This is a genomic window from Kitasatospora sp. NPDC015121 (assembly GCF_055562955.1).
This window is the reverse complement of sequence record NZ_JBVHEH010000001.1, coordinates 410,642-462,800: the sequence shown is the minus strand read 5'-3', so window position 1 is coordinate 462,800 and position 52,159 is coordinate 410,642. Positions and strand designations below refer to the sequence as shown.

Genomic DNA, 52,159 nt, shown 5'->3' with positions numbered 1-52,159 from the left:
CCTCCTCCGCGCCCGCCGTCGGCTCCGCCAAGCGCCACACCGCCGAACAGCGCGCCCTGGTCGACGAGGTCTTCTCCCTCTGACCCCACCCCCGCACCCGGCACCACCCCGCCCCGCCCCCCACACCCCGGGAGGCGGGGCGGCACCGTTCCCGGACGGTTTCACGGCGGGCGGGGCGGGAATCCGACTCGGGCGGCCGGTCGGGCGCGGTCGTCTCGCTGGGGGAGGGGTGTGCGGTGGCGGGGTCGTCGGGCGGGGGCAGACGGTGGTGGCGGGCGCTGCGGCGCACGCCGTTGACGATGTGGAACGAGGACGTCACCGACTTCGCGGCGGCCCTCACGTACTACGCGATCCTGGCGATCCTCCCGGCGCTGCTGGCCACGGTGGTGGGTTTCGCGCTGGTCAGTCCGGCGGCGGCGAGGGAGGCGGCGGTGCGGCTGGCGGCGCTGGTGCCGGGGCAGGCGGGGGCGGAGCTGGGCGGGGTGCTGACCCAGGCGCTGGGCGGCGGTTCGGCGGGCTGGACGCTGCTGGTGGCGGGCGCCGGCAGCGCGCTGTGGTCGTGCTGCAGCTACCTGGCCGTGTTCCGGCGGGCGCTGCACCGGATGCACGGCACCACTGACCGGCGTTCCCCGCTGCGGAAGGTGCCGCGGATCGTGGTGACCGCCGCCGTGCTGCTGGTGCTGCTGGCGGTGGGCGCCCTGGCGCTGATCCTGAGCGGCCCGGTCGCCCAGGTGGTGGGCCGGGTGCTGCACTTGGGCGGGACGGCCCCGCTGGTGTGGTCGGTGGTCCGCTGGCCGGTGCTGCTGGTGGTGGCGGCGGGGCTGGTGATGATCGTGCTCCGGACCGGGCCCGAGGCGGCCTGGCGGCGGTACGGCAGCCTGCCGGGCGGCGCGCTGGCGGCGGCGCTCTGGCTGCTCCTCTCGGCCGGATTCGCGCTGTACACGAGCACGTTGGGGACGTACAGCCGCCTGTACGGTTCGCTGGCGGGGGCGGTGGTGTTCCTGGTCTGGCTCTGGCTCTCCAACCTGGCGCTGCTGGCGGGCGCGCAGTTCACCGCCGAGCTGCGCCGCGTGGTCGGCCGACGGCCCGGACGGGCCTACACCGTGCCCTGCCAGCAGTGCGGGCCGAGGAAGGTCTTGATGTCGGAGGCGAGGCCGTTGTCGGGGTTCACGGTGAAGCCGAGTTCGTAGAGGGTGTTCTTGTCCCAGCCGGTGGTGAGCAGGCGGATCGGGACGTCGCCGGGGTGGGCCTGGAGGGTGGCCTTGAGTTCGGCGACGACGTCGGGGGTGAGGCGGCCGACGGGGGCGGTGATCTGGACGGGGGGCTTGGTGCCGAGCTCGGCGGAGGACATGTCGAGGGTGGTGATCTCCTGGCCGAAGATGCTCAGGGAGCCGTCGCGCTCGTTGAGGCGGCCGCGGACGGAGATGACGTTGTCCTCGACCATCTGGGCGGACATCAGCTGGTAGGCGGCGGGGAAGAAGAGCACCTCGATGGAGCCGTCGCGGTCGGCGAGGGTGATGATCGCCCAGGCATTGCCGGCCTTGTTGATCCGGCGGTCGACGCCGGTGATCAGGCCGGAGAGGCGGACCTCGCCCTCGGTGCGGCCGGAGTTGAGGAGGTCGACCAGGGAGACGTCGCGGTTCTTGGTGAGGATGTGCTCGGCGCCGTCCAGCGGGTGGCTGGAGACGTAGAGGCCGAGCATCTCGCGTTCCAGGCCGAGGAGCTGCTTGCGCGGCCACTCGCGGTCGGTGAGCTGGAAGTCGAGGCCGATGGCGGGGGTGTCGTCGCCGCCGAGCATCGCGAACAGGTCGTCCTGGCCGATCGCCTGCTGCTTCTTGAGGCCGGTGACGGCGTCGATGGCGCTCTCGTGGACGGTGCTGAGCGAGAGCCGGGTGTGGCCGAGCGAGTCGAAGGCGCCGGCCTTGATCAGCGAGTCGACGGTGCGCTTGTTGCAGACGACCAGTTCGACCTTGTCGAGGAAGTCGGCGAAGGAGGTGTACTTGCCCTTCGCCTCCCGGGTGGCGACCAGCGACTCGATCACCGGGACGCCGACGTTGCGCACCGCCTTCAGGCCGAAGCGGACGTCGCTGCCGACGGCGGTGAAGTCGACGACGGACTCGTTGACGTCCGGGGAGAGGATCCGGATGCCCATCGCCCGGCACTCGGCCAGGTAGACGGCCATCTTGTCCTTGTCGTCGGCGACCGAGGTGAGCAGGGCGGCCATGTACTCGGCCGGGTAGTTCGCCTTCAGGTAGGCGGTCTGGTACGAGACCAGGCCGTACGCGGCGGAGTGCGACTTGTTGAAGGCGTAGCCGGCGAACGGGACCAGCACGTCCCAGACGGCCTGGATCGCCTCGTCCGAGTAGCCGCGCTCCTTGCAGCCCGCGTGGAAGGGCACGAACTCCTTCTCCAGCACCTCCTTCTTCTTCTTGCCCATCGCGCGGCGCAGCAGGTCGGCCTGGCCGAGCGAGTAGCCGGCCAGCACCTGGGCGGCGCGCTGCACCTGCTCCTGGTAGACGATCAGGCCGTAGGTGGGGCCGAGGACCTCCTTGAGGGGTTCCTCCAGCTCCGGGTGGATCGGGATGATCTCCTGCTGGGCGTTCTTGCGCAGCGCGTAGTTGGTGTGCGAGTTCATGCCCATCGGGCCGGGCCGGTACAGCGCGGAGACGGCGGAGATGTCGGCGAACTCGGTGGGCTTCATCAGGCGCAGCAGGGCGCGCATCGGGCCGCCGTCGAGCTGGAAGACGCCGAGGGTGTCGCCCCGGGCGAGCAGCTGGTAGGTGGTGGGGTCGTCGATCGGGATCTTGTCGATGTCGACGTCGACGCCCCGGTTGGCCTTCACGATCTTGATGCAGTGGTCGATGATGCCCAGGTTCCGCAGACCCAGGAAGTCCATCTTGATCAGGCCCATGGCTTCGCACGACGGGTAGTCGAAGCCGGTGATGATGGTGCCGTCCTTGTCCCGCATGTGCAGCGGGATCAGGTCGAGCAGCGGCGTCGAGGAGAGGATCACCGCGGCCGCGTGCACGCCGGTGCCGCGGATCAGGCCCTCGATGCCGAGGCCGGTGTCGATGATCTTCTTGACGTCCGGCTCGTTCTCGTACAGCGAGCGGATCTCGGTGCCCTCGTTGTACCGGGGGTGCTTCTCGTTGAACAGGTCGGCCAGCGGGACGCCCTTGCCCATCACGTCCGGCGGCATCGCCTTGGTGATCCGGTCGCCCATCGAGAACGGGTAGCCGAGGATGCGGTTGGCGTCCTTGACGGCGGCCTTGGCCTTGATGGTGCCGAAGGTGTTGACCTGCGCGGTGTACGCGGAGCCGTACTTCTCGGTGACGTAGCGCACCATCTGGTCGCGCTGGCGGTCGTCGAAGTCGATGTCGACGTCCGGGGGGTTGATGCGCTCGGGGTTGAGGAAGCGCTCGAACAGCAGGTCGTGCTCCAGCGGGTCGAGCTGGGTGATGCCGGTCAGGTAGGCGACCATCGAGCCGGCCGCCGAGCCGCGGCCCGGGCCGACCGGGATGCCGTTGTCGCGGCCGTACTGGCAGATGTCGGCGACCACGAGGAAGTAGGCGTCGAACCCCATCGGGGTGATCACGCCCATCTCCAGCTCGACCCGGTCCAGCACCTCCTGGCTCGGGTTGTCGCCGTAGCGGTGCTGGAGGCCGGCGGCGATCTTCTTGCGCAGGAAGGACGCCTGGGTCTCGCCCTCGGGCACGTCGAACTGCGGCATCCGGTCGACGTAGGTGAAGACCTCCTCGTACGACTCGATCCGCTCGGCGATGGCGAGGGTGTTGTCGCAGGCCTCCGGGAGGTCGCGGAACAGCTCGCGCATCTCCTCGGAGGTCTTCACGTAGTAGCCGGAGCCGTTGAACTTGAAGCGGTTCGGGTCGTCCTTGTTCTTGCCCACGCCGACACAGAGCAGGCTGTCGTGCGCGTCGGCCTGGTCGGCGGTGACGTAGTGCGAGTCGTTGGTGGCCAGCAGCGGGATGTTCAGCTGCTTGGCGAGGCGCAGCAGGTCGGCCCGGACGTCCTGCTCGATGGACAGGCCGTGGTCCATCAGCTCCAGGAAGTAGTTCTCCTTGCCGAAGATGTCCTGGTAGGCGCCCGCCGCCTTGACCGCCTCCTCGTACTGGCCCAGCCGCAGCCGGGTCTGCACCTCGCCGGACGGGCAGCCGGTGGTGGCGATGATGCCGGTGGCGTTGGCGGCGATCAGCTCCCGGTCCATCCGGGGCTTCATGTAGTAGCCCTCCATCGAGGCGAGGGAGGAGAGCCTGAACAGGTTGCGCAGCCCGGTGGCGTTCTGCGCCCACATCGTCATGTGGGTGTAGCGGCCGCCACCGGAGACGTCCTTGCCGCCCTCGCCGTCCGACCCGGTCGGGCGCTGGCCGCCCGGCGACCAGAACACCTGCTTCTTCTCGAACCGCGAACCGGGCGCGACGTACGCCTCGATGCCGATGATCGGCTTCACCCCGGTCTTCGCGGCCGCGTGGAAGAACTCGTACGCGCCGAACATGTTTCCGTGGTCGCTCATCGCGATCGCGGGCATGCCCTGTCTCTCCGCCTCCGCGAAGAGCTTCCCGTTCTTCGCGGCGCCGTCCAGCATCGAGTACTCGGTGTGGACGTGCAGGTGGGCGAAGCTGTCGGCCACGGCGGTGCGCTCCTCGGATGGGCGTGCGGAAGGACTCCCCACCCTAATGCGGCCGGGCCCTCCCGCCGCGCCCGATCGGCGGATCGCCACCCCGCGCGCGTGTACCTTTCACGGTCGCGGACGCGGTCCGTTTACACCCCCCGACCGGCCGGTTACTTTGAGGCTCCGGAGCGCGCCCGGGTCCCCACGCATGGCATGCGCATGTCTTTTTCCCAGTCAGACGGCCCGCCCGGCCGGGACGGCACCGGCGGGCCCCCTCCACCGAGGTGGTGAAACCCCCATGACCCGACGCACGACCCCCACCCTCCTCGCCGCCCTGGCGACCGCGGTCGCCACCCTCTGCGCGCTGCTGATCGGCCAGCCGCCCGCCCAGGCGCACGGCGTGGCGATGGTGCCGGGCTCCCGCACCTACCTGTGCTACCAGGACGGCCTCACCGGCACCGGCGCGCTCACCCCCACCAACCCGGCCTGCCAGGCCGCCCTCGCGCAGAGCGGCCCCACGCCGCTCTACAACTGGTTCGCGGTGCTCGACTCCAACGCGGGCGGCCGCGGCCAGGGATACGTGCCGGACGGCACCCTGTGCAGCGCCGGCAACAAGTCCCCGTACGACTTCTCCGCCTACAACGCGGCCCGCGACGACTGGCCCAAGACCCACCTCACCGCCGGCGCGACCATCGAGGTCGACTACTCGAACTGGGCCGCGCACCCCGGCGAGTTCCGGGTCTACGTCACCAAGCAGGGATGGTCGCCCACCACCCCGCTGGCCTGGGCCGACCTCGGCCTGGTCGCCACCACCGCCAACCCGCCGCAGGCCGGCAGCTCCGGCGCGGACGGCGGCCACTACTACTGGAACCTCACCCTGCCGTCCGGGCGCAGCGGGCCCGCCCTGATGTTCATCCAGTGGGTGCGCTCGGACAGCCAGGAGAACTTCTTCTCCTGCTCGGACATCGTCTTCGACGGCGGCCACGGCGAGGTCACCGGCATCCACCAGCCGAGCCCGTCGGCGTCCCCGAGCCCGAGCCCGAGCGCCAGTGCGAGCGCCAGCCCGAGCCCGTCCGCCAGCGCGTCCGCCAGCGCCAGCCCGTCCCCGTCCCCGTCCGCCAGCGCCAGTGGCAGCCCGATGCCGAGCAGCGGGTGCATGGCGACGTACAGCGTGGTCGGCACCTGGGGCGGGGGCTTCCAGGCGGCGGTGGAGGTGATGAACCACAACGCGACGCCGGTCAGCTCCTGGACGCTGAAGTGGAGGACCGGCGCCGGCACCACGATCACCAACCTGTGGAACGGCACGCTGACCGCGTCCGGCAGTGACGTGACGGTGCGGAACGCGGCCTACAACGGCACCATCGGCGCGAACTCCAGCACCACCTTCGGCTTCACCGCCAACTCCACCGGCAACAACCTCCCGGCCGGCTCCCTCACCTGCACCGCCTCGTGACACCCGGGGCCCCGGACCCGCGCCAGGGTCCGGGGCCCGTACCCCCAGGAAACGCCCACGGACGGAAACGGCAAGGAGGTTCGACATGGTACGGAGCGGTGCGCGGGGCCGGGCGGCGGTGCTCGCGGCGGTGGTGGCGGTGGTCCTCGGGCTGCTGGCCGGAACGGGGGAGCGACCGGCCTGGAGCGCGACCGGCGGGGCCTGTCAGGTCGCCTGGACGAACAACGAGTGGAACGGCGGCTTCACCGCGCAGGTGACGGTCACCAACACGGGCGCGCCGGTGAGCGGCTGGACGCTGAGCTGGACCTTCGCGGCCGGGCAGCGGGTGACCTCGGCCTGGAACGCGCAGGTGAGCCAGAGCGGCACCGCCGTGACGGCGAGCAGCCTGGGCTACAACGGGAGCGTCGGCAGCGGGGGCTCGGTGGCCTTCGGGTTCCAGGGCACCTGGTCGGGCGGCAATCCGGTCCCGACCGATTTCGCCTTCAACGGCGCTTCGTGCCAGGGCGGTCCGGTCAGCCAGTCGCCCACGCCGACCCCCTCCCCGACGCCGTCCCCGACCCCGTCCCCGTCGTCTTCCCCTTCCCCGTCCCCGTCGTCGTCCACGGCCGGTCCCGCCGGCTGCGGCGGGGCGGTGGTCTGCTCGGGCTTCGAGGACCAGAGCGGCAGCACGCTGACCGGTGACTGGGCCGTCGCCGCGCCCGACTGCTCGGGGGCCGGGAAGGTGGCCGTCGACACCTCGGTGGTGCACGGCGGCGGGCGCTCGCTGCGGGTCGACGGGCAGGCCGGGTACTGCAACCACGTGTTCGCGGCCACCACCAAGAACGTCGCCTCGGTCGGCCCGGTGGTGTACGCCCGGTACTGGGTCCGGCACGGCACCGCGCTGCCGGCCGACCACGTCGCGATGGTCACCATGGCGGACGGCAACGACGGGAACCGGCACCTTCGGCTGGGCGGCCAGAACGGCGCCCTGCAGTGGAACCGCGAGTCCGACGACGCCACGCTGCCCGCGCAGAGCCCGGTCGGGGTCGCGCAGAGCGTGCCGCTGCCGGTGAACCAGTGGGTGTGCGTCCGCTTCGCCGTCGACACCACCCGGCAGTCCATGGACACCTGGGTCGACGACCGGCTGGTGCCCGGCCTGCACGACGACGGGGTCCCCACCGCCGACGTCGACCAGCAGTGGCTCGTCCGCACCACCGCGCCGCGGCCGGTCACCCTGCACCTCGGCTGGGAGGCCTACGGCAACGGCGCCGACACCCTCTGGTACGACGACGTGGCGCTGGGCTCCGCGCCGATCGCCTGCTGAAGCCGCGCTCCGGCTCCGACCCCGGCTCCGGCCCCGGTTCCCGGGTCGGAGCCGGGGCGCGCGGGCCGTCCGCCGGACGCGTGCCTCAGATCCGTCCCTTGCGCACCGAGTGCACCGTCGCGCCGGCCAGCGCCAGCGTCGAGCGGAACAGCGACAGCCGCTCGTGCCGGCGGTACAGCGCCCAGTTGTGCTCGACCAGCGACAGCTTGTTCGAGGAGAGCGAGCCCGCCCGGCCGGCCCGGTAGATCGCCAGCGGCTCCCGCAGGCCCCGGGCGACGTGCCCGTCCCGCATGATCGACAGCCACAGCGCGTAGTCCTGCCGCTTCGGCATGTCCGGCATCAGCCGGGTGCCCAGCGCCCGGCGGTCGTACATCGCGGTCAGGGCGCCGATGTGGTCCTGCACCAGCATGTCCCGGTACGTCACGCGGTCCCGGGCCGCCACCACCCGCCCGTTCGGCGTGAAGTCGCGGGCCTCGCCCACGTGGTCGCCGTCGACCTTGTAGTAGGAGGTGAACGTCAGCGGCGCGTCCCCGGCCTCGGCGAACGCCAGCTGCCGTTCCAGCTTCTCCGGCAGCCACATGTCGTCGCTGTCCAGGAACGCCACGTAGGCGCCCCGCGCCCGGGCCAGCGCCAGGTTGCGGGCCTTGGCGGCGCCGCCCTGCCGGGGCGCCGGCTGCGGACGCACCCGGTCGTCCTGCCGGGCCAGCTCGTGCAGCAGGTCCGGCGAACCGTCGCTGGAGGCGTCGTCGGTGATCAGCAGCTCGACGTCCGCATGGGTCTGCGCGAGCACGGAGCGCACCGAAGCACCAAGGGTGGCGGCCGAGTTGTGCACCGGCATCACCACGGAAACCAGGGGCACTGCGCTGCTCCTTAACCGGGTCGGAGACGACAGGAAGGTCGTTGCCGCAGGCCGGGGGCGGGTGCGGCGGCGGTGGGCCGCCGCGCCACCGGATTGCGACGCGGACCTGAACCGTATCAAGCGGGCCGCCGCCGGTGCGCCGTGAGTGCGGGACGCTGCGGGCTCCTCGACCGCGCCACCGCCGCACCGGTCGGGCGGACGCCCCGCGCCGAAATGACCGGAGCCGCCGTCAACCACGTTCAGAAGATGGGCATTCCAATGATTTTCTGCTGTGCGCGGGGATATCCCTTTCCGGTACTCTCGGCCCGAACGACAGGAAATTCCCGACCGGTTCGTCCGGCTCGGCACGCGCGGCTGCGGCGGTGAGGGCGGATGGGTGCGTTGAGCGGTGCCACGGCCGGTCCGGTGGACGCGGACGGGCTGCTCCGGTCGGTCCTGGCCGCCGGGCCGGACGCCGGGGCGGATCCGTACCCGGCGCTCGCCGCGCTGCGGGACGCCGCTCCGGTGCTGTACTGCCCGGAGTTGGACACCCGCTTCCTGACCGGGTTCGCCGACTGCCAGGCCGTGCTCTCCGGCCCCGCCTTCGCGGTGCCGGACCGGGAGTGGCTGCGGCGCGCGCACCCCGACTGGCCGGCCCGCCCGGCCGCGGACTTCTTCTACGCCTCGCTGCTCGGCACCAACGGCGCCGCCCACGAGCGGCTGCGCGGCCCGCTCGCGGCGGCCTTCGGGCCGCGCCGGGTGGCGGAACTCCCGACCGCCGTGGAGAAGATCGTCGACGAATTGCTCGACGATCTCGCGGACGCGCTGGCGGGCGGTGCGACGGCCGAATTCCAGGCACTGGTGGGGTACCCGCTGCCGGTCGCGGTGGTCGGTGAACTGATCGGGGTGCCCCGCGCGGACCAGGCGCACTTCCACCGGCTCGGCCGGGACGCCGCCCGGCTGCTGGAACCGGTCCGCTCGGACGAGGACTGGCGGCGGGCGGACGCGGCCGTCACCGAACTGCGGACGTACTTCACCGCCCTGCTGCGCGACCGCCGCGCCCGCCCCGCCGGGGACCTCGCCTCCGACCTGCTCCGGGACCCCGGCGGACGGCCGCTCGGCGAAGCCGAGACGGCGGACCTGCTGCTGCTGGTCTTCGTGGCCGGCTTCGAGACCACCGCCGGCCTGCTCGGCACCGCCGTCCACGCCCTGCTCACCCACCCCGACCAGGCCGCGCAGCTGCGCGCCGACCCCGGCCTGCTGCCCGGCGCCGTCGAGGAGGCGCTGCGCTGGGACGGGCCCGTCCTGATGACCGAGCGGCTGGCGCTGCGCCCGGTCGAGGTCGGCGGGGCGGCCGTCCCGGCCGGGGGCAGCGTCACCGCCGTGCTCGGCGCCGCCAACCGGGACCCGGCCCGCCACCCCGACCCGGACGCGTTCCTGGTCCGCCGCACCGGCAGCCACGTGCTGAGCTTCGGCGCCGGACCGCACTACTGCCTCGGCGCGGCACTGGCCCGGCTGGAGGGCGCGCTGCTGCTGGGCCGCCTGCTCGACCGCTTCCCGCGCCTCGCCCCCGCCGGGGCGCCCACCCGGCGCGCCTCGGCCTGCCTGCGCGCGTTCGACGCGCTCCCGCTGGCGGACGACACCGCCTGACCCTCCGCCCGCCGCACCCCCTCCCGAAGGACGTGCCCGTGAACTTCCTGCACCGCGAACGCGCCGAACTCGACGCGCTGATGCCCGGGTTGGACCAGGAGCTGGCCCGCCACCCGCTGGCCGACCTGGAGCGCACGCCCAGCCCGGCGGTCGCCGCGTTCAAGGCGGCCGGCGGCCCCGGCCTGCTGGTGCCCGCCGCCTACGCCGGGGCGGGCGCGAGCGCGCTGCAGGCCGTCCGGGTGCAGCGGGCGGTCGGGGCCCGCTGCCCCTCGCTCGCGGTCGCCACCACCATGCACCACTTCTCGGTCGCGGGCCTGGTCGAGGCCGCGAAGTACGGCGACGGCCTGGAGGGCGCGCTGCTGGAGACCGTCGCCAAGCGGCGGCTGCTGGTGGCCTCCGGGTTCGCCGAGGGCCGCCCCGGGCAGAACATCCTCACCCCGCACCTGAGCGCCGAGCGGCGCGGCGACCGGATCGTGCTGAACGGCAGCAAGAAGCCGTGCAGCCTGGCCCGCTCGATGGACCTGCTGACCGCCTCCGTCGCGCTCACCGGCCCGGACGGCGTCGACCGCCTCGCCGTCGCGCTGATCCCCGCCGACACCCCCGGCATCAGCGTCCACCCGTTCTGGGGCACGCCGATCCTCGCCGGCGCCGAGAGCGACGAAGTCCGGCTCACCGACGTCGAGCTGGACCCGTCCATGGTGGTCGTCACCGAGGTCACCGCCGACGCCGTGCCGGACGCGCTGAACACCGCCGGGTTCCTCTGGTTCGAACTGCTGCTGACCGCCGGCTACCTCGGCGTCGCCAGCGCCCTGGTCGAACGGACGCTGCGCCGCCCCGGCGGCGACACCGACGACCCGACGCCCTACCTCGTCCCGGTCGAGGCCGCGGTGCTCGCCGTCGAGGCCGTCGCCCGGGCGATGGACGACGGGCCCTGGGACGAGGAACTGCTGGTCCGGGCGCTGACCGCCCGCTACGCCGCGCAGGACGCCGTCGCCGAGAGCGCACGGGCCTGCCTGGCGGCGCTCGGCGGGATGTCCTTCATCACCTCCCCGGACTGCTCCTACCTGGCCTCCGCCGCCGTCGGCCTGACCTTCCACCCGCCGGCCCGCACCAGGATGGCCCGCCCGCTGCGGGAGTTCCTGGACGGCCGCCCGCTGCGGATCGGCTGAACCGGTGCGGCGACCGGTGGAAGGAACCCGGCGGTGGTCCACGGGCCGCCACCGGGTCGACGTGCTGCGCGGCGTCGGCGAGCTGCCGCCCGGCCTGTGGGAGCGGCTGGCCCCGGCGGACGACCCGATGTGGTCCCGCGAGGTGTTCACCGCACTGGAACGCGCCCGGGTCGGCCCCGACGGCTACGCCCACCTGCTGCTGCGCCGGGACGGCGAACCCGTCGCGGTGCTGCCGCTCTGCCTCTTCCGCGACCTGCGGCTGGACCGGATCGTCGGCCCCGCCGAACGCCGCCGCCTCGCCCCGCTGAACCGCCTCGCCCCCGGCCTGCTCCGGGTGCCCACGCTGTTCTGCGGCCACCTGCTCGGCCAGGGCCGGCTGCCCGCCGCCGCGCCGCTCGACCCGGCCGCCGGACGGCTGCTGGTCGCCGCCGCGCTCGACCTCGCCCGGCGCGAACGCCTCGGCACCGTCCTGTTCAAGGACTTCGCCGGACCGGACCTCGCCCCGCTGCGCACCCCGCTGCGCGAGGCCGGGTTCTTCCTCGCCCCCGCCCTGCCCGACACCGAACTCACCCTGGACGGCGGCTCGTTCGACGACTACCTGGCCGCCCTCCCGGCCAAGCCGCGCCGCAACGCCCGGGCCAAGATCCGTCGATTCGAAGCCCAACCCGGCCTGCGGATCGAGGTGTTGACCGAGTACCGGCACCTGCTGCCGCAACTCCTCGCCCTCTACCGGCAGGTGATGGACCGGGCCGACCAGACCCTCGACGTGCTCGACCACGCCTTCCTGGCCGCCGTCGCCGCCGACCCGCGCAGCCGCCTGGTGGTCTGCCTGGAGACCCGGGGAAGCACCGAACGGGCGGTGGGCTTCCTGCTCTGCCTGTTCGGCCCGGACGGCACCGCCGCGACCGGCGCCCGGATCGGCCTCGACTACCGCCTCGCCCACCGGGCCGCGCTCTACCACAACCTGCACTACGCGGCCGTCCGGCTGGCGATCGCCGCCGGCTGCCGCCGGATCCGCTTCGCCCAGACCGCGTACCTGCCCAAGGTCGAGATGGGCTGCGCGCTGGTCGAGCAGTGGCACGCGATGACGCACGTCCGGCCGCTGCCCCGCGCCGTGCTGCGCCGGGTTCTGCCGCCCGCCCTGGCCGCCGCCCGCGCCGAGGCGCTCGGCCCGCACGACCCCCGCCGATCTGCTGAAAGGCCGTCACATGCCGCACGTTGAAGTCGAGTTGCCCGTCAGCGCGGCGCCCGAGGACGCCTGGCCGGTGGTGCTGGACGTCCTCGGCTACCCCGCCTGCATGGAGAGCGTCGACTCGGTCGAACTCGTCGAACAGACCGACGAGTCGCACCGCACCACCGCCTGGTCGGTCCGGCTGGAGGGCTCGGTGCTGCGCTGGGTCGAGGCCGAGGTGATCGACCACGCCGCCCGCCGCTTCGACTTCGAGCAACTCACCGGCGACCTCGGCTCGTTCGCCGGCCACTGGGCGGTGACCCCCGCACCGGACGGCGGCAGCACCGTCGCCCTGCGGGTCGACTTCGACCTCGGCATCCCGCTGCTCGCCGACATGCTCAACCCCGTCGCGGCCGACGCCCTGCGGGAGAGCGCCGCGCAGATGCTCGGCGCGCTGGAGCGGCGGATGCGCCCCGACCTCGAAGGGGCCGCCCGATGACCGCCGTCGACGCACCGGCCGGCCCGGGAGCCGCACCCGCCGGCCCGGGAGCCGCACCCGCCGGCCCGGGAGCCGCACCGGCGGTCGACGCCGCGGTCGCCTTCGACCGGCTGCGCCGCCACCTCTCCCCGAAACTCGCGCTCACCGGCGGCTTCGCCGGCCGCGGCGCCGTCGAGGCGGCCGCCACCGGCTGCCGGGTCACTCTCTCCGACGGCCGCAGCGCACTCGACTTCGGCTCCTACGCCGTCACCCTGCTCGGCCACCGCCACCCCGCCGTCACCGCCGCCGTCCGGGCCCGGCTCGACACCATGCCGACCGCGACCCGCAGCCTGGCCAACCCGGTCGCCGCCGAGGCCGCCGCCCGGCTCAGCGGCTACCTCGGCGACGCCCTCCCCAAGGTCCACTTCGGCCTGAACGGCGCCGACGTGGTCGAAGTCGCGGTGAAACTCGCCAGGTTGGCCACCGGACGCCCCCGCGTGCTGGCCGTCCGGGGCGGCTTCCACGGCAAGTCGCTGGGCGCCCTCGCGCTCACCCACAGCCCGCTCTACCGGCGCGGTCTGCTCGGCTGCGAGGTCGACACCGTGCACGTCGCCGCCGACGACGAGGCCGCCGTCGCCCGCGAGAGCGCCGACGGGCAGCTCGCCGCCGTCGTCCTGGAACCCGTCCAGGGCGAGAACGGCGCCCGGCCGCTGCCCACCGAGGTGCTGCGCCAGTGGTGCGCGGACGCCGCCCGGGCCGGCGCGTTCGTCATCGTCGACGAGATCCAGTGCGGCCTGCGCCGCTGCGGCGAACGCTCGGTCGCGCTCGCCGACGGCCTGCCGGTCGACGCCGTGCTGCTCGGCAAGCCGCTCGGCGGCGGCGTCGTCCCGCTCTCCGCGCTGCTGTGCACCGAGCGCCTGTACGCGCCGCTGGCCGCCGACCCGTTCCTGCACTCGGCGACCTTCGGCGGCCACCCGCTGAGCTGCGCCGCCGTCCCCGCCGCCCTCGACGCGATCGAAGGACTCGCCGACCACGGACGCGAGTCGGCCGACCGGCTGGACGCCCTGCTGACCGGCCTGCGGCAGCGCCACCCCGCCGTGGTGCGCGCCCTGCCCGGCCGCGGCCTGCTGCGCGGCCTCGACTGCGCCACCCCGCGGCAGGCCGGCGCCATGGTCCTCGAACTGGCCGCCGCCGGCCTGCTGGTCTCCCCCTGCCTCAGCCGCCCCACCACCATCCGGCTGCTGCCGCCGCTGATCGCCACCCCCGCCGAACTCGACGAGGCCGCGGCCCTGCTGGACGCCGCACTCGCCGCCACCGGCCGCAACCACCCGGCCCCGGACCCGACCCCCGTCCCGGACCCGACCATCGAAGGAGCGCACCCAGGTGCTCACGCGTGAGGAACTCGCCGCCACGGTCCGGACGGTGGTCGCCGACGTCCTCGGCACCGAGCCCGAGGAACTGCGGGACCGGACCAGCCTGGCCGACGACTACGGCATCGACAGCCTCGAACTCATGGAGATCGGCGCCCGGTTGGAACGCACCCTGCGCCTGCGGATCGACCCCGACGACCTGGTCTCGGCCCGCGACGTCGGCCACGCCGTCGACCTGCTGCACGCCCGCCTGCGCGACCCCGCCACCGCCGCGCCCGGCAGCCGCACCGCCAACGCGGTCATCACCCTGACCGCGCCCGCGGGCGGCCCCGCGTGAGGCCCCGGGCGAGCGTCGACCGGCACCCGTCCGGCGGCCACCGGGTCGCCGTCACCGGCATCGGCCTGAAGACCCCGGCCGGCACCACCCTCGACGAGGCGTACGCCGCCGTGCTGGCCGGCAAGCCCACCGCGACCCGGCTCGACCGCCTCGCCGAGGCCGACCTGCCCGTCCACATCGCCTGCCTGGTACCGGAGTTCGACACCGAGCCGTACCTCAGCCGGCGCGAGGCCCGGCAGATCGACCGCCCCGCCCGGCTGCTGCTGTGCGCCGCCGCCGACGCGCTCGCCGACGCCGACCTGCCCGCCGGGCAGCCGCGCGAGCGGATCGGCGTCCAGATCGGCACCGGCATCGGCGGCCTCACCAGCATGGAGGACGCCACCGCCGGCTACGTCCACCGCCCCCGCGACCTGCCCGTGCACACCGTCCCGCGCACCATGGCCAACTCGCCCGCCTGCCGGGTCGCGCTGCGCCACGGATTCCAGGGCGTCTGCACCACCTACTCCAGCGCCTGCGCCAGCGGCGGCACCGCCCTCGCCGAGGCCGCCCGCCGGATCCGGTACGGCGAACTCGACGTCGCGGTGGCCGGCGGTGTCGACGCCGCCGTCAGCACCGTCGTGCTCGGCTCCTTCGCCCGGATGCGCGCCCTCTCCCTGCGCAACGACGAACCCGCCCTCGCCAGCCGCCCGTTCGACGCCGACCGGGACGGCTTCGTGATGGGCGAGGGCGCCGTCGTCCTGGTCCTGGAACGCTGGGCCGCGGCCCGCGCCCGCGGCGCCCGGATCCACGGCGAGATCGCCGGCTACGCCGAGAACTGCGACGCCTTCCACATCGCCGCCCCGCACGAGGACGGCGAAGTCGCCGCCCGCTGCATGCGCGCCGCCGTCGCCGACGCCGGACTCGCCCTCGCCGACATCGGCCACATCAGCGCCCACGGCACCTCCACCGTCCCCGGCGACCGCGCCGAGGCCCGCGCCGTCGCCCGCTGCTACGGCGCCGCGCCCCCGCCCGTCACCGCGATCAAGGGCGTCACCGGCCACCTGATCGGCGCCGCCGGGGCCCTCGCCGCCGCGCTCGCGCTGCGCTGCGCCGCCGACGGACTCGTCCCGCCGATCGCCAACCTGCGGGCCAGCCCCGAAGCCGACCTGCTCGACCTCGTCCACCGCACCCCGCGCGCCGTCGCCCCCGCACCCGTCCTCTCCAACGCCTTCGGCTTCGGCGGCCAGAACGCCTGCCTGGTGCTCGCACCCCCCACCTGACCCACCCGAGAGGGAGCCACCCCATGCGCGTCCTGCTCACCGGCGCGACCGGCGTCGTCGGCACCGAACTCGCCGACCGGCTGAGGGCCGAGGCCCCCGCCGTCGACCTCGTCCCGGTCTCCCGCCGGGGCGAACGCACCGTCCGCTGGCGGATGGGCGCCGAACCCCCGCCGCCCGAACTCGCCGGCCACTGGGACGTCATCGTGCACGCCGCCGCCAGCACCCGCTGGACCCTCGGCCGCGACGAGGCCACCGCCGCCAACCTCGACCCGCTGCGCGCCGTCCTCGCCCTCGCCGACCGCGACACCCACCTCGTCCAGGTCTCCACCGCGTACGTCGGCGGCGACCGCAACCCCGAGGACCTGCGCGGCGCCGAGTTCGAGGGCTACCGCAACGGCTACGAGTGGTCCAAGGCCCGCTGCGAGGACCTCGCCCGCGACCGGCACTCCGGCCCGCTCACCCTGGTCCGCCCGCCGCTGGTCGTCGGCCGCCGGGACACCGGCGCGATCGCCCGCTTCTCCGGCCCCTACACCATGCTGCAGGCGCTGGTCTCCGGCACCGCCGCCGTCGTGGTCGGCGACCCGGCCGGCCACGCCGAGATCAGCCCCGTCGACGAGGTCGCCGCCGCGCTGGCCGCCGCCGTCCTCGCCGAACCGCCCGCGAGCCCCCGCACCGAGGTGATCGCCGCCGGCCCCGACAGCCTCGACCTCGACACCCTCCTCGACGTCATCCTCACCACGCTCAACGACTTCCGCGCCGCCCACGGCGCACCCCCCGTCGAACGCCCCCCGCTCATCCCCACCGACAGCTGGAACCGCTTCTTCCTCCCGCTCTCCGACCGCCACCTCACCCCGGTCCAGAGCCAGGCCGTCCGGCTCCTCGCCATGTTCCAGAGCTACACCAGCATGCGCCGCCCGTTCACCCCCACCTGGAAGGTCCCCGACCCGGCCGGCGCGATGGCCGCCTCCGTCCACCACTGGGCCCGGCGCCGCCCCCGCCTCGCCCTGGCCCGCCCCGAACCCTGGACCCTGCTCGCCCCCGCCCGCTGAAGCGTTCCGGCGGACGGGGGCGAGCAGGGTCACCGGTGGGTTCAGGTGGTGGTGCAGGTGGCGGTGGGCCAGGTGGTGGAGCCGTTCTTCATGATGGTCATGCCCCAGCTGTTGCCGGAGCCGTTGGGGGTGGCGACCAGGGTCTGGGCGTCGGGGTAGGTGGCGTTGGTGTTCCAGGTGGAGCTGACCTTCTCGGGGCTGGGGACCTTGACGGTGACCTTCCAGTTGGACGCGCCGGTGACGTTGACGTTCAGGTTGTAGCGGTCGCTCCAGGAGGCGCCGGCCGAGAGGGTGGCGGTGCAGCTGCCGCCGGTGCCGCCGCCACCCGTGCCGCCGCCGGTGGTGGTGCCGAGGGTGAGGTTGGAGTTGCCGCTGCTCTGGTAGCCCTCGGTGGCCAGGATCTCGTAGTTCATGGTGCCGAGGTTCATGCCGTGCTGGGCCCAGGCGTCGAAGTGGTTGCCGACGGTGATGGTGCCGCCGGTCCGCTTGGACTGGCGGACGCTCCAGTACTGGTTGAAGGTCTTGTTGCCCTCGATGGAGGGGGCGTTGTAGCGGGTGGTCTCGTAGATGTCGTAGGTGCCGCCGTCGCTGGTGACGGTGCCCTTGTAGGTGCCGGTGGGCTTGTACGAGCCGTAGTTCTCGACCACGTAGTACTCGACCAGCGGGTTGGTGGTCCAGCCGTACAGCGACAGGTACGCGTTGCCGTTGGTGCTCCACGTGCCCGAGTACGTCACCGGGTTGCGGGAGCCGGTGCTCCAGCCCTTGCCCGCGACGAAGTTGCCGGCGTTGGTCCAGGAGGTGCTGTAGTTGCCGCCGCCGTTCAGGGACATCGAGGCCGAGCCGGTGCCCTCGGTCCAGAACGAGTAGAAGTAACCGCCGTCGGTGCCGGTCTGGTTGGAGGTCACCGTCGCCGCGTCGGCGGTGCCGGGCAGCAGCACGACGGCGCTGAGGGCCAGCGGGAGGACACGGATCCGGCGGAGGGCGCGGGGGAGGTTCACGAGATCGTCCGTTCTGCGTGGGGGTGGGTGGGGGGAGGTGCTGCCAACCCGGTTGCACCGGTGGGTGGTTGGCACGACCGGGCTGGGCGTCAGTGTTGGCCCGACCCTGTCAGGCTGTCAACACTTTCGACATGATCCTCGAATGAGTCGGAGTGGCGAGAAGGGAACAATTCCCTGGTGGGGCAGCCTTCCTGGTCGGGCGAGAAGAGGCGCCCGCCGGGCATCCCGAGCCGTTCCGCCGAACAGCGGCCGCATTTTTCGATGAACCGGTCTCGAAAGTTTCGAAACGGCGGCCGGTGCTGGTCGACGGGAGGGTCGCCTCCCGGAATGGGGACGGGAGGCGACCGGTGCCCTTTCTTCCGGCGGGCCCGATGGTACGTGCACGCCTTTCGCGGTGGTGAATCCCCCGGAAAGGGCTGGGAATTGCCACTCCGGGCCGGGAGGGGGGAATTCATCGGCGCGGTGCGAATTCCGGCCGGGGATTCACCGGTGGGTTCAGGTGGTGGTGCAGGTGGCGGTGGGCCAGGTGGTGGAGCCGTTCTTCATGATGGTCATGCCCCAGCTGTTGCCGGAGCCGTTGGGGGTGGCGACCAGGGTCTGGGCGTCGGGGTAGGTGGCGTTGGTGTTCCAGGTGGAGCTGACCTTCTCGGGGCTGGGGACCTTGACGGTGACCTTCCAGTTGGACGCGCCGGTGACGTTGACGTTCAGGTTGTAGCGGTCGCTCCAGGAGGCGCCGGCCGAGAGGGTGGCGGTGCAGCTGCCGCCGGTGCCGCCGCCACCCGTGCCGCCGCCGTCGGTCGGGGCGACGGCCCGGCCGGTCTGCGGGGAGATCATGCCGGCGCACAGGCCGCGGGCCGCCAGGTTCTGGGCGATCTGCGGGATCGCGGCCAGCGTGTTGGCGGGCCACTCGTGCATCAGGATCACCTGCCCGTTGCCGAGCCGGCCGACCGCCTGGACGATCGCGGCGGTGCTCGCGCCGTTCCAGTCCTGCGAGTCGACGTCCCAGATCACCTCGGTCAGGCCGTACTTGGCCTCGACCGCCTTCAGGGTCGCGTTGGTCTCCCCGTACGGGGGCCGGAACAGCTTCGGCGTCCCGCCGCCCGCGGCCGCGATGGCGGACTGGGCGGTGCCGACCTCGGCGTCCATCTGGGCCTGGCTCTGCTGCACCAGGTGCGGGTGGGTGTTGCTGTGGTTGCCGACCCACATCCCGGCCGCCACCTCGGCCCTGACCTGGGCCGGGTAGGCGGCGGCGTACTGGCCCTCGTTGAACATGGTGGCCCGCAGTCCGTTCTGCTGGAGGGCGCTCAGCAGGGCCGGCGTGTGGTCGTTCGAGGGGCCGTCGTCGAAGGTCAGCCCGACGTAGCCGGTGCAGGCGGCCGCCCGCGCGGGGGTCGGGACGGCGGCGGTGGTGGCGGTCAGGGCGGCCGCCGCGACGGCGGTCAGGGCCAGGGCGGCGGCCAGGGGGCGTGGCGAGAGGCTGGTGAAGCTGCGCATGGGGGTGCGACTCCTCGTGGTTCGCTGGGGAGCCCGGGAGGCGGATGGAACCGGCGACCCGGCTCTCGTGGGGGGCGGCGCGTCGGCCGACTTCGAAGAGTTTTGACCCGGCAAGTTCGGGTGTCAATATTCGCGGCGTAAGTTTCGAAGCGAAAATCGAATGAGCCCGGGAATTCGGTTCCGAAACATTTTCGCATTCGGCCCGGAGCGGGCAGGCGACCGGCACTCGACCGGGCACGCGAGCGGGCGCGCCGACGGGGGTGTGACAGGATCCTGGGCCGTGACCATCCGCGTACTGCTCGCAGACGACCAGGAGGCGGTCCGCCGCGGCATGCGCCGGATCCTGGAGACCCAGCCGGACCTGGAGGTGGTCGGCGAGGCCGCCGACGGGGTGGCCGCGGTCGAGGCCGCCCGGCTGCTGCGCCCCGACGTGGCGCTGGTGGACGTCCGGATGCCCCGGATGGACGGGATCGAGGTGGTCCGGCGGCTGGCCGGCCCCGGGGCGGCGACTGCGACCAGGGTCGTCGTGGTCACCACCTTCGACCTCGACGAGTACGTGTACCCGGCGCTGCGCCACGGCGCCTCCGGCTTCCTGCTCAAGCGCGCGGGCCCGGCGCTGCTGGTCGAGGCGGTGCGGGCGGCGCACGCCGGCGACAGCCTGATCAGCCCGTCCGTCACGGTCCGGCTGCTGCGGCACGTCACCGGCCGCGCCCCGGCCCGGGACTCCGGCGCCCGGGACTCCGGCGCCCGCGGCCCCGGACCGGTGGAGCCGTTGACCGGGCGGGAGGCCGAGGTCGCCGGGAAGGTCGCGGAGGGGAAGACCAACGCCGACATCGCCGGGGAGCTGTTCATCTCGGCGGGCACGGTGAAGACCCACGTGGCTAGCATCCAGCGCAAGTTGGGCGTCCGGAACCGGGTCGGCATCGCGGTGCGCGCCTTCGAACTGGGGTACGCGCCGGCCCGCTGACGGCTGACCGCCCGTCAGGACACCGGCCGGCGAAGGCTCCGGCGGGCGGACAACCGGCGGGCCCGCTGCATAGGCTCGGACCCGTGCAGAGCGAACAGGCCGGGCGGGCGGGGGAGTCGGAAGGAACCGGGCGGGACGGGCGGGCGGCGGCGAGGCCCGAGCACCTGCGCCGCGCCTGCTGCGCGCTGCTGGCGGCCGCGCTGGTGCTCCTCGCGCTGCTGACCCCGCCGGGCGCGCGGCCCGGGGCGCTGCTGGTGGCGGTCCTGGCCGGGCTCGCGGTGACGGCGGCGGCGCTGCGGCGGCCGTGGCGGCGATGCGGACCGGCCCGGCCGGCGGGGCTGGTCGCGGCCCTCTCGCTGGCCGTCGACGCGGGCTACTTCGGGCCGCGCGGACTGGTGCTGCTCTGGCTGCCGTTCGAGTTCGCGGCGCTGCTGGTGCTGGCCGGGCGGACGGTGCGCCGGGCCGCCGGGCGACGGCTCGCGGCGGTGGCGGCGACGGTGGTGCTCGCCGCGCTGGCCCTGCCGCTGCGCTTCACCGTCCGGCTGCCGCAGACCGCCCTCGGGACGTCGGTCGTCGCGGTGGCGGCGGCCGCGCTGCCGGTGGCCGTCGCGGTCGGCGTCGGCCTGCACCTGCGGCGCCAGGACGAGCGGCGGGCCCGCGCGGTGCTGCTGGCCCGCCGCGAGCAGCGCCTCCACGTCGCCCGCGACCTGCACGACTTCGTCGCCCACGAGGTGACCGGCATCCTGCTGGAGGTGCAGGCCGCGCAGTTCTCCGGCTACGACGAGCAGCGGACCGGCGAACTGCTGACCCGGCTGGAGGCGGCCGGCACCCGGGCGCTGGACTCGATGGACCACACCCTGCGCACCCTGCGCGCACGGGAGGCGCCCGGCGGCGAGCCGCCCGAGCCGCCCGAGCGGTACGGGCTGGCCGACCTCCCGGCGCTGGTCGACCGCTTCCGGGCGCCCGGCCCGACCCGGGCCGTCCTCGCGCTGGAGCCCGGAGCGGCCGACACCGTCCCACCCGAGACCGCCGACGCCGCGTACCGGGTCGTCCTGGAAGCGCTCACCAACGTCCGCCGGCACGCCGCCCGGGCCGGACGGCTGGAGGTGGAGGCGACCCGGGCCGCCGACCCCGCCGTCCTGCGGATCACCGTCACCGACAGCGGCGGACGGGACCCCGCCGTCCTCCCGCCGCGCCGCGCCGCCCAGGGCGGCACCGGCCTGGCCGCACTGGCCGCCCGGATCGACGCGCTCGGCGGCACCCTGACGGCCGGCCCGTACGGCGAGGGCTGGCGGGTACGGGCCGAACTGCCGCTGCCCGAAGGGAGGTGACCGGCGGCCCCGCGCCGCCCGCCGCTCCGCCCGCCCGCCGCTCCGGCCGCCGTCGCGGGCCCGCGGATATCTGCCGAACGGCAGATGGCAGCGCGCCCCCGATCGGCGAGGCTCGTCGGCGGGCCCCCGCTCCGGAGGCGGGCACGCCCGGGGGCACGGGTGGAGAGGGAGGCCATGCTCGAACTGATCGACGTCACCAAGGTGTACCGGGGCGGCAAGCGTGCCGTCGGCGGGGTCACCATGCGGCTGGGGCCCGGCCTGCTGGGCCTGCTCGGGCCGAACGGGGCGGGCAAGTCCTCGCTGATGCGGATCGTCGCCACGGTCACCCGGCCGACCGGCGGCGGGCTCCGCTACCGGGGGGCCGACGCGGTCGCCAGGCCCGAACCGCTGCGCCGCGAACTCGGCTACCTGCCGCAGGACTTCGGCGTCTACCCGAACCTCACCGCGCGGGAGTTCCTGATGTACCTGGCCGCCGCCAAGGGCCTGTCCGGCCGCTCGGCGCGGGCCCGGACCGACGAACTCCTGCAGGTGGTCAACCTCACCGAGGCGCTCCGGCGCCCGCTCGGCGCGTACTCGGGCGGCATGCTCCGCCGGGTCGGCATCGCGCAGGCGCTGCTCGCCGACCCGAAGGTGGTCGTGGTGGACGAGCCGACCGCCGGGCTCGACCCGGAGGAGCGGGTGCGCTTCCGCAACCTGCTCGGCGAACTCGCCGCCGACCGGGCCGTGCTGCTCTCCACCCACATCGTCTCGGACGTCGAGTCGGTCGCCGCCGACATCGCCGTGCTGGCCGGCGGCCGCCTGCTGCGCCGGGGCACGTCCGAGGAGCTGTGCCGGGAGGCCGCCGGACGGGTCTGGGAGGTGACCGTCCCTCCGGCCGAACTCGCCGCCGTCCAGGCCCGGTTCACGGTCAGCCGGATGGTGCGCGGCACGGACGGGGTACGCCTGCGGCTGCTCGCCGGACACCCGCCCGCGCCCGGCGCCGTCCCGGTCGCCCCGGACCTGGAGGACGCGTACCTCGCCCTGGTCCGCCCGCGCCCGGAGGCGGCGCGGTGAGCGCCCGCACCCTGGCCGGGCTGGTGCTCGGCGACTTCCGCGACCGGGCGCGCCGACCGGTGTACGCGGTGGTGCTGCTCGCCGCCGTCGGGCTCGGCTGCCTCGCCGTGCCGGCCGCGGACAGCAGCTGGGTGGTCCTGGACGTCGGCGGCCGCCGGGGCACCTACAACAGCGCCTACGTCGGCACCGCGACCGCCCTCGCGGGCGCGCTCTGGCTCACCGTCGGCGGCTTCCACGCCGTCCGCGGCGCGGTCGTCCGGGACGCCGCCACCCGGGTCGGCCAGGTGCTGGCCGCGACGCCGCTGCGCACGCCCGGCTACCTGTTCGCGAAGTTCCTCGGCAACCTGGCGGTGCTCGCCTCCATGCTCGGCGTGCTGGCCGGGACCGCGCTGGTGCTGCAACTCGTCCGGGGCGAGGACCGGGCGGTCGACCCGGTCGCGCTGCTCGGTCCGTTCGTGCTGCTCGCGCTGCCGCCGGTGGCGCTCACCGCGGCCCTCGCCGTCCTGTTCGAGACGGTGCGGCCGCTGCGGGCCGGGTTCGGGAACGTGGTCTGGTTCGCCGTCGCGCTGCCGGCCGCGATCGGCGGGCAGTCCGGGTCCGCGCCGCTCGGCGGTTTCGGCGTCCAGCAGGCCGCGCGCGGGTTCCCGGCGGGGGAGGGCGGGTTCAGCCTCGGCCTGACCCGGGTCGAACGGCCGCTCGGCACCTTCCGCTGGGACGGTTTCGACCCCACCGCCGGCTTCCTGCGCGACCGGCTGCTGCTGCTCCTGCTGGCCGCGGCGGTGGCGGTGCTGCCCGCCCTCTGGTTCGACCGCTTCGACCCGGAACGGACCGCCCTGACGGTCCCGACCGCCCCGACCGCCCCAGTCGTCCCGTCCGCCGCGTCCGCCGCGTTCGCCGGGCCCGGCGGGCTGCCGCGGGCCGAGGTGCGGCGGGCGGGGGCGTTCGGGCGGCTGTTCGCGGGCGAGGCGCGGATCCTGGTGCGGGGCGTCCCCCGCTGGTGGTGGCTGGTCGCGGGCGGGCTCGCCGCCGTCGGCCTCGCGGTGCCGCCGTCCGCCGCGACCGGGGTCCTGCTGCCACTGGGGTGGCTGTGGCCGGTGCTGCTCTGGTCCCGCCTGGGCAGCCAGCGGGTCGAGCACGGACTCGACGTCCTGCTCGCCGCCTACCCGTTCGCCCACCGCCGCCTGCTCGCCGAGTGGACGGCCGGCCTGGCCCTCACCGCCCTGACCGGCCTCGCCCCGCTGCTGCGGATGCTCGTGGCGGGCGACGGCCCCGGCCTCGCGCACTGGGCGGCGGGAGCCCTCCTCGTCCCCTCGCTGGCGCTGGCCCTGGGCACGCTGAGCCGAGGCCCCCGGCTCTTCCAGGCGCTCTACCTGCCGCTCTGGTACCTCCTGCTCAACCACGTCGCCGCCCTGGACTTCATGGGCGCCGTCCGCACCGCCGGCCGCCCCGCCGGCCCGCACCCCCTGCTGGTCACGGCCCTGGCCGCGGCCCTGCTCGCCGCGGCCTTCGCGGTGGCGGCGGCCCGTCGCACCGCCGGCCGCCGCCGGACGGGCCGTCCGGCCTGAAGCTCCGCTCGCGGTCCTGAACTCCCCGTCGGCGTAGGGGAGTCGGGGTCGACCGTCGGCGGGTTCCGCGTCGTTGCGGGCCGACGGCCGACCTGCCCCGGAGTGGGGCGCCGTCGGCCGGGCGGGGAAGCGGGAACTGCCCGGCCGACGGAGTCGGTGGTGGAGGGGCGGGGTCAGGCCAGGCGGTCGGTGAAGGGGTTGCCGAACTTCCCGGCGGGGTCCAGCTCCCGGCGCAGGGCCAGGAAGTCGGGGAGGCGCTCGTAGGCGGCGGCGGTGGCGGCGCGGTCGGCGAGGGTGACCTTCCCCCAGTGCGGGCGGCCGCCGAGCGGGAGCAGGGCGCGTTCGACGGCGGCGAGGGCCGGGGTGACGGTGGCGGGGTCGGGCTTCCAGGTGAAGTGGAGGGCGATCGAGTCGCGGCCGTACGCGGGGCTCAGCCAGAGGTCGTCCGCGGCGACGGTGCGGATCTCGGAGATGTGCAGGGCGGGGGCCAGCAGCGCTCCGAGGGACCGGAGTTCGGTGATCGCGGCGGTCGCGGCCGCCCGCGGCAGCAGGTACTCGGACTGGAGTTCGTCGCCGCTGCTGGGGGTGAACTCGGGGCGGAAGTGCGGCAGTCGGCGGTGCCAGGGGCCGGGGACGCCGAGCTGGCGGGTGCAGTGGACGGCGGGCATGCCGGGGACGGGGTGCTCGGGGGCGGTGGCGGGGCGGGCGCCGGGGACGGTCGCGGCGGGGCGGCCGTCGTCGAGCTGCTTGACCCAGACCCGGCCGGTGTCCGAGCCCCAGTCGGTGAACAGACTGACGCTCCATCCGGCGGCGTGCACCTCGTCCAGGTGGGTGGTGTAGTCGGCGAGCGACAGGCCTAGGTGGACGTACTGCCGCAGCCGGTAGGCGGGGACGACGTCCAGGGTGAGCGCGGTGACGATGCCGAGCGCGCCGAGGTGGACGACCGCGCCGGGGTGGGAGAGGGGGCGGGTCTCGCCGTCGGGGCCGAGCAGGTCCAGCGAGCGGACGGCGGCGGCCAGCGAGCGCCGGGCGTCGCCCGAGCCGTGGGTGCCGGTGGCGGTGGCGCCGGCCACCGAGATGTGCGGCAGCGAGGCCAGGTTGGCCAGGGCGAGGCCGGCCGCGTGCAGGGCGGTGGCGAGTTCCGCGTAGCGGGTGGCGGCGGAGACGGTGACGGTGCGGGCGTCGGGGGCGATCTCGATCCGGGTGGGCAGGGCGTCCAGCAGGACCAGGTCGCCGTCGGTGTCGGCGACCGGGCTGAACGAGTGCCCGCTGCCCAGGGCCCGGACGCGCTCGCCGCGCCGGACCAGCTCGCTCAACTCGTCGAGCCCGCGCGGCCGGTGGACGGCGCGGGCGCCGAAGACCAGGTTGCCCGCCCAGTTGGTCAGCGGTCCGGTTCCGGTGGAGGTCATCGGTGCACCCCCAGGGGGCTCGGATCGGCGCCCCGCCGATTTGCCAGGGCAGAAGACAAATTAGTTCGCCGAGGTCGGAAGGGCAAGGGGGAGCGGGCGCGAAACTTTCGAAACCGGCCGGATTCCTCAGCGCCCGCCCGGCGCCGCCGTGCTGGAGCGCACCACCAGCGTGGTGGACAGCTCCAGCCGGGTCGGCGCGGCCGAGGCCTCGCCGCCGCGCAGGGCGAGGACCAGCCGGGTGGCCTGTTCGGCCATCTCGTGCAGCGGCTGCCGGACGGTGGTCAGCGCGGGGCTGGTCCACTGGGCGATGTCCAGGTCGTCGTAGCCGACCACGGAGAGGTCCTCGGGAACCCGCAGGCCGCGCAGCCGGGCGGCCTCCATGACGCCGAGGGCCTGCAGGTCGCTGCCGGCGAAGATCGCGGTGGGGCGGTCGGGGAGGGCCAACAGCCGCTTGGCGCGGGCGAGTCCGCCCTCGGCGTGGAAGTCGCCGTAGGCGATCAGCTCGGGGTCGGCGTCGATCCCGGCCATCGACAGCGCGGAGCGGTAGCCGTCGAGGCGGGCGAGCGAGCAGAGGGTGTCCTCGGGGCCGGTGACGATGCCGATCCGGCGGTGGCCGAGTTCGATCAGGTGCCGGGTGGCGGCCAGGCCGCCGGCCCAGTTGGCGGAGCCGACCGAGGGGACGTCCTGGTCGGGGTTGCCGGCCGGGTCGATGATGACGAACGGTATGGAGCGGGCCCGGAGTTGGCGCTTGAGCTCGGGCGGGAGGCCGGAGAGGACGAGCACCACGCCGAGCGGCCGGCGGCGCAGCACGGCCTCGATCCAGTCGGGCCCGGGGGCGCGCCGGGAGCCGCTGTGCGCGACCACGACCGCGGCGCCGTGCTCGTCGGCCACGGTCTCGACGCCGCGCAGCAGTTCCATCGCCCAGAGGCTGTCGAGCTCGTGGAAGACGATCTCGATCAGCGGCGCCTCGCCGCCGCCCCGGGCGCCGCGCTGGTAGTCGTGCGCGCGCAGGATCCGCTCGACCCGGCCCCGGGTGGCGGCCGACACGTCGGTACGTCCGTTGAGGACCTTCGAAACCGTCGAAACGGAGACCCCGGCCTCCCGCGCGATGTCCGCGAGGGTGGCTCGTCCCAGTTCATCGCCCTTTTCCATGCGCGCAGCATAGGGCACGGCCGGTGGGCGGAGTGGCTCGGATCACGCTTCAGTAACCCTCGGCACGAGGGGTTGACCCGAAACCTCCCCGCAACTTAGCGTCCCGGCCAGGCACTGATTTCGAGAACTGGCTCGAAACTTTAGGAGACTCCTGATGAAGAGACGCGCTTTCGCTGTGGCACTCGGGCTGTCCCTGGTGACGGTGGGGGTGACGGCCTGCGGCAGCGGGGGCTCGTCCGCCGGCGGCGGCTCCAACACGATCCACGTGCTGGTCTACGGCGACGCCAGCAACAAGGTCGAGAAGCAGATCGTCGAGACCTTCAACAAGACCTCGAAGGTCAAGGTCGTCCTCGACACCATCCCCGGCGCCGACTACCAGTCCAAGCTCAACACCGTCATCAACACCCCGCAGGCGCCGGACATCTTCTTCAACTGGGGCGGCGGCAGCATCCAGCCCTACGTCAAGGCCGACCTGCTGCTCCCGCTGGACGACATGATCGCCGCGGACCCGGGCCTGAAGGACAACTTCCTCTCCTCGGTGTTCAACACCGCGGTGATCGACGGCAAGTCCTACGGCATCCCGATGCGCGGCACCCAGCCGGTGCTGCTGTTCAACAACAAGAAGGTGCTGGCCCAGGCCGGCCTGAGCGTCCCGAAGACCTGGGACGAGCTGCTGAACGCCGTCACGGTGCTGAAGGCCAAGGGCGTCACCCCGTTCGCGCTCGGCGGCGGCGACCAGTGGCCGACCCTGATGTGGTACGAGTACGTCTTCGACCGGGTGGCCGGCCCCGAGCTGTTCCAGAAGGCGCTGTCCGGCGACAAGGCGGCCTGGGAGAGCCCGGAGTCGAAGAAGGCGCTCGGCATGCTCAAGCAGCTGGTCGACGCGGGCGCGTTCGGCTCGAACTTCGACTCGGTGAAGTTCACCGACGGCGGCTCCCCGGCGCTGCTCGCCAAGGGCAAGGCCGCGTTCGAGCTGATGGGCTCCTGGGCGTACGCCACCCAGCAGGACGCCAGCCCGGACTTCGCCAAGAACGACCTCGGCTACAGCGCCTTCCCGTCCGTGGCGGACGGCAAGGGCGACCCGGCGAACCTGGTCGGCAACACCAACAACTTCTACTCGGTGCTGAAGAAGACCAAGCACCCGCAGGAGGCCGCGGCCTTCCTCAAGCTGATGTACTCCGACGAGTTCGTGAAGGCCCAGCTGGCCATCGGCAACCTGCCGACCACCACCAACACCGAGCAGTTCCTCGGCACCTCGGCCAGCCCCGAGTACTCGAAGTACCAGTACGACCTGGTCAAGGCCGCCCCCTCGTTCCAGCTCTCCTGGGACCAGGCCTACCCGCCGGCCGCCACCACGCCGATCCACACCGCCGTCCAGCAGTTCTTCGACGGCAAGCTCGACGTGGACGGCTTCATCAAGGCCATGCAGGCCTTGCCCGCCTCCTGAGACTCCCGAGACGACCCCATGAGCTCACTCTCCCTCGGGTCCGCGTCCGGCCGCCGCGTGCGTGCCGGGCGCCGGACCGGTGCCGGGGTGACCCGCCCGGGCCTGGCCTGGGCGGTCCCCGCGACCGTGTTCTTCCTGCTGTTCGCGATCGTGCCGCTGGTGCTGGTCGCCGTCCTGTCCTTCACCAGCTGGGACGGCGTCGGCGCGCCGAGCTTCAACGGCCTGGACAACTGGACCAAGCTGCTGCACGACCCGGTGATGACCCAGAGCGTCTGGCTGACCCTGGTGCTGACCGTGGCCGGCGTCCTGGTGCAGACCCCCGTCAGCATCCTGCTGGGCGTGTGGGCGGCCGGGCACCAGCGCAACCGGGCCGTGCTGTCGGCGGTCTTCTTCATCCCGCTGCTGCTGTCCGCGACCGCGATCTCGGTGGTGTGGCGGGCCATCCTGGACCCCAACTTCGGCGTCCCCTCGCAGATGCAGTGGCTGTTCGGCGACGGCAACCTGATGGGCAGCCAGAGCGGCGCGATCGCGGTGCTCACCTTCGTCGGCATGTGGCAGTGGACGCCGATGCACGCCCTGCTCTACCAGGGCGGCGCCCGGGCGATCCCGCAGGTGCTCTACCAGGCCGCGGCGATCGACGGCGCGGGCAAGGTCCGGCAGTTCCTGCACATCACCCTGCCGCAGCTGCGCAACACCATGATCACCTCGGTGATCCTGATGCTGGTCGGCGGCCTCACCACCTTCGACACGGTGCTGATCCTGACCCAGGGCGGCCCCGGCACCGACACCACGAACAGCGCCTTCTACATGTACCAGCAGGCCTTCAAGAGCTTCGACTTCGGCTCCGGCTCGGCCATCGCGCTGGTCCTGGTGGTGGTCGCCACGCTGATCTCGCTCGCCGTCGTCCGGCTCTCCGGCTACGACAAGATGCGCGGCACCACGGAGGGACTGTGATGCGACGGCGCCCCAACTACCTGGCCGGGCTCGGCTCGCTGGTCTGGCTCGTCCTGGTCGGCTTCCCGCTGTACGTCCTGCTGATCTCGACCTTCCGCACCCGCGCCAGCTACTCCTCCGAGGGACCGCTCAGCTTCCCCGACCACCTCACCCTGCAGAACTACGTCGACGACTTCTCCAACGGCTTCGGCCAGGACTTCCTCAACACGCTGATCGTCACCGCGAGCGTGGTCGCGATCGTGCTGCTGGTGGTGCCGCCGCTGGCCTACGCGATCGTCCGGGCCCAGGGGCGGACCATCGCCACCGTCTTCCGGATCTTCCTGCTCGGCCTGGCGATCCCCGCCCAGGCGGTGATCGTCCCGATGTTCTACGTGATCAGCAAGGCCGGCCTGTACGACCACCTGATCGGCGTGATCCTGCCCACCGCCGCGTTCTGCCTGCCGGTGTGCACGCTGGTGCTCACCGGCGCCATGCGCGACATCACCGGCGAGCTGTACGAGGCGATGGCGGTGGACGGCGCCAGCCCCTGGCGGGTGTTCTGGCAGCTGGTGGTGCCGCTGTCCAAGGGCGGACTGTCGTCCGTCGTGGTCTTCTCGGCGCTCCAGGCCTGGAACGGCTTCCTCTTCCCGCTCATCCTCACCCAGTCGGAGAGCAGCAAGGTCATCACCCTCGGCCTGTACAACTTCCAGACCGAGCACGGCGTCGACGTGCCCGGCCTGCTCAGCGCCGTCGTGCTGTCGATGCTCCCGATCTTCATCGTCTACCTGTTCGCCCGGCGTGCCTTGGTCCAGGGCCTCATGGGCGTCGGAGGAAAGTGACCGCCAAGATGAACCCGGCCGTTCCCACCGAAGCGCCCGCCGAAGTCCCCGCCCAGGCGCCCGCCGCCGACCTCCCCCGCTGGCGCGACTGCGCGCTGGACGCCGGGCAGCGCGCCGACGCGCTGATCGCCGAGATGACCCTCCCGGAGAAGCTGGCCCAGCTGGTCGGCGTCTGGGTCGGCGCCTCCGACGAGGGCGGCGACGTCGCCCCGCACCAGCACGACATGGAGCAGCCGCCCGACCTGGACGACCTGCTGCCCGACGGACTCGGCCAGCTGACCCGCCCGTTCGGCACCCGCCCGGTCGACCCGGCGCTCGGCGCGCTCTCGCTGGCCCGCAGCCAGCAGCGGATCGCCGCCGCCAACCGGTTCGGCATCCCCGCGCTCGCCCACGAGGAGTGCCTGGCCGGCTTCGCCGCCTGGGGCGCCACCGCCTACCCGGTGCCGCTGTCCTGGGGCGCCGCCTTCGACCCGGCGCTGGTCGAGCGGATGGCCGTCGCGATCGGCCGCGACATGCGCGCCGTCGGCGTCCACCAGGGCCTGGCCCCCGTCCTCGACGTGGTCCGCGACGCCCGCTGGGGCCGGGTCGAGGAGACCATCGGCGAGGACCCCTACCTGGTCGGCACCGTCGCCACCGCGTACGTCCGCGGCCTGGAGTCGACCGGCGTGGTCGCCACCCTCAAGCACTTCGCCGGGTACTCGGCCTCCCGCGCCGGGCGCAACCTCGCCCCGGTCGGGATGGGCACCCGCGAACGCGCCGACGTCATCCTGCCGCCGTTCGAGATGGCCGTCCGCGAGGGGCGCCCGCGCTCCGTCATGCACGCCTACACCGACACCGACGGCGTCCCGTCCGCCGCCGACGAGGAACTGCTCACCGGACTGCTCCGGGACACCTGGGGCTTCGACGGCACCGTGGTCGCCGACTACTTCGGCATCGCCTTCCTCAAGCTGCTGCACGGCGTGGCCGGCGACTGGGCGGAGGCCGCCGCGCTCGCCCTGGCCAGCGGCGTCGACGTCGAACTCCCCACCGTGAAGACCTTCGGCGAGCCGCTGCGGCGCGCCGTCGAGGACGGCACCGTCCCCGTCGCGCTGGTCGACCGGGCGCTGCGCCGGGTGCTGGTCCAGAAGGCCCAGCTCGGCCTGCTGGACGCCGACTGGCAGCCCCTCCCGGCGGTGCTCGCCGGACGGTCGCTGGACGACCCGCAGGCGCTGCGCGGCACCGTCGACCTCGACCGGCCGGAGAACCGGGCGCTCGCCCGCGAGCTCGCCGAGCGCGCCGTGGTGCTGCTGAGCAACGACGGCACCCTGCCGCTGCGCGCCCCGCGCCGGATCGCGCTGATCGGCCCGAACGCCGACACCCCGACCGCGGTGCTCGGCTGCTACGCCTTCCCGGTGCACGTCGGCAGCCAGCACCCGGACGTCCCGGTCGGCATCGAACTGCCCACCCTGCGGCAGGCGTTGGCGGCCGAGTTCCCCGGCACCGAGATCTGGACCGCCACCGGCGCCAGCGTCGACGGCCCGGACACCTCCGGCTTCGCCGAGGCGCTCGAACTGGCCCGCCGGGCCGACGTGGTGGTCCTCGCGCTCGGCGACCGGGCCGGCCTGTTCGGCCGCGGCACCAGCGGCGAGGGCTGCGACACCGAGTCGCTCGTACTGCCGGGCGTGCAGCAGCAGCTGATGGAGGCGCTGCTGGACACCGGGACGCCGGTGGTGCCGGTGCTGCTGGCCGGCCGGCCGTACGCGCTGGGACGGGCGGTCACCGAGGCGGCGGCCCTGGTGCAGGCGTTCTTCCCCGGCGAGGCCGGGACCGAGGCGGTGGCCGGCGTGCTCAGCGGCCGGGTCAACCCGTCCGGCCGGCTGCCGGTCAGCATCCCGGCCCGGCCCGGCGTCCAGCCCTCCACCTACCTGGCGGCCCGGCTGGCCGGCCCGAGCGAGGTCTCCAGCACCGACCCGACGCCCGCGTTCGGCTTCGGCCACGGCCTCGGCTACACCGCCTTCGAGTGGAGCGGCCTCGCCGTCGAGCAGGACGCCACCGGCACCGACGGGCAGTTCGAACTCGCCTTCACCCTGCGCAACACCGGCGAGCGGGCGGGCAGCGAGACCGTCCAGCTCTACCTGCACGACCCGGTCGCCAGCCTGGTCCAGCCCGTGCAGCGGCTGATCGGCTACCGGCGGGTCGAACTGGACGCCGGCGAGAGGGTGCTGGTCCGGATCACCGTCCCCGCCGACCTGGCCTCCTTCACCGGCCGCGACGGCCGCCGGATCGTCGAACCCGGCACGCTGGAACTGCGGATCGCCGCCGCCAGCACCGACCCCCGCCTCACCGCCACCGTCCGGCTGGACGGCCCGGTCCGCGTCCTGGACCACACCCGGCGCCTGCACGCGGAGTTCCGGGTCGCCTGAGCCACCGCCCGCCCGGGCGCGCCGCCCGCCCGCCACGCCCTCGACGGCGCGGCGGGCGGCGGCGCGCCCGGGCGGGCTCAGGCGTCCAGGAGGCGCGGGACGGCCAGGACGCGGCAGCGCCCGTCGGCGTCGGCCGACAGGTCGGGCTCGGCGAAGGACGCTGCCCGGGTGCTCGTTCACGGCGGCGTCGCCGACGAAGAGCCCGGCGGCCGGGTTCGCGTTGGAGCGGCCCCGCGCCCTCAGGCGCAGCACCCCCGTTCGCGCGGGCTCAGCCGCTCCGGCGGGTCGTGCCGCAGCCGGACCGGCCGCGGCACCGCCTCGGGATCGACGACCGTGCCGCCGGCCGCGACCCGCTCCAGGGCGGCCAGGGAGCCGGCGACCGCGCCGACGCGTTCCTCCAGCAGGTGGCCGGCGGCGCTGCCGCGCCCGGAGTCGAGCAGCCGGGCCGCGCACGAGCGCCCGGCGTACCGGCTGAGCAGCACCACCGGCGGCCTGCGGGCGCGGTAGCGGGTGGCGGCGCCGTACCGCGCCCGCGGTACGGCGGGAGTCCGCAGGCGGGGGACGACACCCGGCGGGCCGGCGGGGAGGGTGGGGGAGAGCTGGAGAAGACCCGGCGAAGACCTGACCAGGGCCTGGGGAAGGCCGACAACGGGAGTGCGCATGACCGTCCTCGCACGCTGGTGCCACCGGCACCGGCTCGTCACCGTGCTGCTGTGGCTGGGGCTGCTGGTCGGCCTCGGAGCGGTCTCCGGCGCGGCCGGGACCAGGTACAGCGACAGCATGGCGATGCCGGCCACCGAGTCGACCCGGGCGCTGGAGCTGCTCAAGGAGCAGCTGCCCGCCGCGGCCGGCGACACCGACACCGTGGTGTGGCACACCGGCGCCGGCAGCGTGAACGACCCGGCCGTCCGGGACCGGATGGCCCGGACGCTGGACGCCATCGCGCACAGCCCGTCGGTCGCCTCGGTGGTGAGCCCGTACGGCGAGCGCGGCGCGACCCAGGTCAGCGCCGACGGCACCACCGCGTACGCGCAGGTCACCTTCACCGCCGACGCGCACGCCGTCCCCAAGGCCGACGTCGAGCGCGTGGTCGACCTGGCGGAGCAGGCCCGCACCGACGGCCTGGACGTGCAGCTCGGCGGGCAGGCCGTGCAGAACACCGAGCAGGAGATGGGCGGCACCAGCGAGATCATCGGCATCGTCGCCGCCCTGGTCGTGATGACCCTGGTGTTCCGCTCCGCCTGGGCCGCCGCGCTGCCGATCCTCACCGCGGTGGCCGGCGTCGGCACCGGCGTGATCGGCACCGGCCTGCTCAGCCACGCCATGAGCATCGCCTCGGTCGCCCCCACCCTGGGCGTCCTGGTCGGCCTCGGCGTCGGCATCGACTACGCGCTGTTCATCGTCAACCGGCACCGCAAGGGCCTGATGGCGGGCCTCGGCGTCGAGGAGGCCTCCGCGAAGGCGCTGAACACCTCCGGCCGGGCCGTGCTGTTCGCCGGCCTGACCGTGGTGATCGCGCTGCTCGGCATGCTGATCCTCGGCATGGGCTTCCTCAACGGCATGGCGATCTCCGCCGCGCTCACCGTCACCCTCACCGTGCTGGCCGCGGTCACCCTGCTGCCCGCCCTGCTCGGCCTGCTGAAGCTGCGGGTGCTCAGCCGCGCCCAGCGCCGCCGCCTCGCCGAGCACGGCCCCGGCGAGGAGCACACCGCCGGGTTCTGGCCGCGCTGGGCCGCGAGGGTCCAGGCCCGGCCGACCGGCAAGGCGCTGGTCGCGCTGCTGCTGATGCTCGCCGTCTCGCTGCCGGTGCTCTCGCTGCGCCTGGGCAGCTCGGACGCCGGCAACAACCCGAGGTCCAGCACCACCCGGCAGGCGTACGACCTGCTGGCCGACGGCTTCGGCCCGGGCTCCAACGGCCCGCTGCTGCTGGTCGCCGAGGCCCCCGCGCCCGCCGACCGGGCCGCGCTGCAGAAGCTGGTCGGCGAGCTGGGGGGCGTCGACGGCGTCGCCCAGGTCGTGTCCGCGCCGCTGCAGGAGGGCCAGCGGGTCGGCATCGTCCGGGTGCTGCCCAGCAGCTCCCCGCAGTCCGCGAAGACCTCCGCACTGATCACCGAGCTGCGCGAGCGCACCGTCCCCGCCGCCGAGGCCGGCACCGGGCTGAAGGTGTACGTCGGCGGCGCCACCGCCACCGCCGCGGACTTCGCCGACGTGCTGATCTCCAAGCTGCCGCTGTTCATCGCGATCATCGTCGGCCTGGGCTGCCTGCTGATGATGGTGGCCTTCCGCAGCCTGCTGGTGCCGCTGATCGGCGTCGCGATGAACCTGCTCACCATGGGCGTCGCGTTCGGCGCGATCGTCGCGGTCTTCCAGTGGGGCTGGGGCTCCGAGGCGCTCGGCGCCGGCGCGGCCGGACCGGTCGAGGCCTTCGCCCCCGTCATGATCATCGCGATCCTGTTCGGCCTCTCGATGGACTACCAGGTCTTCCTGATCAGCCGGATGCACGAGGAGTGGACCCACACCCGCGACAACCACCGCTCGGTCCGGGTCGGCCACGGCGAGACCGGCCAGGTCATCACCGCCGCCGCGGTCATCATGGCCTGCGTGTTCGCCGCGTTCCTGTTCGGCGGGCAGCGCATGATCGCCGAGTTCGGCCTCGGCCTGGCCCTCGCCGTCCTGCTCGACGTGCTGGTGCTGCGGATGGTCCTCGTCCCCGCCCTGATGCACCGCTTCGGCGCCGCCAACTGGTGGCTGCCGGGCTGGCTCGACCGCCTGCTGCCGCACGTCTCGGTCGAGGGCGAGCCCGACCCCGTCGCCCCGGTCGCCCCCGTCCACGACCTCCGCGAGGCCGCGGCCGCCCGGCGCTGACCCCCGCCACACGGGGCCCGACCGGCCGTCCCCCGCCGGCCGGGCCCCGCCGGGCGCGACGGAGCTGCGTACGGTGAAGGAGTGCGAATGACGGAGATGCTCAGGCGGTGGTGCGGCGGACGCCCGGCGCGGGTCGACGCGGCGGTGGCGCTGTCCTGCTTCCTGCTGGCCGCGCCCGTCACCGCCGCCACCGCCTACCACCGCGACGCCTCGATCACCGGCTACCTGCTGTTCCTGGTGCTGTCCTGCCTGCCGCTGCTGGTCCGCAGCCGGTGGCCGGTGCCGGTGGCCGCCGCGACGGTGGCGATCGGCGTGGCCGAACTGCTGCTCATCCCGTTCTCGCCCCGGCCGCACCCGGACGCCCTCGGGATCTCCGTGTTCGCCGTCGGCGTCGCCCTGTACGCCGTCGCCACCCGCACCGACCGGCGCACCGCCTGGCGCACCGGCTGCTGCGCGGCCGGAGTGCTCACCCTGACCGCGCTGATCGTCCGCTCCGGGCTGGAGGAGCTCCCGCAGAACCTCGGCCTGATCGCCTGGCCGTGCCTGTCGGTGGCGATCGGCGACGCCGTGCGCAGCCGCCGCGAACTGCTCGCCTCCGTCGTCGAGCGCGCCGAACGCGCCGAACGCACCCGCGAGGAGGAGGCCCGCCGCCGGGTCACCGAGGAGCGGATGCGGATCGCCCGCGAACTCCACGACGTCGTCGCCCACCACATCACCCTGGTCAACGCCCAGGCCGGCGTCGCCCACCACCTGATGCGCACCGACCCCGACCACGCCTACCAGGCCCTGGAGCGGATCCGCGACACCAGCCGCGCCGCCCTCGACGAACTCCGCGCCACCGTCGGCCTGCTCCGCCACAGCGGCGACCAGGGAACCGCCGCGCCGCGCGAACCCGCCCCCGGCCTGGCCGGCCTCGACGACCTGCTCGACGCCTTCCGGCACTCCGGCCTGGACGTCGTCCTGGAACGCTCCGGCGCCGCCGCCGACCTCCCGCCGATCACCGACCTGACGGCCTACCGGATCATCCAGGAGGCCCTCACCAACACCCACAAGCACGCCGGCCCCGCCACCGCCAAGGTCCGCCTCGACGTCACCCCCGACCGGCTGCGGGTCACCGTCGAGGACGACGGCCGCGGCACCGGCCCCGGCGGCGACGGCACCGGACACGGCATGATCGGCATGTACGAACGCGCCCGCGCCGCCGGCGGCACCCTCACCTCGGGGCCCCGCCCCCGCCGCGGCTTCCGCGTCCACGCCGAACTGCCGCTGCCCGACCGCACCGGCCGGAAGGGCTGCCCGTGACCGTCCGTGTCCTGCTCGCCGACGACCAGGCCCTGCTGCGCGGCACCTTCCGGCTGCTGATCGACTCCGCGCCCGACCTGGAGGTGGTCGGCGAGGCCGGCACCGGCCGGGAGGCCGTCGCGCTGGCCCGCTCGCTCCGCGCCGACCTGGTCCTGATGGACATCCGGATGCCCGACCTGGACGGCCTCGCCGCGACCGCGCTGATCACCGCCGACGAGGACCTGGCCGGCGTCAAGGTGCTGGTCCTGACCACCTTCGAGGACGACGAGCACGTGGCCGAGGCGCTGCGCGCCGGAGCCAGCGGCTTCCTCGGCAAGGGCATCGACCCGGCCGAACTGCTGGAGGCGATCCGGCTGGTGGCGGCCGGCGACGCCCTGCTCTCCCCGGCCGCCACCAAGGCCCTGATCGGCCGCTTCCTCGCCCAGCCCGACCCCGTCCGGCGCGCCGCGCTGCCCCGCCTCGACGTGCTCACCGCCCGCGAGCAGGAGGTGGTCGCGCTGGTCGCGGCCGGCCTCTCCAACGACGACATCGCCGAGCGGCTGTTCGTCACCCCGCTCACCGCCAAGACCCACGTCAACCGCGCGATGACCAAGCTCGGCGCCCGCGACCGCGCCCAACTGGTCGTCATCGCCTACGAGACCGGCCTGGTCCGCCCCGGCGGCGGGTAGCCGCGCGGGGCGGACCAGGCCGGTCCGCGGCGGCCGTCAGGTGAGGGCCGGGTCGAGGGCGTCGAGGGACTGGAGGATCTGGTCGACGCTCTGCCTGGCGTCGCCGAAGAGCATGGCGGTGTTGTCGCGGAAGAACAGCGGGTTCTGGACGCCCGCGTAGCCGGAGGCCATGGAGCGTTTGAAGACGACGACGTGCTCGGCCTCCCAGACCCTGAGGACGGGCATGCCGGCGATGGGGCTGGCGGGGTCGTCGAGGGCGGCCGGGTTGACGGTGTCGTTGGCGCCGATGACCAGGACGACGGTGGTGTCGGGGAAGTCGTCGTTGATCTCGTCCATCTCCAGGACGATGTCGTAGGGGACCTTGGCCTCGGCGAGCAGGACGTTCATGTGGCCGGGGAGGCGGCCGGCCACCGGGTGGACGCCGAAGCGGACCTCGACGCCGCGTTCGCGCAGCCGGCGGGTGAGGTCGGCGACCGGGTGCTGGGCCTGGGCGACGGCCATGCCGTAGCCCGGGGTGATGATCACGGACTTGGCGCCGGCCAGCAGCTCGGCGGTCTCCCGGGCGCTGACCTCGCGGTGCTCGCCCTGCTCGGCGTCGCCGCCCGCGGCGGCCTCGATCCCGAAGCCGCCGGCGATGACGGAGAGGAAGGAGCGGTTCATCGCCCTGCACATGATGTACGAGAGGTAGGCGCCGGACGAGCCGACCAGCGCGCCGGTGACGATCAGCAGGTTGTTGTCGAGCAGGAAGCCCGCGGCGGCCGCCGCCCATCCCGAGTAGCTGTTCAGCATGGAGACCACGACGGGCATGTCGCCGCCGCCGATCGAGGCGACCAGGTGCCAGCCGAGCAGCAGGGCCAGCACGGTCACGGCGACCGTCAGGCCGAGCGACGGGGAGGCGGTGAACCAGACGGTGAGCGCCGCGAAGGCGCCCAGCGCGCCCAGGTTGAGGGCGTTCTTGCCGGGCAGCACCAGCGGACGGGAGGCGATCTTGGCGGAGAGCTTCAGGTAGGCGACGACCGAGCCGGTGAAGGTGACCGCGCCGATGAAGATCCCGATGAACACCTCGGCGTGGTGGATGGTCAGCAGGTCGGCGGCGACCGCGGTTTGGGCGTCGCCGTGCCGCTCCACCTCCAGGTAGCTGTTCCAGCCGACCAGCACGGCGGCCAGGCCGACGAAGCTGTGCAGGACGGCGATCAGCTCGGGCATCTGGGTCATCTCGACCCGGCGGGCCCGCCACAGGCCGGCCGCCGCGCCGATCGCCATCGCGAGCAGGACCAGCGCGACCGCGCCGGCGCTGATCGTCCGGGAGGCGACCACCACGGTGGCGGTCAGTGCGAGGGCCATGCCGGCGATGCCGTAGGCCACGCCCGCCCGGGAGGTCCGGTGCTGGGAGAGCCCGGCCAGGCTGAGGATGAACAGCAGGGCGGCGACCAGGTCCGCGGCGTGCGCGGCGGTGAGGGAGGTCATCTCGGCTCAGCCTTTCGAGAACATGCTCAGCATGCGGCGGGTGACGGCGAAACCGCCGAAGATGTTCACGCTGGTCAGCAGGATCGCCACGAAGGACAGCACGGTCACCAGGGTGCTCTCGTGCCCGATCTGCAGCAGCGCGCCGATCACGACGATCCCGGAGATCGCGTTGGTCACCGACATCAGCGGTGTGTGCAGGGCGTGGTGGACCTTGCCGATCACGTAGTAGCCGATCACCACGGCCAGCGCGAACACCGTGAAGTTCTCCGCGAGTTGCGGCGGCGCGAAGGCGACCAGCAGGAACAGCGCCAGCATCCCGGCGCCGATCAGCCCGAACCGGGCGGCGGGGGCGAGGCGCTTCTCCGGAGCCGGGGCCGGCGCCGCGGCCGCGGCCGCCGGGGGAGCGGCCGCGGGCGCCGCCGAGACCGCGACCGGCGGGGGCGGCCAGGTGGTCGCGCCGTCCCGGACGACCGTCACCGCGCGCTGCACCACGTCCTCGAAGTCGATCACCAGCTGCCCGTCCTTGCCGGGCGTCAGCAGCTTCAGCAGGTTCACCAGGTTGGTGCCGAACAGCTGCGAGGCCTGCGCGGGCAGCCGGGACGCCAGGTCGGTGTAGCCGATCAGGGTCACCCCGTTGTCGGTGACCACCGTCCGCCCCGCCACCGTGCCCGCCACGTTGCCGCCCTGCGCGGCCGCCATGTCGACCACCACGCTGCCCGGCTTCATCGCCGCCACGTCCTCGGCGGTCAGCAGCCTCGGCGCCGGACGGCCCGGGATCAGCGCGGTGGTGACCACGATGTCCACGTCCGCGGCCTGGGCCCGGTACAGCGCGGCGGCGGCCCGGTCGTAGTCCGCCGAGGTGGCCTTCGCGTACCCGTCGGTGCTCGCCTCCTGGGCCGCCTCCACCGGCAGGTACTCGCCGCCCAGCGACCTCACCTGGTCGGCCACCTCGGGCCGCGGGTCGGTCGCCCGGACGATCGCGCCCAGGCTCGACGCGGCCCCGATCGCCGCCAGCCCCGCCACGCCCGCGCCCGCCACCAGCACCTTCGCGGGCGGGACCTTGCCCGCCGCGGTGACCTGCCCGGTGAAGAACCGGCCGAAGGCGTGCGCCGCCTCGATCACCGCCCGGTAGCCGGCGATGTTCGCCATCGAACTGAGCACGTCCATCGACTGCGCCCGGGAGATCCGCGGCACCGCGTCCAGCGACAGCGCCGTCACCCCGCGCTCCGCGAGCGCCGCCAGCAGCTCCGGCCGCTGCGCGGGCGCCAGCAGCCCCACCAGGGTCGTGCCCGCGCGCAGCCGGGCCACCTCGGCGTCCGACGGCGCGTTCACCTTCAGCACCACGTCGGCCGCCCAGGCGTCCCCGACGGCGGCGCCCGCCGCCCCGTACGCCGCGTCGTCGAAGCCGGAGGCCGCGCCGGCCCCCGACTCGACCACCACCTCGTACCCGAGGGCCAGCAGGCCGCGCACCGTGGCCGGGGTCGCCGCCACCCGGGTCTCCCCGGGGGCGGACTCGGCGACCACGCCGACCCGTCGGGGCGGGGAGGAGGCCGCGGCGGAGGGCGGGGAGTCGTATCCAGACATCGCTCGTACTCTCTCGTCGGAGGAGGTGGTGCCGGACGGGTGCCGTGCCCGGGGACCGGAGACCGGAGCCCGGAGCCCGAAGTTTGCGGGGGAGTGATTACTCCCCTCGGTCGCAGGAACCTAGACTCCCGAGCCCGTCCGGGGGAAAGGGTCGAACGGTGAAATGTGTCACCACAACTCCGTCCGACCGGACTACACCCGGCCCCACCCGGCCCCATGGTCGTCACCGACCGCCACGACCGCGACTGCCCGCTCCCCGAACCGGCCTGACCACCCCCCACTCGGAGTACCACCCGCCATGCGCGTCCTGCCCTACGGCACCCGGGCCGTCCTGGTCGAGGTCGAGGACCTCGACCGGGCCGCCCGGCTGCACGCCGCCCTGCTCCACGACCCGCTGCCCGGCACCGGCGAACTCGTCCCCGCCGCCCGCACCGTCCTGGTCCACTACGACCCCGCCCGCACCGATCCGGCCCGGCTCGCCGCTGCCCTGCGCGCCCTCGACCTGCGGGCGGCCCCCGGCACCGGCGCCGCGCCCGTCACCCTCGCGGTCCGCTACGACGGCGAGGACCTCGCCGAGGTCGCCCGGCTCACCGGCCTGACCCCCGCCCAGGTGGTCGAACGGCACACCGCCGCCACCTACCGCGTCGCGTTCTGCGGCTTCGCCCCCGGCTTCGCCTACCTCACCGGCGTCGACCCCGCGCTGCGCGTCCCCCGCCGGGCCGAGCCGCGCACCCGCGTCCCCGCCGGGGCGGTCGCGCTCGCCGACGAGTTCACCGGCGTCTACCCGCGCGAGTCCCCCGGCGGCTGGCAGCTCCTCGGCGCCACCCGGCACACCCTGTGGGACCCGTCCGCCGACCCGCCGACGCCGCTCACCCCGGGCACCACCGTCCGCTTCACCGCCCGCTGACCGCCCGCCGACCCCCTGCCGACCCCCTGTTGAACACGTCAACTCCCGTACGAAAGCCCGGAGTCCACCCATGCCCAGCACCCGTACGCTCCGCGTGATCAGCGCGGGCTTCGGCGCCACCGTCCAGGACCTCGGCCGACCCGGGCACGCCGCCCTCGGCGTCAGCCCCTCCGGCGCCGCCGACCCGCGCAGCCTGCGGCTGGCCAACCGCCTGGTCGGCAACCACGAGGACGCCGCCGGGATCGAGGCCCCCTACGGCGGGATCGTCCTGGACGTCGACCACCACGCCACCGTCGCCCTCACCGGCCCCCCGTGCCCCGCCCGTGTCGGCCGTCGCCAGGTCGGCACCCACGCCCCCGTCCGGCTCGAACCCGGCCAGCGGCTCACCGTCGGCACCCCCGCCCACGGCCTGCGCCTGTACCTCGCCGTCCGCGGCGGCATCGATGTCCCGCCGGTCCTCGGCTCCCGCGCCACCGACACCCTCTCCGGCCTCGGCCCGCCCCGCCTGGCCCCCGGCGACCTGCTCCCCGTCGGCACCCGCACCGCGCACTGGCCCGCCGCCGACCTCGCCCCCCAGCACCCGCTCCCCGCCGAGCCGGTGCTGCGCATCGTCCCCGGCCCGCGCGACGACTGGTTCACCCCCGAGGCCCGCGCCACCCTGCGCACCGCCCCCTACACCGTCACCCCCCGCTCCGACCGGATCGGCATGCGCCTCGACGGCCCGGCCCTCACCCGCGCCCGCCCCGGCGAACTCCCCTCCGAAGCCGCCCTCCCCGGTGCCCTCCAGGTGCCCCCCGACGGCCGCCCCATCCTCTTCCTCACCGACCACCCCGTCACCGGCGGCTACCCCGTCATCGCCACCGTCCACGAGGACGACCTCCCGCTCGCCGCCCAGACCCGCCCGGGCCTGACCCTCCGCTTCCGGCTCGCCTGACGGGCCGTCGGCCCCCGCCCCCCGGCACCGAACTGACCGTCCGTCAGTGGGACCTGCCACGCTGCCTTCCATGAGCGACACGAACGCGACGGTGCTGCGCGCCGACTGGAAGACGACCTCCCTCGGGAGTCAGCCGATCCCCGTGCACTGCGGGCGGCTCGCCTACGACATCGACCTCGGCGAGTGGGAGTGCGCCTGGTGCGACGACCGGGTGCACGTCCGGGACATCCCGGACTGGCCGCACCCCGGGCGGGGCGCCCGGTAGCCGGGCCCGGCGGCCCGAACCCGCCGCGGGTGCTCATCCTCACCACCTTCGACCTGGACGCGCACGTCTACGACGCGCTGCGCGCCGGGGCGGGCGGGTTCCTGCTCAAGGAGTCCACCGCGGAACTGCTCTTCGAGGCGGTCCGGGTGGTCGCCGCCGGCTGCGCGCGCTCACCCCGCGCGAGACCGAGGTGCTGCGGCTGGTCGCCGAGGGCCTGTCCAACCCCGAACTGGCCGCCCGCCTGCGGGTCGCCGAGGAGACGGTGAAGACCCACGTCAGCCGCATCCTGGCCAAACTCGGCCTGCGCGACCGCACCCAGGCCGTGGTGACGGCGTACGAGACCGGCCTGGTGGTGCCGGGGCTCCGGAACGACGCCCCGTGACCCGTGACCCGGGCCCCGGCCCCCGCGCTGCCGCCGCGTCCCGACCTCACCCGCTCGGCCACGCGTCGACGCACCGCCCCGGGCGGGGCGTCCGCGAACCTGGCGGGGGACGCCCGGGGCGGGCGGCGGAGAAGAACCGGCGCTCACCGATGAGTCCGGCCGCCCCGCGCCGTCCGTACCCCTGACAGGACAATCCGCCGGACCACCCACCCGCACGGGAGCGACACCATGGGTCTCATCCAGATCGAGCTGTTCACCACCCTCGACCTCGTCGGCCAGGCCCCCGGCGGCCCCGACGAGGACCCGGAGGGCTTCGCCTTCGGCGGCTGGCAGGTCCCGCTGCTCGACGAGGTCTCCGGGGCGCAGGTCGACGCCGCGTACGAGGGCACCGACGCGCTGCTGCTGGGCCGCCGGACGTACGACATCTTCGCCGCCTACTGGCCCACCGCCGGGGACGGCCCGTTCGCGGCGCTCTTCAACTCCGTCCCCAAGTACGTGGCCTCGCGCGGCGAGCCGCGACTCGACTGGGCTGGCTCCACCCTGCTCGGCCCCGACCTGCCCGCCGCGGTGCGGGAGATCCGCGAGCGGCACGAGCAGATCCGGGTGGTCGGCAGCCTCGACCTGGTGCAGACCCTGCTCCGGGAGCGGCTGTTCGACCGGCTCGACCTGTGGGTGCACCCGATCGTCCTCGGCACCGGCAAGCGGGTCTTCGGCACCGGCACCGTGCCCGGCAACCTCACCCTGCTCGCACCCCCGGCCGCCAGCCCGCGCGGCACCGTCCTGCTGCGCTACGGCCTCGCCGACGGCGTCCCGGAGACCGGCGACATGGCCGCCCTGCAGGCGGGCTGACCGCGCGCGGGTCCTCCCCGGGGAGGAGGCGGCCGTCCCCCGCGCGAGCCACCGCGGGCGCCCGCGCGGGCCCCGAGGATCGCTCTCCGCCGTGACGACCCGGCCGGGTCCGGATTCCTACGCTCGACGACCATGGAGCAGAACACGGCCGACCCGGCCACCATCCGCGTCACCGGCCTGCGCAAGCGCTTCGGCGCGCGGCAGGCGCTGGACGGCATGACCTTCACCGTGCACCCCGGACGGATCACCGGCTTCGTCGGCCCGAACGGCGCCGGGAAGTCCACCACCATGCGGGTCGTCCTCGGCCTGGACCGGCCGGACGCGGGCACCGCGCTGGTCGGCGGCCGCCCCTACCGCGAGCTGCGCCGCCCGCTCGCCCACCTCGGCGCGCTGCTCGACGCGGGCGCCCTGCAACCGGGCCGGACCGCCCGCAACCACCTGCTGTGGCTGGCCCGTTCGCAGGGCATCGACGCCCGCCGGGTCGACCGGGTGCTCGACCTGGCGGGCCTGCGGACGGCCGCCCGGCGCAAGGCCGGACCGTTCTCGCTCGGCATGCGCCAACGCCTGGGCATCGCGGCCGCCCTGCTCGGCGATCCGCCCGTGCTGATGCTCGACGAGCCCTTCAACGGCCTCGACCCGGAGGGCTTCCGCTGGATCCGCACCCTGCTCGCCGAACAGGCCGGGCAGGGCCGGGCGGTCCTGGTCTCCAGCCACCTGATGGCCGAACTCCAGGACACCGCGGACCACTTGATCGTGGTCGGGCGCGGCCGGGTGGTCGCCGACACCACCGTCGCCGCGCTGCTCGCCGACGCCTCCCGGGGCCGGGTCGTCCTGCGCACCCCCGCCCCGGAACGGGCCCGCCGGGTCCTGGCCGGCGCGGGCGCGACCGTCAGCTCCACCGGTCCGGAGGCGTCCGCCGGTCCGGAGGCCTCCGCCGATGGTCGGGACACCCTCACCGTCCACGGCCTGCGGCCCGAGCGGATCGTCGCCCTGCTCACCGCCTCGGCCGTCCCGTTCGCCGAGGTCGCCGCGCACCGCACCACCCTGGAGGAGGCCTACCTGGAACTCACCCGGACCGCCGTCGAGTACCGCGCCGGGGCCCCGGCCGAGAGCCCGACCGAGACCCCGACCGGGGCCCCGGCCGACCGCCGGGAGGAGGCCAGGTGAGCGGCTTCCCGCAGCTGCTGCGCGCCGAGTGGACCAAGCTGCGCACCGTGCCCGGCTGGGTCGCCGCCCTCGCCGGGGCGCTGCTGCTGACCGTCGCGGTCGGCGCCGGCACCAGCGGGGCCACCGTCTGCCCGGCCGCCGACTGCGGCGCGGACGCCCCCCGCACCGCGCTCTCCGGGGTGCTCGCGGGCCAGGTCGTGGCGGCGGTGCTCGGCGTCCTGACGGCCGGGAACGAGTACCGCACCGGCCTGCTGCGCACCACCCTGGCGGCCGTGCCGGGGCGCGGCGCCGTGTTGGCGGCGAAGGCCGCGGTGCTGGCCGCGGCGGTGCTCGCGGCCGGGGCGCTCGCGGTGGCGGGCTCGCTGGCGGCGGCCCGGCTGCTGCTGCCGGGCAACGGCTTCACCGCCGCGCACGGCTACCTGGCGCTGTCCCTCGCCGACGGGCCGACCCTGCGGGCCGCCGCCGGGTCGGTGCTGTACCTGCTGCTGGTCGCGCTGCTCGGCCTGGGCGCGGTCACGGCGCTGCGCGACTCGGCGGCGGCGATCGGCACCGTCCTCGCCCTGCTGTTCACCTTCCCGGTCCTGATCGGGGTGGTCGCCGATCCGGGGTGGCAGCGCCTGCTGCGGCAGCTCGCCCCGCTGCCCGCCGGCCTGAACGTGCAGGTCACCCGTGGTGTCGCGGCGCTGCCGATCGGCCCGTGGCAGGGGCTGGGCGTGCTGGCGCTGTGGGCGGCGGCCGCGCTGGCCGCCGGCTGGGTGACGCTGCGCGCCCGGGACGCCTGACGGGTGCCGGGCCGGCCGGGTCCGCCGCCGGGTTCGCCTCGCCGCCGCGACGGGGCTATCCTCGGGCGCAGGTTTCGGGCAAGGGGCCCAAAGGTGTCTTGGGGGTTGGCATGGTTGCCGGTCGCGTGGTGCGGTTCGACGGTTCGCGGGGTTACGGGTTCATCGCTCCGGACCAGGGCGGGGAGGACGTGTTCCTGCACGTCAACGACCTGCTGATCCCGGAGTCCTACATCCGGACGGGCCTGGCGGTGGTCTTCGAGATCGAGGACGGCGACCGGGGTCCGAAGGCCTCCTCGGTCCAGCTCGCCCCCGGCGTCGACCCGAAGGCCCCGGTGGCCGTGGAGCGGACGGCGCTCCGCTCGGTGGACGACGACGACCCGCTGGCCTCCGACGACTACCTCGACGACGTCACCGAGGCCCTGCTGGAGTCCGCCCCGTCGCTGACCGGCACCCAGATCCTCCAGGTCCGCGCGGCGATGCTGCAGCTGGCGAAGAGCCACGGCTGGATCGGCTGACCCGCCCGCCCACGCGCCCCGGTACGGCGGCCGCCCCCGACGGGGGACGGCCGCCGTCGCCGTTCCCGGCGGCTCGCCCCCGGACGGCCCTAGACTGCCCGGATGGTGGAGCGGGTGGGCACGGTGGTCCTGATGTGCGGTCTCCCCGGGGCGGGCAAGACGACCCACGCGCTCGGGCTGGAGCGGCGCGGCTACGTCCGGCTCTCCATCGACGAGGCGGTCTGGCGGCGGCTCGGCGGACGTGACGCCGGCCTGGTGCTCACGGAGGACGAGTTCGACCGGCTCAAGGACGAGGTCCGGAGCGAGCAGCGGCAGGAGCTGATCGCCCTGATGCGGGCCGGGCGGGACGTGGTCGTGGACTACAGCTTCTGGAGCCGCGCCGCCCGCGACGACTACAAGGCGCTGGTCGAGGAGCACGGCTGCCGCTGGGAACTGGTCCACCTGAAGGCCGACCGGTCGACCCTGGACCGTCGCCTCGAAGTCCGCAACGCCCGGCGGGGCGCGAACGCCGTCACCGTGGAGCGGGCGCTGCTCGACCGCTACCAGGCCGCTTTCGAGGAGCCGCGCGGCGAAGGCGAGCGGGTCATTCCGCAGCCTCCGGCCGGCTGACCGCCCCGGTCGCGGCCCGCGCCGCCGCCGTGCCGGTCGCCGTCCCGAGGCTCCTCGCGAGCAGGGTGAGCGCGGCGGCGTCCGGGCCGTCCGGGGCGGCGCCGTAGAGCAGCACGCGGTGGGTGGTGCCGTCGGAGAGCGGCAGGCTCTCGAAGTGCAGCCGCAGCGGGCCGACCAGCGGGTGCCGGAAGGACTTGCTGCCGACCGCGCAGTCACGGACCGGGTGGCGGGCCCAGATCGCGGCGAACTCCGGGCTCTGGATGGCGAGTTCACCGACCAGCTGAGCCAGTCGCCGGTCCTCGGGGTGCCGGCCGACGGCGAGCCGGAGCGCGGCGACCGCGACCCGGGCGTCCTCCTCCCAGTCGGCGTGCAGCTCCCGGGTGTGCGGGTCGAGGAACAGCAGCCGGGTCAGGTTGGGGCGTTCGGCCGGACGGTCGGGGGAGGCCGGGTCGAGGTGCCCGGCGAGCAGGGCGTGGCCCAGGGCGTTCCAGGCGAGCACGTCGTTGCCCCGGTCCAGGACGACGGCGGGCACCTGCGGCATCGCGTCGATCAGGTGCTTCGTGGCGGGCCGGACCCTGGCGGGCTTCACCGAACCGCCCCGGGCGGCCCTGGCGGGCCGGGCGAGGTCGTACAGGTGGGCGCGCTCGTCCGCCGTCAGCCGCAGCGCCCGGGCCAGCGCGTCCAGCACGCCGTCCGAGGCGTTGGCGCTGTGGCCCTGTTCGAGCCGGGTGTAGTAGGTGGCGCTGACCCCGGCGAGCAGCGCGAGCTCCTCGCGGCGCAGCCCGGGCACCCGGCGGCGGCCCGGGTACGGGGTCAGCCCGGCGTCCTCGGGGCGCAGTTGGGCGCGCCGGGTGCGCAGGAACTCCCCGAGGGCGGTCGATGTCTCCATGCCGTCCAGTCTGCCCGGCCGGGGCGCCCCGGTGGCCGGCGCAGGGTATCCCTGCCGGTGCTACCTTCCGCAGGGGGCTGGGTGGGCCGTCCGGCCCGGTGCAGGCTCCTCTCGTCACCGCCGAACGCGACGAGGGGAAACCCGGCCATGGCCACCATCACCACCGTCCGACCGCCCACCCCCGAACGGAAGTTGACGCACCGTCAACTCCTCACCCTGACCGTCCTGCTGGTCGCCCAGTTCATGCTCGCCGTGGACTTCTCGATCCTGAACGTGGCGCTGCCGGCGATCGGCGCGGGGCTCGGCTTCCCGCTCGGCGACCTGCAGTGGATCGGGACGGCGTTCGCGCTGTCCGCCGCCGGGTTCACCCTGCTGTTCGGCCGGATCGCCGACCTGTTCGGCCGGCGGCGGCTGTTCCTGCTCGGCCTGGCCCTGCTCGGCGCGTCCTCGCTGGTCGGAGGCCTGGCCACCGGACCGGCGGTGCTGATCGCGGCCCGCGTCGCGCAGGGCCTGGCCACCGCGATGGTCACCCCCGCCGGCCTGGCGCTGCTCACCACCTCCTTCCCGGAGGGGCCGCTGCGCGACCGGGCGCTCGGCCTGAACGGCGCGCTGATGTCGGCCGGGTTCACCGCCGGCGCGGTCCTCGGCGGCGTGCTCACCGACCTGCTGTCCTGGCGCTGGGCGTTCCTGGTCAACGTGCCGGTGGCGCTCGCGGTGCTGCTGGCCGCGCCCCGGGTGATCGCGGAGAGCCGCCCCGCCGTCCGCCCGAAGCTCGACCTGCCCGGCGCGCTCACCGTCACCCTCGGCCTGCTCTCCCTCGTCCACGGCCTGACCCGGGCCGGCACCGCCGGCTGGACCGACCCGTTCGCGCTCGGCACGCTCGGCCTCGGCGCCGCCCTGCTGCTGCTCTTCCTCGCCGTCGAGCGCCGCGCCGCCGCGCCGCTCGTCCCGCTGCCGGTGCTGCGCCGCCGCAGCGTGGTGTGGGGCAACGCGGCCGGGCTGATCGCCTTCCTCACCGAGACCTCGCTGGTCTTCCTGCTCACCCTCTACCTGCAGGAGGTGCTCGACTTCACCCCCCTCGCGGCCGGCCTGTCCTTCGGCGTGCTGGGCCTGGGCACCGTCCTCGGCGGCGCCACCGCCGCCCGCCTGATCGCCGCCGCCGGCACCCGCGCCACCCTGGTGGCCGGAGGCCTGGTGCAGGCCGCCGCCACCGCCGCCCTGCTGCTGCTCGGCCCGGGCCAGGACTCGCTGTGGCTGCTGCTCGCGGCGACCTTCGTCGGCGGCGTCGGCAACATGTACGTCATCGTCGGCTTCATGGTCACCGCCACCTCCGGCCTGCCCGACCGCGAGCAGGGCCTCGCCACCGGCCTGGCCACCATGACCCAGCAGATCGGCATCACCCTCGGCACCCCCGTGATGAGCACCGTCGTCGCCGCCCGGGCCGGCGCCCACCCCACCGCCCCGGTGGTCCTGGACGCCGTCACCCTCGCCGTCCTCGCCAACACCCTCCTCGTCCTGCTGGGCGTCCTGCTCACCGTTTTCCTCCGCCGTCCCCGACCGGCCCCCCGACCGGCCCCCTGACCGGTCCCCGGACCGGTCCCCGGACCGTCGCGCCCACGCCGCCGGGACGGGGCAGTGGGCGCGGGCTGGCATGATCGAGGGATGGTTGAACGAGTCATCGCCGCCTGCGACGGAGCGGCCAAGGGCAACCCCGGACCCGCCGGGTGGGCGTTCGTGGTCGCGGACGCGAACGGCACCCCGCAGCGCTGGGAGGCCGGCCCGCTGGGGCGCAACACCAACAACGTCGGCGAACTGACGGCACTGCAACGCCTGCTGGAGGCCACCGACCCGGCCGCGCCGCTCGAAGTGCGCCTCGACAGCACCTACACCCGGGACGCGGTCACCAAGTGGCTGCACGGCTGGAAGCGCAACGGCTGGAAGACCGCGGCCGGCAAGCCCGTCGCCAACCAGGAGCTGATCCAGCGGATCGACGCCCTGCTCACCGGCCGCGACGTCGAGTTCGTCTACGTCCCCGCCCACCAGGTCGACGGCGACCCGCTCAACGCCATCGCCGACAAGGCCGCCAGCGACGCCGCCCGCACCCAGCAGGCCGCCGCCGGCACCGCCCCCGACCTCCCCGTCCCCGACCCGGTCGCCGCCGCCCCCGCTCGCCGCGCCGCCCCCAAGCGCACCGCCTCCGCCTCCGCCTCCACCTCCACCTCCTCGGGCGGCGGAGGCGGCCGCACCCTGGCCGCCAAGTTCCCCGGCCGCTGCCCCTGCGGGCGCTCCTACGGCAAGGGCGAGACCATCGGCAAGGTCGGCGGCAGCTGGGGCCACCCCGACTGCGCCGCCGCCCACGCCTGAGCCCCTCCCACGCCTGAGCCCCGCCCGACCGTCCCGTCCGCCCGTCCCGGCCGCCCCCGAGCCCAGCAGGGCCCGGGGGCGGCGGTCGCGACGGCGGCCACGGGGTTTGTCCGGGCCGCCGCCGGTGTGTCAGATTGCGACGGAGCGCGTGCTCGCGTACCCGCACCGTCACGCATTGGAGAAAGGACCCCATGAGCACCGAGACGCTGGAGTTCCAGGCCGAGGCACGGCAGCTGCTGCAGTTGATGGTCCACTCGATCTACTCGAACAAGGACGTCTTCCTGCGCGAGCTGATCTCCAACGCGTCGGACGCGCTGGACAAGCGGCGGCTGGCCGGCCTCACCGACGAGCGGCTGCGCGTCGAGGACCCGCACATCGACATCGAGCTCGACCGGGACGCCCGCACCCTGACCGTCCGCGACAACGGCATCGGCATGACCCGGGACGAGGTCGTCGGGCTGATCGGGACGATCGCCCGCTCCGGCACCGCGGAGACGCTGCGGCGGCTGCGCGAGAGCAAGGAGCCGGCCGAGCTGATCGGCCAGTTCGGCGTCGGCTTCTACTCGACCTTCATGGTCGCGGACAGGGTCACCCTGGTGACCCGCAAGGCGGGGGAGGAGACCGGCACCCGCTGGGAGTCGGCCGGCGAGGGCACCTACACCCTGGAGGAGGTCGCGGACGCCCCCGAGGGCACCTCGGTCACCGTGCACCTGCGCCCGGAGGACGGCGAGGACGGCCTGCACGACTACACGGAGCCGTCGACCGTCCGGCGGCTCGTCAAGCGCTACTCGGACTTCATCGCCTTCCCGATCCGCACCGCGGGCCCGGACGGCACCGGCGAGCAGACCCTCAACTCGATGAAGGCGCTCTGGGCCCGCCCGCGCAACGAGGTCGACGAGGAGGAGTACCGGGAGTTCTACCGACACGTCGCGCACGACTGGACCGACCCGCTGGAGACGATCCGGCTGCGCGCCGAGGGCACCTTCGAGTACGAGGCACTGCTGTTCATCCCGGCCCGCCGCCCGCACGACCTGTTCCAGCGCGACGGCCGCCACGGCGTCCAGCTGTACGTCAAGCGGGTGTTCATCATGGAGGACAGCCGCGAGCTGCTCCCCGACCACCTGCGCTTCGTCAGGGGCGTGGTGGACGCCGCCGACCTGTCGCTGAACATCTCCCGCGAGATCCTCCAGCAGGACCGGCACATCCAGCTGATCCGCCGCCGGCTCGCCAAGAAGGTGATGGCCACCGTCAAGGAGATGATGGCCGGCGACGCCGAGAAGTACCGCACCTTCTGGCGCGAGTTCGGCCCCGCCGTCAAGGAGGGCCTGCTCGACCCCGCCGAGGACCGCAAGGCGATCCTGGACGTCGCCTCCTTCGCCAGCACCGCCGGCGAGGAGCCCACCGGCCTGGCCGACTACGTCGCCCGGATGAAGGACGGCCAGGACAAGATCTACTACATGACCGGCGAGAGCCGCGCCCAGGTCGAGAACTCCCCGCACCTGGAGGCGTTCCGGGCCCAGGGGTACGAGGTCCTGCTGCTCACCGACCCGGTCGACGAGATCTGGGTCGAGAGCGTCCCGGAGTACGACGGCAAGGAGTTCAGCTCGGTCGCCCGCGGCGCGGTCGACCTGCCCGCCGACGAGGTCCCCGAGGAGCGCACCGGCTCGTACGCGGCGCTGCTCGGCTGGCTGGGCGAGACGCTCACCGACGTCAAGGACGTCCGCCTCACCACCCGTCTGACCAACTCGCCCGCCTGCCTGGTCAGCGACGCGGACGGCCTCACCCCCACCCTGGAGAAGATGTACCGGGCGATGGGCCAGGACGTCCCGCCCGCCCGGCGGATCCTCGAACTCAACCCGGACCACCCCCTGGTCGGCGCCCTGCGCACCGCCCACGAGGAGCGCGCCGACGACCCGGCCCTCACCGAGACCGCCGAACTCCTCTACGGCACCGCCCTGCTGGCCGAGGGCGGCGACCTGGCCGACCCGGCCCGCTTCGCCAAGCTGCTCGCCGACCGCCTGGCCCGGACGGTCTGACCCCCGGACCGCGACCACGCCCCCGTTCCTCCCGGGGGTGCCGCCCGGGCGGCACCCCCGGTGACGTGGAGGAACGCGCTCCGCATGTCGGGATGTCGTGTGCTTCGTCCGCCATCATCACGATCCGGTTCCGGCTTTCCGGGGGCGGCCGGCCGCCCCGGTCAAGGGCGGTCGGCGGAACTTCCCAGATCGCACGGCGACCTGTCGGCCCGTCAGCCCGTGGACATGCCCACATGGGTCCGGACCGCGATCCGCACAGTGGCGTTGATCACACGAC

The 52,159-nt window shown here is 74.5% G+C and carries 43 protein-coding genes and 1 pseudogene; 34 read left to right on the top strand and 10 right to left on the bottom strand.

All coding sequences use genetic code 11. The features are described 5' to 3' along the window. Positions 1–299 precede the first annotated feature (299 nt). Positions 300–1,190, top strand: coding sequence for a YihY/virulence factor BrkB family protein (locus ACZ3J7_RS01950; protein ID WP_465615821.1), 891 nt, complete (start codon positions 300–302; stop codon positions 1,188–1,190). On the opposite strand, the gene dnaE is transcribed toward ACZ3J7_RS01950, so the two are convergent. Continuing rightward, positions 1,097–4,648: a DNA polymerase III subunit alpha gene (dnaE, locus tag ACZ3J7_RS01945; RefSeq protein ID WP_465615819.1), complete on the bottom strand. Its 3,552-nt coding sequence runs from the start codon at positions 4,646–4,648 to the stop codon at positions 1,097–1,099. The two genes, ACZ3J7_RS01950 and dnaE, sit on opposite strands and share 94 nt — an antisense overlap. Positions 4,649–4,928: 280 nt before the next feature. Between dnaE and ACZ3J7_RS01940 the strand changes: the two genes are divergently transcribed. Together ACZ3J7_RS01940 and ACZ3J7_RS01935 are read left to right on the top strand one after the other, a co-directional pair. After that, the gene (locus tag ACZ3J7_RS01940) at positions 4,929–6,083 is read left to right on the top strand and encodes a lytic polysaccharide monooxygenase (RefSeq protein ID WP_465615818.1); all 1,155 of its coding nucleotides are present in this window, start codon (positions 4,929–4,931) and stop codon (positions 6,081–6,083) included. An 85-nt stretch (positions 6,084–6,168) separates the two neighbouring features. Next, positions 6,169–7,386, top strand: a complete 1,218-nt coding sequence (locus ACZ3J7_RS01935) for a cellulose-binding domain-containing protein (protein ID WP_465615816.1) — start codon at positions 6,169–6,171, stop codon at positions 7,384–7,386. An 85-nt stretch (positions 7,387–7,471) separates the two neighbouring features. Here the strand turns inward: ACZ3J7_RS01935 and ACZ3J7_RS01930 are convergent, their stop codons facing one another. Next, positions 7,472–8,245, bottom strand: coding sequence for a glycosyltransferase family 2 protein (locus tag ACZ3J7_RS01930; RefSeq protein ID WP_465615814.1), 774 nt, complete (start codon positions 8,243–8,245; stop codon positions 7,472–7,474). Between the two features lie 381 nt (positions 8,246–8,626). Between ACZ3J7_RS01930 and ACZ3J7_RS01925 the strand changes: the two genes are divergently transcribed. From ACZ3J7_RS01925 to ACZ3J7_RS01890, 8 genes are read left to right on the top strand one after another with little or no spacing between them, the layout of a single operon-like run. Then, positions 8,627–9,874, top strand: a complete 1,248-nt coding sequence (locus tag ACZ3J7_RS01925; RefSeq protein ID WP_465615812.1) for a cytochrome P450 — start codon at positions 8,627–8,629, stop codon at positions 9,872–9,874. 38 nt (positions 9,875–9,912) lie between these two features. Further along, positions 9,913–11,043, top strand: coding sequence for an acyl-CoA dehydrogenase family protein (locus ACZ3J7_RS01920; protein ID WP_465615810.1), 1,131 nt, complete (start codon positions 9,913–9,915; stop codon positions 11,041–11,043). Positions 11,044–11,059: 16 nt separating this feature from the next. Next, positions 11,060–12,265 (top strand): GNAT family N-acetyltransferase, encoded by a 1,206-nt coding sequence (locus tag ACZ3J7_RS01915; protein ID WP_465615808.1) that lies wholly within the window; start codon positions 11,060–11,062, stop codon positions 12,263–12,265. Continuing rightward, on the top strand, positions 12,252–12,713 hold the full coding sequence (locus ACZ3J7_RS01910; protein ID WP_465615806.1) for a type II toxin-antitoxin system RatA family toxin: 462 nt from the start codon (positions 12,252–12,254) through the stop codon (positions 12,711–12,713). The genes ACZ3J7_RS01915 and ACZ3J7_RS01910 overlap by 14 nt, the downstream gene beginning before the upstream one ends. After that, positions 12,710–14,089 carry an aspartate aminotransferase family protein gene (locus ACZ3J7_RS01905; RefSeq protein WP_465615804.1) on the top strand — a complete coding sequence of 460 codons (1,380 nt, stop codon included), beginning with the start codon at positions 12,710–12,712 and terminating at the stop codon, positions 14,087–14,089. The genes ACZ3J7_RS01910 and ACZ3J7_RS01905 overlap by 4 nt, the downstream gene beginning before the upstream one ends. Beyond that, on the top strand, positions 14,076–14,399 hold the full coding sequence (locus ACZ3J7_RS01900; protein ID WP_465615802.1) for an acyl carrier protein: 324 nt from the start codon (positions 14,076–14,078) through the stop codon (positions 14,397–14,399). The genes ACZ3J7_RS01905 and ACZ3J7_RS01900 overlap by 14 nt, the downstream gene beginning before the upstream one ends. Next, complete coding sequence (locus ACZ3J7_RS01895; RefSeq protein ID WP_465615800.1) at positions 14,396–15,658, top strand: beta-ketoacyl-[acyl-carrier-protein] synthase family protein; 1,263 nt, start codon at positions 14,396–14,398, stop codon at positions 15,656–15,658. The genes ACZ3J7_RS01900 and ACZ3J7_RS01895 overlap by 4 nt, the downstream gene beginning before the upstream one ends. 23 nt (positions 15,659–15,681) lie before the next feature. Beyond that, positions 15,682–16,707, top strand: a complete 1,026-nt coding sequence (locus ACZ3J7_RS01890) for an SDR family oxidoreductase (protein WP_465615798.1) — start codon at positions 15,682–15,684, stop codon at positions 16,705–16,707. Positions 16,708–16,748: 41 nt separating this feature from the next. On the opposite strand, the gene ACZ3J7_RS01885 is transcribed toward ACZ3J7_RS01890, so the two are convergent. Then, a complete protein-coding gene (locus ACZ3J7_RS01885) occupies positions 16,749–17,705 on the bottom strand; it encodes a glycoside hydrolase family 11 protein (RefSeq protein WP_465615797.1) in 957 nt (318 codons plus the stop codon). Between the two features lie 495 nt (positions 17,706–18,200). Beyond that, positions 18,201–19,199 (bottom strand): polysaccharide deacetylase family protein, encoded by a 999-nt coding sequence (locus ACZ3J7_RS01880; RefSeq protein WP_465615795.1) that lies wholly within the window; start codon positions 19,197–19,199, stop codon positions 18,201–18,203. Between the two features lie 280 nt (positions 19,200–19,479). On the opposite strand from ACZ3J7_RS01880, the gene ACZ3J7_RS01875 reads away from it, so the two are divergent. From ACZ3J7_RS01875 to ACZ3J7_RS01860, 4 genes are all read left to right on the top strand, one after another. Beyond that, entirely contained in the window at positions 19,480–20,166 is a 687-nt protein-coding gene (locus ACZ3J7_RS01875) for a response regulator (protein ID WP_465615793.1), read from the top strand. Between the two features lie 83 nt (positions 20,167–20,249). Further along, positions 20,250–21,497, top strand: a complete 1,248-nt coding sequence (locus ACZ3J7_RS01870; protein ID WP_465615791.1) for a sensor histidine kinase — start codon at positions 20,250–20,252, stop codon at positions 21,495–21,497. Between the two features lie 174 nt (positions 21,498–21,671). Then, positions 21,672–22,550, top strand: a complete 879-nt coding sequence (locus tag ACZ3J7_RS01865) for an ATP-binding cassette domain-containing protein (protein WP_465615789.1) — start codon at positions 21,672–21,674, stop codon at positions 22,548–22,550. Further along, positions 22,547–24,115 carry a hypothetical protein gene (locus tag ACZ3J7_RS01860; RefSeq protein WP_465615787.1) on the top strand — a complete coding sequence of 523 codons (1,569 nt, stop codon included), beginning with the start codon at positions 22,547–22,549 and terminating at the stop codon, positions 24,113–24,115. The genes ACZ3J7_RS01865 and ACZ3J7_RS01860 overlap by 4 nt, the downstream gene beginning before the upstream one ends. A 173-nt stretch (positions 24,116–24,288) precedes the next feature. On the opposite strand, the gene ACZ3J7_RS01855 is transcribed toward ACZ3J7_RS01860, so the two are convergent. Together ACZ3J7_RS01855 and ACZ3J7_RS01850 are read right to left on the bottom strand one after the other, a co-directional pair. Continuing rightward, complete coding sequence (locus ACZ3J7_RS01855) at positions 24,289–25,524, bottom strand: D-arabinono-1,4-lactone oxidase (RefSeq protein WP_465615785.1); 1,236 nt, start codon at positions 25,522–25,524, stop codon at positions 24,289–24,291. 126 nt (positions 25,525–25,650) lie between these two features. Then, complete coding sequence (locus tag ACZ3J7_RS01850) at positions 25,651–26,676, bottom strand: LacI family DNA-binding transcriptional regulator (protein ID WP_465615783.1); 1,026 nt, start codon at positions 26,674–26,676, stop codon at positions 25,651–25,653. Between the two features lie 154 nt (positions 26,677–26,830). On the opposite strand from ACZ3J7_RS01850, the gene ACZ3J7_RS01845 reads away from it, so the two are divergent. From ACZ3J7_RS01845 to ACZ3J7_RS01830, 4 genes are read left to right on the top strand one after another with little or no spacing between them, the layout of a single operon-like run. Further along, positions 26,831–28,123, top strand: a complete 1,293-nt coding sequence (locus ACZ3J7_RS01845) for an ABC transporter substrate-binding protein (protein ID WP_465615782.1) — start codon at positions 26,831–26,833, stop codon at positions 28,121–28,123. Positions 28,124–28,141: 18 nt separating this feature from the next. After that, positions 28,142–29,077, top strand: coding sequence for a carbohydrate ABC transporter permease (locus ACZ3J7_RS01840; protein WP_465615780.1), 936 nt, complete (start codon positions 28,142–28,144; stop codon positions 29,075–29,077). Continuing rightward, positions 29,077–29,895, top strand: coding sequence for a carbohydrate ABC transporter permease (locus ACZ3J7_RS01835; RefSeq protein WP_465615778.1), 819 nt, complete (start codon positions 29,077–29,079; stop codon positions 29,893–29,895). The genes ACZ3J7_RS01840 and ACZ3J7_RS01835 overlap by 1 nt, the downstream gene beginning before the upstream one ends. 8 nt (positions 29,896–29,903) lie before the next feature. Further along, entirely contained in the window at positions 29,904–32,297 is a 2,394-nt protein-coding gene (locus tag ACZ3J7_RS01830; RefSeq protein ID WP_465615838.1) for a beta-xylosidase/alpha-l-arabinosidase, read from the top strand. Between the two features lie 239 nt (positions 32,298–32,536). On the opposite strand, the gene ACZ3J7_RS01825 is transcribed toward ACZ3J7_RS01830, so the two are convergent. Next, entirely contained in the window at positions 32,537–32,959 is a 423-nt protein-coding gene (locus tag ACZ3J7_RS01825) for a hypothetical protein (protein WP_465615776.1), read from the bottom strand. On the opposite strand from ACZ3J7_RS01825, the gene ACZ3J7_RS01820 reads away from it, so the two are divergent. The 3 genes from ACZ3J7_RS01820 to ACZ3J7_RS01810 all read left to right on the top strand — a co-directional run bounded on the left by ACZ3J7_RS01820 (position 32,958) and on the right by ACZ3J7_RS01810 (position 37,132). After that, positions 32,958–35,162: an MMPL family transporter gene (locus tag ACZ3J7_RS01820; RefSeq protein ID WP_465615774.1), complete on the top strand. Its 2,205-nt coding sequence runs from the start codon at positions 32,958–32,960 to the stop codon at positions 35,160–35,162. The genes ACZ3J7_RS01825 and ACZ3J7_RS01820 overlap by 2 nt on opposite strands. A gap of 96 nt (positions 35,163–35,258) precedes the next feature. After that, the gene (locus ACZ3J7_RS01815; protein ID WP_465615836.1) at positions 35,259–36,464 is read left to right on the top strand and encodes a sensor histidine kinase; all 1,206 of its coding nucleotides are present in this window, start codon (positions 35,259–35,261) and stop codon (positions 36,462–36,464) included. Then, the gene (locus ACZ3J7_RS01810) at positions 36,461–37,132 is read left to right on the top strand and encodes a response regulator (RefSeq protein WP_465615772.1); all 672 of its coding nucleotides are present in this window, start codon (positions 36,461–36,463) and stop codon (positions 37,130–37,132) included. The genes ACZ3J7_RS01815 and ACZ3J7_RS01810 overlap by 4 nt, the downstream gene beginning before the upstream one ends. A 36-nt stretch (positions 37,133–37,168) precedes the next feature. Here ACZ3J7_RS01810 and pntB read toward each other — a convergent pair whose 3' ends face one another. Then, on the bottom strand, positions 37,169–38,599 hold the full coding sequence (pntB, locus tag ACZ3J7_RS01805) for a Re/Si-specific NAD(P)(+) transhydrogenase subunit beta (protein ID WP_465615771.1): 1,431 nt from the start codon (positions 38,597–38,599) through the stop codon (positions 37,169–37,171). A 6-nt stretch (positions 38,600–38,605) separates the two neighbouring features. Beyond that, complete coding sequence (locus tag ACZ3J7_RS01800; RefSeq protein ID WP_465615769.1) at positions 38,606–40,183, bottom strand: Re/Si-specific NAD(P)(+) transhydrogenase subunit alpha; 1,578 nt, start codon at positions 40,181–40,183, stop codon at positions 38,606–38,608. Positions 40,184–40,481: 298 nt separating this feature from the next. On the opposite strand from ACZ3J7_RS01800, the gene ACZ3J7_RS01795 reads away from it, so the two are divergent. From ACZ3J7_RS01795 to ACZ3J7_RS01755, 9 genes and pseudogenes are all read left to right on the top strand, one after another. Next, complete coding sequence (locus ACZ3J7_RS01795) at positions 40,482–41,090, top strand: 5-oxoprolinase subunit B family protein (RefSeq protein WP_465615767.1); 609 nt, start codon at positions 40,482–40,484, stop codon at positions 41,088–41,090. A gap of 70 nt (positions 41,091–41,160) precedes the next feature. Continuing rightward, positions 41,161–42,024 carry a 5-oxoprolinase subunit C family protein gene (locus tag ACZ3J7_RS01790; protein WP_465615765.1) on the top strand — a complete coding sequence of 288 codons (864 nt, stop codon included), beginning with the start codon at positions 41,161–41,163 and terminating at the stop codon, positions 42,022–42,024. 70 nt (positions 42,025–42,094) lie between these two features. Further along, the gene (locus tag ACZ3J7_RS01785) at positions 42,095–42,289 is read left to right on the top strand and encodes a hypothetical protein (RefSeq protein WP_465615763.1); all 195 of its coding nucleotides are present in this window, start codon (positions 42,095–42,097) and stop codon (positions 42,287–42,289) included. Between the two features lie 14 nt (positions 42,290–42,303). After that, a pseudogene (locus ACZ3J7_RS01780) lies at positions 42,304–42,671 on the top strand (response regulator transcription factor); the annotation flags it as partial. Positions 42,672–42,899: 228 nt separating this feature from the next. Then, complete coding sequence (locus ACZ3J7_RS01775) at positions 42,900–43,520, top strand: dihydrofolate reductase family protein (RefSeq protein ID WP_465615761.1); 621 nt, start codon at positions 42,900–42,902, stop codon at positions 43,518–43,520. A 132-nt stretch (positions 43,521–43,652) separates the two neighbouring features. Continuing rightward, a complete protein-coding gene (locus ACZ3J7_RS01770; protein ID WP_465615759.1) occupies positions 43,653–44,687 on the top strand; it encodes an ABC transporter ATP-binding protein in 1,035 nt (344 codons plus the stop codon). Beyond that, positions 44,684–45,469, top strand: coding sequence for an ABC transporter permease (locus ACZ3J7_RS01765; protein WP_465615757.1), 786 nt, complete (start codon positions 44,684–44,686; stop codon positions 45,467–45,469). Before ACZ3J7_RS01770 ends, ACZ3J7_RS01765 begins: the two co-directional genes overlap by 4 nt. Positions 45,470–45,579: 110 nt before the next feature. After that, positions 45,580–45,984, top strand: coding sequence for a cold-shock protein (locus ACZ3J7_RS01760; RefSeq protein WP_465615756.1), 405 nt, complete (start codon positions 45,580–45,582; stop codon positions 45,982–45,984). Positions 45,985–46,086: 102 nt separating this feature from the next. Continuing rightward, complete coding sequence (locus ACZ3J7_RS01755) at positions 46,087–46,593, top strand: P-loop nucleotide/nucleoside kinase family protein (RefSeq protein ID WP_465615754.1); 507 nt, start codon at positions 46,087–46,089, stop codon at positions 46,591–46,593. On the opposite strand, the gene ACZ3J7_RS01750 is transcribed toward ACZ3J7_RS01755, so the two are convergent. Further along, positions 46,568–47,482, bottom strand: coding sequence for a helix-turn-helix domain-containing protein (locus tag ACZ3J7_RS01750; RefSeq protein ID WP_465615752.1), 915 nt, complete (start codon positions 47,480–47,482; stop codon positions 46,568–46,570). The two genes, ACZ3J7_RS01755 and ACZ3J7_RS01750, sit on opposite strands and share 26 nt — an antisense overlap. Before the next feature lie 147 nt (positions 47,483–47,629). Here ACZ3J7_RS01750 and ACZ3J7_RS01745 point away from each other — a divergent pair, with 147 nt between their 5' ends. The 3 genes from ACZ3J7_RS01745 (at position 47,630) to htpG (ending at position 51,882) form a co-directional block, all read left to right on the top strand. Next, complete coding sequence (locus ACZ3J7_RS01745; protein ID WP_465615750.1) at positions 47,630–49,063, top strand: MFS transporter; 1,434 nt, start codon at positions 47,630–47,632, stop codon at positions 49,061–49,063. An 81-nt stretch (positions 49,064–49,144) separates the two neighbouring features. Then, a complete protein-coding gene (locus tag ACZ3J7_RS01740; protein ID WP_465615748.1) occupies positions 49,145–49,846 on the top strand; it encodes a ribonuclease H family protein in 702 nt (233 codons plus the stop codon). 191 nt (positions 49,847–50,037) lie between these two features. After that, positions 50,038–51,882, top strand: a complete 1,845-nt coding sequence (htpG, locus tag ACZ3J7_RS01735; RefSeq protein WP_465615746.1) for a molecular chaperone HtpG — start codon at positions 50,038–50,040, stop codon at positions 51,880–51,882. The last annotated feature ends 277 nt before the right edge of the window (positions 51,883–52,159 follow it).

What these genes read in the sequence shown, in the direction of transcription:
- ACZ3J7_RS01950 (WP_465615821.1), top strand. Translation starts at nt 300, where the DNA reads ATGTGGAACGAGGACGTCACCGACTTCGCGGCGGCCCTCACGTACTAC.
- ACZ3J7_RS01940 (WP_465615818.1), top strand. Translation starts at nt 4,929, where the DNA reads ATGACCCGACGCACGACCCCCACCCTCCTCGCCGCCCTGGCGACCGCG.
- ACZ3J7_RS01935 (WP_465615816.1), top strand. Translation starts at nt 6,169, where the DNA reads ATGGTACGGAGCGGTGCGCGGGGCCGGGCGGCGGTGCTCGCGGCGGTG.
- ACZ3J7_RS01910 (WP_465615806.1), top strand. Translation starts at nt 12,252, where the DNA reads ATGCCGCACGTTGAAGTCGAGTTGCCCGTCAGCGCGGCGCCCGAGGAC.
- ACZ3J7_RS01905 (WP_465615804.1), top strand. Translation starts at nt 12,710, where the DNA reads ATGACCGCCGTCGACGCACCGGCCGGCCCGGGAGCCGCACCCGCCGGC.
- ACZ3J7_RS01890 (WP_465615798.1), top strand. Translation starts at nt 15,682, where the DNA reads ATGCGCGTCCTGCTCACCGGCGCGACCGGCGTCGTCGGCACCGAACTC.
- ACZ3J7_RS01880 (WP_465615795.1), bottom strand. Translation starts at nt 19,199, where the DNA reads ATGCGCAGCTTCACCAGCCTCTCGCCACGCCCCCTGGCCGCCGCCCTG.
- ACZ3J7_RS01865 (WP_465615789.1), top strand. Translation starts at nt 21,672, where the DNA reads ATGCTCGAACTGATCGACGTCACCAAGGTGTACCGGGGCGGCAAGCGT.
- ACZ3J7_RS01855 (WP_465615785.1), bottom strand. Translation starts at nt 25,524, where the DNA reads ATGACCTCCACCGGAACCGGACCGCTGACCAACTGGGCGGGCAACCTG.
- ACZ3J7_RS01850 (WP_465615783.1), bottom strand. Translation starts at nt 26,676, where the DNA reads ATGGAAAAGGGCGATGAACTGGGACGAGCCACCCTCGCGGACATCGCG.
- ACZ3J7_RS01845 (WP_465615782.1), top strand. Translation starts at nt 26,831, where the DNA reads ATGAAGAGACGCGCTTTCGCTGTGGCACTCGGGCTGTCCCTGGTGACG.
- ACZ3J7_RS01840 (WP_465615780.1), top strand. Translation starts at nt 28,142, where the DNA reads ATGAGCTCACTCTCCCTCGGGTCCGCGTCCGGCCGCCGCGTGCGTGCC.
- ACZ3J7_RS01835 (WP_465615778.1), top strand. Translation starts at nt 29,077, where the DNA reads ATGCGACGGCGCCCCAACTACCTGGCCGGGCTCGGCTCGCTGGTCTGG.
- ACZ3J7_RS01830 (WP_465615838.1), top strand. Translation starts at nt 29,904, where the DNA reads ATGAACCCGGCCGTTCCCACCGAAGCGCCCGCCGAAGTCCCCGCCCAG.
- ACZ3J7_RS01820 (WP_465615774.1), top strand. Translation starts at nt 32,958, where the DNA reads ATGACCGTCCTCGCACGCTGGTGCCACCGGCACCGGCTCGTCACCGTG.
- ACZ3J7_RS01825 (WP_465615776.1), bottom strand. Translation starts at nt 32,959, where the DNA reads ATGCGCACTCCCGTTGTCGGCCTTCCCCAGGCCCTGGTCAGGTCTTCG.
- ACZ3J7_RS01815 (WP_465615836.1), top strand. Translation starts at nt 35,259, where the DNA reads ATGCTCAGGCGGTGGTGCGGCGGACGCCCGGCGCGGGTCGACGCGGCG.
- pntB (WP_465615771.1), bottom strand. Translation starts at nt 38,599, where the DNA reads ATGACCTCCCTCACCGCCGCGCACGCCGCGGACCTGGTCGCCGCCCTG.
- ACZ3J7_RS01800 (WP_465615769.1), bottom strand. Translation starts at nt 40,183, where the DNA reads ATGTCTGGATACGACTCCCCGCCCTCCGCCGCGGCCTCCTCCCCGCCC.
- ACZ3J7_RS01795 (WP_465615767.1), top strand. Translation starts at nt 40,482, where the DNA reads ATGCGCGTCCTGCCCTACGGCACCCGGGCCGTCCTGGTCGAGGTCGAG.
- ACZ3J7_RS01790 (WP_465615765.1), top strand. Translation starts at nt 41,161, where the DNA reads ATGCCCAGCACCCGTACGCTCCGCGTGATCAGCGCGGGCTTCGGCGCC.
- ACZ3J7_RS01785 (WP_465615763.1), top strand. Translation starts at nt 42,095, where the DNA reads ATGAGCGACACGAACGCGACGGTGCTGCGCGCCGACTGGAAGACGACC.
- ACZ3J7_RS01775 (WP_465615761.1), top strand. Translation starts at nt 42,900, where the DNA reads ATGGGTCTCATCCAGATCGAGCTGTTCACCACCCTCGACCTCGTCGGC.
- ACZ3J7_RS01770 (WP_465615759.1), top strand. Translation starts at nt 43,653, where the DNA reads ATGGAGCAGAACACGGCCGACCCGGCCACCATCCGCGTCACCGGCCTG.
- ACZ3J7_RS01760 (WP_465615756.1), top strand. Translation starts at nt 45,580, where the DNA reads ATGGTTGCCGGTCGCGTGGTGCGGTTCGACGGTTCGCGGGGTTACGGG.
- ACZ3J7_RS01755 (WP_465615754.1), top strand. Translation starts at nt 46,087, where the DNA reads ATGGTGGAGCGGGTGGGCACGGTGGTCCTGATGTGCGGTCTCCCCGGG.
- ACZ3J7_RS01750 (WP_465615752.1), bottom strand. Translation starts at nt 47,482, where the DNA reads ATGGAGACATCGACCGCCCTCGGGGAGTTCCTGCGCACCCGGCGCGCC.
- ACZ3J7_RS01745 (WP_465615750.1), top strand. Translation starts at nt 47,630, where the DNA reads ATGGCCACCATCACCACCGTCCGACCGCCCACCCCCGAACGGAAGTTG.
- ACZ3J7_RS01740 (WP_465615748.1), top strand. Translation starts at nt 49,145, where the DNA reads ATGGTTGAACGAGTCATCGCCGCCTGCGACGGAGCGGCCAAGGGCAAC.
- htpG (WP_465615746.1), top strand. Translation starts at nt 50,038, where the DNA reads ATGAGCACCGAGACGCTGGAGTTCCAGGCCGAGGCACGGCAGCTGCTG.